The 50,476-nt window shown below is 51.1% G+C and carries 41 protein-coding genes and 1 riboswitch (2 of these 42 running past the window's edge); of the genes, 30 read left to right on the forward strand and 11 right to left on the reverse strand.

Annotation, left to right across the window (positions count from 1 at the left end; translation table 11 throughout):
- From MHH48_RS04480 to MHH48_RS04495, 4 genes are all read right to left on the reverse strand, one after another.
- Positions 1 to 174 carry the 5' end (the start) of a hypothetical protein gene (locus MHH48_RS04480; protein ID WP_076325902.1) on the reverse strand. The gene continues 1,101 nt to the left of window position 1, outside the view, so the window shows 174 of its 1,275 coding nt (coding positions 1–174); the start codon lies at positions 172 to 174; its stop codon lies beyond the left edge, outside the window.
- Positions 175 to 246: 72 nt separating this feature from the next.
- A complete protein-coding gene (locus tag MHH48_RS04485; RefSeq protein WP_076325901.1) occupies positions 247 to 525 on the reverse strand; it encodes a hypothetical protein in 279 nt (92 codons plus the stop codon).
- Positions 526 to 1,110: 585 nt separating this feature from the next.
- Entirely contained in the window at positions 1,111 to 2,289 is a 1,179-nt protein-coding gene (locus tag MHH48_RS04490; RefSeq protein ID WP_076325900.1) for a Fe-Mn family superoxide dismutase, read from the reverse strand.
- Positions 2,290 to 2,450: 161 nt separating this feature from the next.
- On the reverse strand, positions 2,451 to 3,443 hold the full coding sequence (locus MHH48_RS04495; RefSeq protein WP_076325899.1) for an alpha/beta fold hydrolase: 993 nt from the start codon (positions 3,441 to 3,443) through the stop codon (positions 2,451 to 2,453).
- A gap of 221 nt (positions 3,444 to 3,664) precedes the next feature.
- Here MHH48_RS04495 and MHH48_RS04500 point away from each other — a divergent pair, with 221 nt between their 5' ends.
- The gene (locus MHH48_RS04500) at positions 3,665 to 4,405 is read left to right on the forward strand and encodes an IclR family transcriptional regulator (RefSeq protein WP_076325898.1); all 741 of its coding nucleotides are present in this window, start codon (positions 3,665 to 3,667) and stop codon (positions 4,403 to 4,405) included.
- Positions 4,406 to 4,705: 300 nt separating this feature from the next.
- On the opposite strand, the gene MHH48_RS04505 is transcribed toward MHH48_RS04500, so the two are convergent.
- Entirely contained in the window at positions 4,706 to 4,861 is a 156-nt protein-coding gene (locus tag MHH48_RS04505; RefSeq protein WP_179090730.1) for a hypothetical protein, read from the reverse strand.
- Positions 4,862 to 5,043: 182 nt separating this feature from the next.
- Positions 5,044 to 7,761: an aconitate hydratase AcnA gene (gene acnA / locus MHH48_RS04510; protein WP_076325897.1), complete on the reverse strand. Its 2,718-nt coding sequence runs from the start codon at positions 7,759 to 7,761 to the stop codon at positions 5,044 to 5,046.
- 314 nt (positions 7,762 to 8,075) lie between these two features.
- Here acnA and MHH48_RS04515 point away from each other — a divergent pair, with 314 nt between their 5' ends.
- The 14 genes from MHH48_RS04515 (at position 8,076) to MHH48_RS04580 (ending at position 24,136) form a co-directional block, all read left to right on the forward strand.
- The gene (locus tag MHH48_RS04515) at positions 8,076 to 9,098 is read left to right on the forward strand and encodes an amidase domain-containing protein (RefSeq protein WP_076325896.1); all 1,023 of its coding nucleotides are present in this window, start codon (positions 8,076 to 8,078) and stop codon (positions 9,096 to 9,098) included.
- Between the two features lie 45 nt (positions 9,099 to 9,143).
- On the forward strand, positions 9,144 to 10,238 hold the full coding sequence (locus MHH48_RS04520) for a D-alanine--D-alanine ligase (protein ID WP_076325895.1): 1,095 nt from the start codon (positions 9,144 to 9,146) through the stop codon (positions 10,236 to 10,238).
- Between the two features lie 98 nt (positions 10,239 to 10,336).
- On the forward strand, positions 10,337 to 10,654 hold the full coding sequence (locus MHH48_RS04525) for a hypothetical protein (protein WP_076325894.1): 318 nt from the start codon (positions 10,337 to 10,339) through the stop codon (positions 10,652 to 10,654).
- A complete protein-coding gene (gene uvsE / locus MHH48_RS04530; protein ID WP_076325893.1) occupies positions 10,651 to 11,652 on the forward strand; it encodes a UV DNA damage repair endonuclease UvsE in 1,002 nt (333 codons plus the stop codon). The genes MHH48_RS04525 and uvsE overlap by 4 nt, the downstream gene beginning before the upstream one ends.
- Before the next feature lie 254 nt (positions 11,653 to 11,906).
- Positions 11,907 to 12,779, forward strand: a complete 873-nt coding sequence (locus MHH48_RS04535; RefSeq protein ID WP_076325892.1) for an inositol monophosphatase family protein — start codon at positions 11,907 to 11,909, stop codon at positions 12,777 to 12,779.
- Positions 12,780 to 12,842: 63 nt separating this feature from the next.
- Entirely contained in the window at positions 12,843 to 13,109 is a 267-nt protein-coding gene (locus MHH48_RS04540) for a hypothetical protein (RefSeq protein ID WP_076325891.1), read from the forward strand.
- A 180-nt stretch (positions 13,110 to 13,289) separates the two neighbouring features.
- The gene (locus MHH48_RS04545; protein WP_076325890.1) at positions 13,290 to 13,625 is read left to right on the forward strand and encodes a hypothetical protein; all 336 of its coding nucleotides are present in this window, start codon (positions 13,290 to 13,292) and stop codon (positions 13,623 to 13,625) included.
- A gap of 74 nt (positions 13,626 to 13,699) precedes the next feature.
- Entirely contained in the window at positions 13,700 to 14,962 is a 1,263-nt protein-coding gene (locus tag MHH48_RS04550) for a GDSL-type esterase/lipase family protein (RefSeq protein ID WP_076325889.1), read from the forward strand.
- Positions 14,963 to 15,334: 372 nt separating this feature from the next.
- Positions 15,335 to 17,200, forward strand: a complete 1,866-nt coding sequence (locus MHH48_RS04555) for an SLC13 family permease (protein WP_083659826.1) — start codon at positions 15,335 to 15,337, stop codon at positions 17,198 to 17,200.
- 302 nt (positions 17,201 to 17,502) lie between these two features.
- Positions 17,503 to 19,335 (forward strand): histidine kinase, encoded by a 1,833-nt coding sequence (locus MHH48_RS04560; RefSeq protein WP_076325888.1) that lies wholly within the window; start codon positions 17,503 to 17,505, stop codon positions 19,333 to 19,335.
- Positions 19,335 to 20,654 carry a response regulator gene (locus MHH48_RS04565; RefSeq protein WP_076325887.1) on the forward strand — a complete coding sequence of 440 codons (1,320 nt, stop codon included), beginning with the start codon at positions 19,335 to 19,337 and terminating at the stop codon, positions 20,652 to 20,654. The genes MHH48_RS04560 and MHH48_RS04565 overlap by 1 nt, the downstream gene beginning before the upstream one ends.
- 96 nt (positions 20,655 to 20,750) lie before the next feature.
- Positions 20,751 to 21,686 (forward strand): sugar ABC transporter permease, encoded by a 936-nt coding sequence (locus tag MHH48_RS04570; RefSeq protein WP_076325886.1) that lies wholly within the window; start codon positions 20,751 to 20,753, stop codon positions 21,684 to 21,686.
- A gap of 1 nt (position 21,687) precedes the next feature.
- On the forward strand, positions 21,688 to 22,554 hold the full coding sequence (locus MHH48_RS04575; protein ID WP_076325885.1) for a carbohydrate ABC transporter permease: 867 nt from the start codon (positions 21,688 to 21,690) through the stop codon (positions 22,552 to 22,554).
- A gap of 133 nt (positions 22,555 to 22,687) precedes the next feature.
- Positions 22,688 to 24,136 (forward strand): extracellular solute-binding protein, encoded by a 1,449-nt coding sequence (locus MHH48_RS04580; RefSeq protein ID WP_076325884.1) that lies wholly within the window; start codon positions 22,688 to 22,690, stop codon positions 24,134 to 24,136.
- Between the two features lie 295 nt (positions 24,137 to 24,431).
- Here the strand turns inward: MHH48_RS04580 and MHH48_RS04585 are convergent, their stop codons facing one another.
- The 5 genes from MHH48_RS04585 to MHH48_RS04605 all read right to left on the reverse strand — a co-directional run bounded on the left by MHH48_RS04585 (position 24,432) and on the right by MHH48_RS04605 (position 29,785).
- Positions 24,432 to 25,409 (reverse strand): DUF4367 domain-containing protein, encoded by a 978-nt coding sequence (locus tag MHH48_RS04585; protein ID WP_076325883.1) that lies wholly within the window; start codon positions 25,407 to 25,409, stop codon positions 24,432 to 24,434.
- The gene (locus tag MHH48_RS04590; RefSeq protein ID WP_076325882.1) at positions 25,360 to 25,959 is read right to left on the reverse strand and encodes an RNA polymerase sigma factor; all 600 of its coding nucleotides are present in this window, start codon (positions 25,957 to 25,959) and stop codon (positions 25,360 to 25,362) included. The genes MHH48_RS04585 and MHH48_RS04590 overlap by 50 nt, the downstream gene beginning before the upstream one ends.
- A gap of 301 nt (positions 25,960 to 26,260) precedes the next feature.
- Positions 26,261 to 27,133 (reverse strand): aminoglycoside 6-adenylyltransferase, encoded by an 873-nt coding sequence (locus MHH48_RS04595; RefSeq protein ID WP_076325881.1) that lies wholly within the window; start codon positions 27,131 to 27,133, stop codon positions 26,261 to 26,263.
- Positions 27,134 to 27,298: 165 nt separating this feature from the next.
- Positions 27,299 to 28,615, reverse strand: a complete 1,317-nt coding sequence (locus tag MHH48_RS04600; protein ID WP_076325880.1) for a glutamate-1-semialdehyde 2,1-aminomutase — start codon at positions 28,613 to 28,615, stop codon at positions 27,299 to 27,301.
- An 81-nt stretch (positions 28,616 to 28,696) separates the two neighbouring features.
- On the reverse strand, positions 28,697 to 29,785 hold the full coding sequence (locus MHH48_RS04605; protein ID WP_076325879.1) for an LCP family protein: 1,089 nt from the start codon (positions 29,783 to 29,785) through the stop codon (positions 28,697 to 28,699).
- A 129-nt stretch (positions 29,786 to 29,914) separates the two neighbouring features.
- On the opposite strand from MHH48_RS04605, the gene bcp reads away from it, so the two are divergent.
- From bcp to MHH48_RS04680, 15 genes are all read left to right on the forward strand, one after another.
- Positions 29,915 to 30,397 (forward strand): thioredoxin-dependent thiol peroxidase, encoded by a 483-nt coding sequence (bcp, locus tag MHH48_RS04610; RefSeq protein ID WP_076325878.1) that lies wholly within the window; start codon positions 29,915 to 29,917, stop codon positions 30,395 to 30,397.
- Between the two features lie 180 nt (positions 30,398 to 30,577).
- Entirely contained in the window at positions 30,578 to 31,885 is a 1,308-nt protein-coding gene (locus tag MHH48_RS04615; protein ID WP_076325877.1) for a polysaccharide deacetylase, read from the forward strand.
- A gap of 270 nt (positions 31,886 to 32,155) precedes the next feature.
- The gene (locus tag MHH48_RS04620) at positions 32,156 to 32,626 is read left to right on the forward strand and encodes a DUF1641 domain-containing protein (RefSeq protein WP_076325876.1); all 471 of its coding nucleotides are present in this window, start codon (positions 32,156 to 32,158) and stop codon (positions 32,624 to 32,626) included.
- Between the two features lie 32 nt (positions 32,627 to 32,658).
- Positions 32,659 to 33,834, forward strand: a complete 1,176-nt coding sequence (locus MHH48_RS04625; RefSeq protein WP_076325875.1) for an NAD(P)/FAD-dependent oxidoreductase — start codon at positions 32,659 to 32,661, stop codon at positions 33,832 to 33,834.
- A 320-nt stretch (positions 33,835 to 34,154) separates the two neighbouring features.
- Entirely contained in the window at positions 34,155 to 35,933 is a 1,779-nt protein-coding gene (locus tag MHH48_RS04630) for a sensor histidine kinase (RefSeq protein WP_076326033.1), read from the forward strand.
- Positions 35,908 to 37,461 (forward strand): response regulator, encoded by a 1,554-nt coding sequence (locus MHH48_RS04635; protein WP_076325874.1) that lies wholly within the window; start codon positions 35,908 to 35,910, stop codon positions 37,459 to 37,461. Before MHH48_RS04630 ends, MHH48_RS04635 begins: the two co-directional genes overlap by 26 nt.
- Positions 37,462 to 37,601: 140 nt before the next feature.
- On the forward strand, positions 37,602 to 38,924 hold the full coding sequence (locus tag MHH48_RS04640) for a sugar ABC transporter substrate-binding protein (RefSeq protein WP_076325873.1): 1,323 nt from the start codon (positions 37,602 to 37,604) through the stop codon (positions 38,922 to 38,924).
- Positions 38,925 to 38,954: 30 nt separating this feature from the next.
- Positions 38,955 to 39,905, forward strand: a complete 951-nt coding sequence (locus tag MHH48_RS04645; protein ID WP_083659825.1) for a sugar ABC transporter permease — start codon at positions 38,955 to 38,957, stop codon at positions 39,903 to 39,905.
- Positions 39,906 to 39,936: 31 nt separating this feature from the next.
- Positions 39,937 to 40,770 carry a carbohydrate ABC transporter permease gene (locus MHH48_RS04650; RefSeq protein ID WP_076325872.1) on the forward strand — a complete coding sequence of 278 codons (834 nt, stop codon included), beginning with the start codon at positions 39,937 to 39,939 and terminating at the stop codon, positions 40,768 to 40,770.
- Between the two features lie 395 nt (positions 40,771 to 41,165).
- Entirely contained in the window at positions 41,166 to 42,173 is a 1,008-nt protein-coding gene (locus MHH48_RS04655; RefSeq protein WP_076325871.1) for a MoxR family ATPase, read from the forward strand.
- Positions 42,170 to 43,477, forward strand: coding sequence for a DUF58 domain-containing protein (locus tag MHH48_RS04660; RefSeq protein ID WP_076325870.1), 1,308 nt, complete (start codon positions 42,170 to 42,172; stop codon positions 43,475 to 43,477). Before MHH48_RS04655 ends, MHH48_RS04660 begins: the two co-directional genes overlap by 4 nt.
- A complete protein-coding gene (locus MHH48_RS04665) occupies positions 43,449 to 45,773 on the forward strand; it encodes a transglutaminase domain-containing protein (protein ID WP_076325869.1) in 2,325 nt (774 codons plus the stop codon). The genes MHH48_RS04660 and MHH48_RS04665 overlap by 29 nt, the downstream gene beginning before the upstream one ends.
- 78 nt (positions 45,774 to 45,851) lie before the next feature.
- Positions 45,852 to 47,390 (forward strand): glutamine-hydrolyzing GMP synthase, encoded by a 1,539-nt coding sequence (gene guaA, locus MHH48_RS04670; RefSeq protein WP_076325868.1) that lies wholly within the window; start codon positions 45,852 to 45,854, stop codon positions 47,388 to 47,390.
- A 252-nt stretch (positions 47,391 to 47,642) separates the two neighbouring features.
- Entirely contained in the window at positions 47,643 to 48,581 is a 939-nt protein-coding gene (locus tag MHH48_RS04675) for an NADP-dependent oxidoreductase (protein ID WP_076325867.1), read from the forward strand.
- Between the two features lie 278 nt (positions 48,582 to 48,859).
- Positions 48,860 to 48,958: riboswitch (purine riboswitch) on the forward strand.
- 212 nt (positions 48,959 to 49,170) lie between these two features.
- Positions 49,171 to 50,476: the 5' portion of an NCS2 family permease gene (locus tag MHH48_RS04680; protein ID WP_076325866.1), read on the forward strand. Its footprint extends 65 nt past the window's final position; the window shows 1,306 of its 1,371 coding nt (coding positions 1–1,306); it begins with the start codon at positions 49,171 to 49,173; its stop codon lies beyond the right edge, outside the window.

Here is a 50,476-nt window from a genome sequence, read left to right on the forward strand (position 1 = left end):
CGTTTCCTTGTTGTAGAAAGTTACCGCATCAAAACCTGATATGCTGTTGCTCTTATAGTCCTCAAGGACCTCCCATCCAGGCAAGTCCTCAACGGTATCTTCTTTTTTCAGATCGAGATAAGCCGCTTCTGACATCAATCGGTATGTCTCGTCATCCACTTGCGGTGAACTCAAATATACTCCCTCCTTAACATGACTCAGCAGGATCAGAACCTGTAGTTACAGCCAAAAGGCAGCCACAACCCATCACTCGCCCTTAATCGCTTTTCTGAGCTCCGGGTTCATCACGAAGTTGGATGTCTCGCCTGTGTTGAAATCAACGGATATTTTAAAGGTTTGTTCAGGATGATCTACGACAAACCCTTCGAGGTTGACCTTGTCCGCTACGATCGAAGGCATCATCTCTTCTTTGGTAATCTCTACATCCAAGTTGTATTTCTCTTTAAAATGCTGAACGGCTGTGGTTTTAGCCTTCGTTATGACTTCGTCCGAGCTGTCGTCTGTTGTGGCTTGGTTATTGTTCACGGGCTGGCATCCTCCAACAATTAAAATGATAAGCACAAAAGCAAAAATGAAAACACGTGATTTGAACCTACTGTTCACACTGACCCATCCCTTCAGTGGTGATGTTCTGCTCTTACCGGCACGCTGAATCTTGCAGTCTTAGCATGGATCGCATAATTTCTCTTCGTATCGCCTTAGGCGATACAGTGACTGCATATCAAGCTCACTGTCATATCATAATCCAGCATATGGTAGCGTTCAACCGAATAAATAACCAGATATGTGGTAAAAAAGACCTAACAATAGGATCGGGCTATTCCTTAGCTTGAATTTCTTTTTCTAATTCTGGACTCATGACCAAGTGCCCGGTTTCAAGAGTCTTGTGGTTCACGGATATATTGAAAGTCTGATCGGGATGCCCTATGACAAAACCTTCAACATCAATCTCATCAGCTCCCGATCCCTTTATCCAATGTGCTCCAGTGTACAGAGAGTCACCCCCTTGAATAATGATAAGCCCTCCTTAAACTCCATAATGAAGTAAGGAGGGCTATAGACATCATACCCAATATTAACCAATGTGAAGCAGCCCAGCTAGGTCTTGAATTAAAAAGGCTTCCATTTCAGCATGCTGGCATGCTTGAAGCGCTCCGCAACCTCCGGCCAGTAGACCACGTTCCACCAATCGTTGATGTAATCCTTGCGTTTATTTTGATGTTTAAGGTAGTAGGAATGCTCCCATACATCCAGAACGAGGAGAGGGACGACATCCCACTGGGAGAGATTCTGATGTTTCTCGGCCTGCAAAATTTCAAGTCGATGGCTGCGCGGACTCCATACGAGGATTGCCCAGCCGCCGCCTTCCACTTTGTCTGCAGCTTCGCTAAAGTGCTTTTTAAAGCGGTCGAAACTTCCAAAATCCTTCTTGATCTGTTGGGCTAGCTCCCCGCCAGGCTCGCCACCGCCCCGCGGGTTCATAATGTTCCAGAAGATCGTGTGCAGATAGTGGCCGGCACCATGAAAAGCCAGCTCGCGTTCCCAATGCTTCACCAGCTCGAAATCACCGCTTTTTCGGGCCTCCTCCAATTTCTTCTCCGCCTTGTTCAGACCGTCGACATAACTTTGGTGATGGATGTCGTGATGAATCCGCATGGTTTTCTCGTCAATATGAGGCTCCAGCGCATTATAAGCGTAAGGCAGTGGAGGAAGGCGGTGCCCGCCAATCGGAACAGCCTTGCCGCCGCTGTCTCCCATGCCTTGAATGGATAGCTCGGCCTCGGGAGGAGACGGCGGAGGAGACGTGGCCTCGTGTAGCGTCATCGACTGCATCGGCATATCCACATCCATGAATCTTTCCAGCGCTCCGGCGGAGTTGAGCGTCTCGAGCGTGTTCAGGAAGTATTCGGACTCCCGAATCACATGGTGCAGGACCGTGCCGGCAAGCGGCACTTTCCGAACAGCCTCGCTGTTCTCCTTCAATCCGTGGAGCTGGCGGATGAACTCTCGGGATTGCTCGCAGGAAGCACGCAACAGCTGCTCGACCTGGGCCAGCACTTGGGGTGAAGGAGGTCCGTCATAACGAAGAATGTGACGCAGAAGTTCGTCTGCCGCTTTTTCCGTGTCAGCGAACACCACGGCCCATTGATCCAGCATCTTGACATAGACCGGCTCCAGATCCGGAACAATAGCTTTGATGAGCCCGGTATGCTTCCTTTCCTGATGCTTCCAATAGCGAATCTCTTCGAGTAATCGTATCGGGAGCTTCGCTCCGTAAATAAATAACATGTCCGTTCCCTCCAGTATCAGGTTCACTAAACACACTATATTCAGTTAGCGGCCTGTATTATGAGGAGGAAATTAAAAATCCCCCCGCTGCATCAAAGCAGCGGGGGGAGATGGATCGTATGATGAATGGCTTTTTACTAGTATGAGCAATGGTTAGAGCATCAGGACGCATCGGGAGTTTCGAGTTTTCCTAGAAAGGTGGATACTCTGCGCAGATATTCCTTAGGGTGCTCACGGAAGATAAGCTCATGATGCGCATCCTCTACAATCCAGGAATCCGAATCCGTATGGGTCTGATTGGAAGCAATCTTCTCGGCGATCGGGTAAGGTGCCTTATCGTCTTTCGTTCCGTGGATGAACAAGGTCGGGAACGGATAATCGTGCTTCTTCACCTCATTGTAAGGGATCTGATCCAGGCTTGTGCCGTTAAGCACCGGGAAGAGCAGCTCCAGAATCTCCAGGGACGGATGACGAGGGAGATTGATCTGGTTGTGAATATTATGGTAAAGCGTGTCCGGCTCCAATAAAAAGGCGCTGTCCAGAATCATGGCATCCACATCCTTGGTCTCAAGCCCTGCCTGCAGTGCGGTTCCGGCCCCCATGGAGAAGCCCCAGACGACAATTTGCTTCGCGCCGCGCTGCTTCACATGTTCAATGGCTCCAAGAAGCTGGCGTTTCTCTTCCTTGCCTCCGGTCGCCACTTCCTTGCTGGTCTGGGAGGCAAAACCGTAATCAAACATAAGCACATTAAAATTCATATTATGCGCATAATGGGCGAGATCGTACATCGGTACCCAGGTTTCCTCCCGATTGGCGCCATAACCATGGCTGAGCACGATGGTTTTAGAAGAATTCTCGGCCGGTATATACCAGCCATTTATATTTCGTTTACCGTCAATGGAGTGGAATGTGACATTCTCGTAATTCATATCTTTAGCAAGCTTGGGGTTAGAATAGAGTGGAGCAACCGTTGGATTCGACAAAACCCAAGCAATATAAGCATGAAGCGCAATAAAACAGAAAACAAGGAAAAAAACGACAGATAATAACAACGCTAATATAATATGCTTTAAACGAACTAAGCCCGTCGACAGCTCGGCTGGCGTGTCATTTAATTGGGAGAGTGGGGCATTACTACCAGTCGTTGTGCTCATAAGTGGCCCCTCCTTACCATATAGTCTGGATATGTTTCGTTAACATGAAAGAGTTGAAATTATAATAATCGTATGCCCGGATGCCTATAAAGTCAATGCAAATCCATAGATTGTAAGACAACTGTAAAGTCCCTGTCTCGATGGTTTACTTTTGAGAAGAATTCTCATATAATTCTTGTAACCAGGTTTCATAGAATGAAACAGGAGAGGAGCTGGTCGGGATGGAAGATCGTAAATTAACGGTGCGTGCTGTAGAGCGGGCACTTGATATATTGATGTGTTTTACGAAAGAAAGTGAACTTGCCCTCACGGAGATTTCTTCCCTTATCGGATTACATAAAAGTACTGTACATCGGCTGTTAACAACGCTGGAAGACAAAGGATTCGTTGTTCGTAATAAAGAAACGGAGAAATATCGGCTCGGCTTGAAAATATGGGAGCTGTCTATGCATCTGTCCCAAAGCGACGACCCGGCGATTCGCCTTTTGCCCGCGATGGAAGCCTTGCGGGATCGGCTTGGGGAAACGGTGAGTTTGTATTTAAGAGACGGTTCGGATCGTCTTCGGATTCAAGCGGTTCAGAGCAACCAGGGCATTCGGCGGGTCGCCCAGGTCGGAGTACGACTACCGTTGTCGGTTGGCGCCTCTAGCAAGGTTCTGGTGGCCTTTGCGCCACCGGCCGATCAGGAGGAGCTGCTGAATGCGCCGGATTGGCCGGAGTCAGTTGATAGGATCGTTTACCGGCAGCAGCTGGCCGAAATACTGGAGAAGGGATACGCGATCAGCATCGAAGAGCGCGAGCCTGGGGCCGCTGCGGTATCTGTACCGATCTTTGACCGGAATGGTCAAGTGGCGGCAGCACTGTCGATGTCAGGGCCAGTCACCCGTCTGTCAGCGGAAACGCTCCGCGAACATGCGCCAATCCTGATGGAGGCGGCACGGGAAATGGGAATGATGATTTAATTCATTCTATTGCCGGAGTGCGGACAGCATCACTATAAGTTATTGAATGACCGGGAGGCTCCATGTGATACAGCCGCCCGGTTATTATTATGTGAGGGTCAACCATTTGAAAACGGGAATTGAAACGAAACGATACGAGACGAAATATACGAAACGATACGTTACATGGCAAGGCCAAAGGATATAAGGGAAGGGGTTTCAATCCTCATTCCAACAAAAAGACCGCTCCCTACAATCTTGGAGATTGGGGAAACGGTCCTTTTGTCGTAACGGCTCAACGATATAATAGGTAAGCGTCTCTTAGGTCAGCTTCATATTCTTTTCCTTCATTTTCTGATTGAGGATCTCTTGGAAGGTGAGGGGTTTATCTTTCGCTTCCTCTCTTTTGGGTGCAGCCACCGGCTGTGGCCGTTGGTATTGATATTGGAGCGATGTCATCGTATGTATTTTTATCATGGGTACCTTCCTCCTAGGTCTGGATGTCCGCGAATGTTTTTTACCCATTAACCTCCATGGCATCATTCGAAACGGAGTTTCCAATATTCAGGAAAGAAGTACCGGAAAATAACAAAATCCCCATCATCCATGCGCGGATGATGGGGATTTTTGACTAAGGCCAAATCACCTATAAGAATGCCTTATTGGTTCGATGCGATCATTTGACGCAGTACCGTTTGGAGGATACCTCCATTATGGTAGTAATCCACGTCCACCATGCTGTCGAGACGGGCGATAGCTTGGAACTCGAATTGGGTTCCGTCTTCGCGCGTAGCGATAACCGTCAATTCCTGGCCTGGCTTCACGTCGTTGCTGAGGCCCAGGATATCGAATGTCTCGCGGCCGTTCAGACCAAGGCTCTTCCAGCCATGACCTTCTTGGAACTGGAGCGGAAGAACGCCCATGCCCACCAGGTTGGAGCGGTGAATACGCTCGAAGCTTTCAGCCAGGACAGCTTTGACACCGAGAAGATAGGTACCTTTTGCCGCCCAGTCACGGGAGCTTCCTGTACCGTATTCTTTACCTGCGATAACGACGAGGTTCTGTCCGCCTGCTTGATAATTCATCGAAGCATCATAGATGGACATCACTTCATCCGTTGGCAGGTAAGTCGTTACGCCGCCTTCCGTACCTGGAGCTACCTGGTTACGGATCCGGATGTTAGCGAAGGTACCGCGCATCATGACTTCGTGGTTACCACGGCGGGAGCCGTAGGAGTTGAAGTCTTTGCGTTCAACGTTGCGGTCGCTCAGATATTTGCCGGCAGGGCTGTTGGTTGCAATGTTACCCGCTGGGGAGATATGGTCCGTTGTAACGGAATCGCCCAAGAGAGCAAGCACGCGCGCTTCTTTGATGTCCTGGATGTCGTTCAAGCCGTTGCCGAGGCTTTCGAAGAATGGCGGGTTCTGAATGTAAGTGGATTGATCGTCCCACTCGTACAGCTCGCCTTCAGGAACAGGAATCTTGTTCCAACGCTCATTGGCGGTGAACACATTCTCGTACTTTTCACGGAAAGCGTCAGGGCTAACGGCTTGACCGATCGCTTCGCGGATTTCCGCGCTCGTTGGCCAGATGTCTTTCAGATATACAGGCTCATTGTTCGGATCGTAACCGATCGGCTCGTTCTGCAGGTCGATGTTCACTGTGCCTGCCAGGGCGTAAGCCACAACCAGCGGCGGCGAAGCCAGGTAGTTGGCTTTGACTTGAGCATGCACGCGGCCTTCGAAGTTACGGTTACCCGACAATACGGCGGCTACCGTCATGTCGTTGTCGGTAATCGCTTCGCTCACTTCATCCGGCAAAGGACCGGAGTTACCGATACAAGTTGCGCAGCCATAGCCTGCAACATAAAAGCCGAGAGCTTCAAGGTAGTGCAAGAGACCGGACTTCTCGAGGTAGTCGGTTACGACAAGGGAACCTGGAGTCAAGCTGCTCTTCACATAGCCGGGCTTTGTCAGGCCGCGTTCAACAGCTTTCTTCGCCAGGAGACCTGCGCCGAGCATAACGCTTGGGTTTGACGTATTCGTACAGCTGGTGATGGCTGCGATAACAACCGCACCCGTTCCCATTTCACTGGTAGAGCCGTCTTTATGATTGACTTTAACGGTTTCCGCGATTTTCTCATCGCTGAGGCCGTATCCGCCTTTGTCGATTGGCGTACGAATGATATCGTTAAAGTTTTGTTTCATGTTGGTCAGCTCGATACGGTCCTGCGGACGCTTTGGTCCAGCCAAGCTTGGTACAACCGAAGCGAGATCCAATTCGATTACATCGGAGAACTCAGGGTCCGGCGTATCTGCCGTACGGAACATGTTTTGCGCTTTATAGTAGCTCTCCACGAGTTCAACCTGCTCGTCGGTGCGGCCCGTATTGCGGAGATAAGCCAGGGTTTCACTATCAACCGGGAAGAATCCGATGGTAGCGCCGTATTCTGGAGCCATGTTGGCTACCGTTGCACGGTCAGCCAGGCTGATGTTAGCAAGACCCGGTCCGTAGAATTCTACGAATTTGCCTACAACGCCTTTCTTACGGAGAAGCTCGGTTACCGTGAGGGCAAGGTCGGTCGCTGTTGCGCCTTCCGCCAGGCTGCCTGTCAGCTTGAAGCCGATAACTTCAGGTGTTACAAAATACAGCGGTTGGCCGAGCATACCGGCTTCCGCCTCGATACCGCCTACGCCCCAGCCCACAACGCCAAGGCCGTTGATCATGGTTGTATGGGAGTCCGTACCTACGAGGGAGTCAGGGAAGACAAGCGTCTCGCCGTCAACCGTCTTCGTAGCTGCTACGGAAGCAAGGTATTCCAGGTTAACCTGGTGAACGATACCCGTTCCCGGAGGAACTGCGCGGAAGTTGTTGAATGCCGTTTGAGCCCAGCGAAGGAAGCGGTAACGCTCTTCGTTACGCTCAAATTCAAGCTTCATATTCGTTTCAAGAGCTTGGTCGGTACCAAAAGCGTCAACCATGACGGAGTGGTCGATAACGAGGTCAACCGGAACGAGAGGGTTGATCTGTTTAGGGTCGCCGCCGGATTTCTTAACGGTGTCACGCATAGCTGCAAGGTCAACGACAACCGGAACGCCGGTGAAGTCCTGCAACACGATACGGGCAGGAATGAACGGGATTTCCTTGTTGTTGTCGCGTCCTTCATTCCACTTGGACAAGAGTTTTACGTGATCTTCGGTAATTGCGCGTCCGTCGAACTGACGTACGGCTGCTTCCAGCAATACCCGAATGGAGAAAGGAAGCTTGGATACATTGCCGTATCCTTGCTCTTCGAGCGCCTGCAGGCTGAAATAACGGTAACTTTTACCACCCACCTCGAGGTTGCGTGAGATGGAGAATTGATCCTTTGCTGGCATTGATGAACCTCCTTAAGTCATTTCATAAATCGAATAAAAGTGTGAGTTAAATCCTCTGTGGTTTCACTAGGTGAAACCTAATTTCATAAATTAACTACTTTAAGTATACCGTTTTCAACTCGCTGCGTAAAGCATTTTTTATAGAAGAAAAGTATTTCAAAAAGGTGAAAACAAGCCCGTTTTTAACCCGGATACAGTCGCGTGTGATCCCGGTCTTTCTGTATTCTCTTGACCGAAGTTCATAGCCCGGAGATTTTCTTCATATAGTTGTGATAGGGAACAGCGTGAAAGGCAAGGTTAGAGGAGGAGAGTAGATGAACAGTCTGAAGCAAGCAGAGAAGCCTTGGAAGCAAGCTCTATATATTTACGTCAATCAATATAACCAAAATCGCGTGGACTATTCTTCAGGCCTGAAAGAGCAGATTGTAACGGATCTGAATTTCCTGGTAGAGAGAGGAGAAAGGCAGTTTCGGCTGCAGTCGTGGTATGCGCAGCGGGAGGCAACGCCGCTTAAGAGCGAGACCCGTGCCCGCCTCCTGCGCATCATGAGGGAGACGGATGATGATGTGGTCGCGGACGTGCGGCTTCACAGCGTATTTTATTATGAAAAAAGAGGTATGACGCACCGGGAAGATACGGTTTTTAGGGAGCGGCTGACGCTGATTCGAGACGGGGATGCCTGGTTGATCGTTGGCATTGAACGTCTGCAGGATGAACGCCATCCCCTGCAAAGAACCGATGTTCCGGCAGCAGGCGCGGATGGGGCTGGAAGAGAGCCGTCCATCCCCTATATGAATGGCCGCGTATACGCCGCCGGCAGCAGCACGCGGTCCGGCCGGTATGAGCGTGAAGCCGCAGCTGCTTATGCCGATCGTTGGTGGGATTCCGGGAATCCGGAGTTTGAGGAATTTGACGTGGATTGCACGAATTATATCTCCCAGTGCCTCTTTGCAGGCAAAGCCCCAATCCTCTATACTGGTAAAAGAGAAACGGGATGGTGGTACAAGGGGTACGTAAACAAGCGGGAATGGTGGAGTTACAGCTGGGCGGTATCGAACAGCTTTGCGCATTATTTGAACGCCAGTACCTCGGGGCTGCGGGCCGAGCGGGTGGAGCGTCCCGAACAGCTGATGCTGGGGGATGTCATCGTGTACGACTGGGACGGTGACGGTGCGTTTCAGCACAGCACCATCGTGACGGCATTTGACGCAGGCGGCATGCCGCTGGTTAATGCACATACGGTGTCCAGCCGCCATCGCTATTGGGACTACCGGGATTCCTACGCTTGGAACGATAACACGGAATACCGGTTTTACCATATTCCCGATTATTTTTAAGATGACAGCATGTCATGCTGCAATACGGACAAGAGAGAGGTTAACATGGGACAGGATAAATTGACGGTTGGTTTAATATACGGGGGGAAATCCGGCGAGCATGAGGTGTCGCTATCCACGGCATTCGCGGTCATGAACGCTTTTGATTATGATAAATATGAGATTGTTCCGTTTTATATTTCCAAGCAGGGTACCTGGAGAATCGGCAGCAAGCTGTCGGCTCCTTTTGCCCAGTTGGAGGAATTGAAGCTAGCTGAAGGGGAGGGCACGCAAACAGCGCTGAACGCCGTGTTCAGCAGATTGTATGGCCAAGAGACTCAGGCGGTGGATATTATGTTCCCGCTTCTTCACGGGACGTTCGGGGAGGACGGAACGATTCAGGGACTGTTCGAAATGGCGGACATCCCTTATGTGGGAACCGGTGTGCTTGCGTCGGCTGCGGGGATGGATAAAGTCGTGATGAAGAAACTCTTCGCCCAAGCAGGATTACCGCAATGCGAGTATTGTTATTTCAATCGAACCCAGTGGGAGCGGAGCCAGCATGAAGTGCTGAAGGATATCGAGGACAAACTCGGATTCCCAAGCTTCGTCAAGCCGGCTAACCTAGGCTCAAGCGTCGGGATATCCAAGGCAAAGAACCGGGAGCAGCTTAAGGCGGCGATTGAATCCGCGCTCCGGTTCGATGACAAGATCATTGTTGAAGAGTTCGTCGATGCCCGCGAAGTGGAGGTCAGCGTGCTTGGCAATGATGAGCCGATGGCATCCGTTCCGGGTGAAATAGTCTCTTCCAGTGAATACTATGACTATGCGGCCAAATATACGGATGGACAGTCACAGATGCAAATCCCGGCCGAGATCGAGCCGGATACGGCTGATCGTCTGCGTGATCTTGCCATTACCGCGTTCAAAGCGATTGAAGGCGGCGGCATTACTCGGGCCGACTTCTTTGTCCGCCGTTCGGACGGCACGATTCTGATCAATGAAGTGAACACGATGCCGGGCTTTACACCGTACAGCATGTACCCGCTTCTGTGGCGGGAAACGGGCGTGTCCTACCGCGAGCTGCTTGACCGGATGATCGAGCTGGGTCTTGAGCGGTACAACCGCAAGCAATCCCTAATTTATGAGAACCAGGCGTAAGCCGTCACAATAGGATATGAAACACCAGGGGGAGTCCGCGCTATTCATTACGGCTCCCCTTGACTCTAATATTTTGGGATGAAAGGAAGATACGTAATATGGGATTTCAAACCGAGTTCAATTCCGTTTGTAAGTTTAAGAGTGAGCAGGAGCTCTATGAGCTGCTGGAATACGGCCGCGGTAAAATGCTGAAGGATGGGCTTCGGGTATTTCCGACAGGACAGAAGGTCATTGCTTATACGCCGGATAACCAGGCGGTGGCAATCGTTCTGATCACCGCATGCGTATCGGAGATTAACTTCCAGGGCCGCGAGGTCACTTCGGTCGAGTTGCAGCTGATCCGCAAATTGACCGAAGAGGAGGCACGCGTACAGACAGCCCTCGCTCACGAAATGTTCTTTGGAGATCATGCATGATTGTTCGTTTCGGTTATGTAGCCATGTCCACGGTTGTGCAGAATGCTTCTCCTTCCAAGACGATGACCATGAAAAGCTTTATGAAGCTGAATGACCGTGAGGCCGGCATACACAAACTGGAGCGGATCGCGAATGAGAATCTACATAATACCCTACGGCTTCTAAAGCATAATGCGGCTCACGATATCAAGGTGTACCGCTTCTCGTCCAAGCTGATTCCGCTGGCTACACATCAAGATATGCAGGATTGGGATCCGTTCCCGGCTTTGCAAGAAGGCTTTCAGGCCATTGGGGATTTTGTGAAAAAGCACGGGATGCGGGTATCTTTTCATCCGGATCATTTCACGGTGCTGAGCACGCCGCGTCCTGAGGTGCTGGTCAACTCGATCCGTGATCTGAAGTCGCACGTCCATATGCTGCAGGCGATGGAGCTGCCTGCTTCCATGAAAAATAACATTCACATCGGCGGCGCTTATGGAGACAAGCCTTCGGCCTCGGCCCGATTCGTGGATCATTTTCATAGGCTTGACCCGCATATCAAGGAACGGCTGACCCTTGAAAATGACGACAAAACCTTTACTGCGCAGGAAACGCTGGCCGTATGCCGGCAAACGGGGCTGCCGATGGTGCTGGATATCCATCATCAGTGGGTCAATAACGATGGCGAGGCACCTTGGGAACTGTGGCCGGATATTCTTCGCACCTGGGAGACGCCGCTAGCGCAGGCGGATTCGGACCGGGCGCACCCGCTGCCGCCCAAGATTCACGTATCCAGTCCCAAGAGCCCTACCGATATCCGAAGCCATGCGGAGGGGGTGGATGTTGTGCCATTGCTGGCGTTTTTACGGAATATTGCGGGGGCTACGCCGAAGGTGGACGTTATGATTGAAGCGAAGATGAAGGACGGCGCCTTGTTTGATCTGATGAAGGATTTGGGAGATTATACGGCAGAGGGCGTAACCATTCTCGACGGTGCCTCCATACAAGTGAACCCTTAACCCGATAAGATGAGCTTGTTAACACTTGCAAGTTGATGGATTTTGGGTTACGTTGGAAGTATCCAAACAGAGATTCCCCTTAATACATGACATTGGATAAAAAGTTCGTTCCAGCCAAGCATTCAGGTGCACAGCATAGGACGGACTTTTATTGAAATAGGCGGAATTTTCGCGTGGCTGCCCTCTCGATTACAGCAATGACTGAATAGGATGTAGGGATTGTCAAAAATCACTAGATTGATATAGAAAGTAGAGTGAATGCTTTGAACGAGAATGAAAAGATTCCTTATGTTGTCAGCAGTAAGAGCTACACCGCCGTTGCGATTAATTGCGCCGCCAAAGCGGGAGAGTGGATTAAGAGCAAACTCGGTACAGTCAAGCAGTTGAGCACCAAGTCTTCGGCACAGGATATCGTAACCGAGGTGGACAAAGGCGCGGAGCAGATGATCCGCAAGCTGATCTTGACGCACTTTCCGGATCATGCGATTCTCGGAGAAGAAGGGGTTGCCCCGGGCACCGATGCCTATGTGAAGGCGCTCGAGGACGCCAAGGACGAAGAGTATCTCTGGATTATCGACCCTGTGGACGGAACGACGAACTATGTTCACGGATTTCCGTTTTACTCCGTGTCGATTGCACTGGCTCATCATGGTGAAGTCATTGTCGGCGTTATTTACGATCCTTCCCGGGACGAGTTGTTTGTTGCGGAAAAAGGAAAAGGAGCCTACGTTCACGGCAACCCTACCTACGTTTCCAAGGAAGATCAATTGTCGGACAGCTTGCTGGCCACGGGCTTCCCGCTGGACAGCACGGTCAACCTGCCGCTGAATATGGCTGAGCTGCAGGCGCTGCTGCCGATGGTTCGCAATGTAAGAGCCGGCGGCTCCGCTGCGCTTCATCTTGCTTATGTGGCTGCCGGCCGGCTTAGCGGATACTGGGAGCACGGTTTGAGCGCTTGGGACGTTGCCGCAGGCGCACTATTGGTTCAGGAGTCCGGCGGTAAAGTAACCGATACGGAAGGAAAGTCATACGATCTGTCGGTGCGTCATTTGGCGGCAACCAATGGGCTGATTCATCAGCGTTTTCTGGATACACTAAAAGACGCGGGCGAAGCTTTGGTTCGCTAACGACCCGGGACAACAGAGGAATGCAGGTCATTTACAACCGCTTGATAAAGGAGTGTGCTTACGATGAATGAGAAGTCGGATCAGGATTTGGAGCGCCAGCTCAGCGAGATGTTAACGGATGGTGAGATGGAGAAGAAGGATCGGGAGAAGGAGGAGCGCAGGCTTCTCTCTCCGAAATACGAGATCCGGATTCAGACGCAGCTCGATCCCATCGTGGAAGAGACGCAGAAATACCGCAGCATGGCGAAGGAAGTGGATGATCGCTATGACAAGTATATGGATAAGACAGTTAAGAAGGATAAGCCTGAGGATTCAGGTGAAGAAGCTTGATAGCGCTTTAAGGGATGTTTACGAAGCAGAAGCATCTCCAATTATTAAAGGCCCGAATCAGGAATGGACAGCATAGAGCGAGCTGTCCATTTTTTTATGATCACTAGCCAAGGTAAACTTTCTCAAGATGGCTCAAGTTGGAGTCACGAGGTTTGACCTTGTCCATAGGGGGAGTGCGCGGTGCGAGCTCGGCTTCAAATTTATCATGTTCTAGGAGGCGCATCAGGGATAGCTTCCATGATGCTGTGGTGCATCCTGATCTTCTTCAACCCATATTCCGTTGAGATCAGCTGGAAACCAGCCTTGACCACGTTCGTTATGCTTTTTCTTCCAGCCGGCTTGGCGATGCTCGCGGTGATGTATTCATACCGATTGCTGATGCTGGTTGCCTTTGGATGGTCGATACTGCCAAGCTTGTATTTCGCCGCCACCCCTGGGATATTTGCTTGGTTTGGAGTTACATCCCTCGGCTATTTGTTCACTTACCTTCTCATGAAACCTTATCGTCTTGGTTGATTCGGTACCATTCGCAGGTTGCCGGTGGTAAAATAAGGCTGTATCAAGATAATTGACGTTAAGGGAGTGAAGGCATGTTCAAACAATGGAAGAAGGGGCTGGCGGCAGTAACCGGCACCTTGACGCTCGCGGTGGCACTGGTTGGACCGGGCGTTGCGCCGGCTTATGCCGATGAGGTTACATCCAAGGATACATATCATATTGTAGCGCTGGGGGACTCGCTGACCGTTGGGTATGAGCCGGGAATGGATCTGAACAGCAAGCCTTACGGTTTTGTTGACCGGCTGTATGAGCAGGGATTGTTCCATGGCCGGACAGAGGTAACGAATCTGGGGATCGGCGGCTTGAAAACCGATGGGCTGAACCATTACGTCAAGGCCGTCTTGGATGAACGCGCGATTACGGCAGAGGAGCTGCAGCCAGGGCTCAGCGGCATTGATCCGCGCACCAAGCAGATGGGCGCTGACGCAGCGAAAGCCAAGCCGATCATCGCCAATGCGGATCTGATTACCATTACCATCGGCGGCAATGACATGATGAGTCTAGTCAGTACCGTGGAAACATTAAGCGACGAAGAGCTGAAAGCAAAGATGCAGGAACTGTTCAAGACCTATACGGATAATGTCTCATCCGTCATTACCAACTTGCATGCCATCAATCCTGATGCCTCTATCGTGGTGGCGGATCAGTACAATCCGGTGCCCAAAGTCGCTGACGAGGTCGCATACGTCAAATTGCTTGCAGCATCTGGAGAGTTCACGAAGCTGGTGGAAGGCGTAGCTGACAGTTTTGCAACTCAGGGCGTAAACATCAAGGTAGCCCATGTTGCGAAGAAATTCGTGGGCTCCGAGCTGACGATGACCCATATCCTGAAAGACGATATTCATCCGAACCAATATGGATACGAGACCATGGCCGGCGTGTTCGCAGAGACGATCTGGGGCAGCTACAAGAATCCCCCTGTTCAGGAACAGGGGCAGCCGATGCGCATCATCGTGAAGGGGCAGGAGCTGAACACGCCATATAAGCCGATCCTACGCGATAACCTGAATTACGTCGCGATACAGGATATCGTAAATGCAGTGGGAGCGACGACCACATGGGAAAATAAAACGTCCAGTGCAACGATTACGTTCGGAGATCAGACGGTGGTGGTGAAGATCGGTGCCAAAACCGTTCAAGTTAACGGAACAGCTGTACCGATCGATACGCCGGCTTTCCTGCAAAAGGTTGGGAAAGAAGATAAAACTTACGTTCCGCTCGCGGTGATTGCATCCGGTCTTGGTTTTGATGTTCAATACAGCACCAAATTGCGTACCGCATTCATTAACTTGTAATCCCATAAACAAGCTGCACCGGCTGGAAGGAGTCGATGCAGCTTTTTTTGTTGTGATTACCGATTGTGGTGATGGCCAATGAGAGAAATCCATTTGATCTCCCCCGTTTGTTAACGGCGCGATAGAGAACATGCTTGGGATATAGATTAGAGATGTTTTTGCACAGCGGTGTGATATTTCTAACATGAGTAACTCCAAGCAGATGGTACAATACGACATCATTTCCTTTCATGCGTGGTTTGACATCAGATCAGAAATTGAACCCAGTTCTGACATGATGGAAAGCGGGATGCGTGAAAGCGGCAGGGAAAGGCTTATCGAATGTCGAATCTTGGAAGAAACATAGATATGGCATTATAGGGGGATCAAGGAATGAATGGACCGATGATCGTTACGTTGTCTGTTTTGGCCGTGGCATCCGTATTGTTCATGTCGGGAAAAGTGCGGTCGGATTTGGTCGCGATCGGCGTGTTGATGGTACTTATGTTAACGGACATTTTAAGTCCGTCTGAAGCCCTTTCAGGCTTTTCCAATTCGGTTGTCATTATGATGATCGGTTTGTTTGTTGTGGGCGGCGGAATTTTTCAGACCGGATTAGCCAAGATGGCCAGCGGTAAGCTGCTGAAGCTTGGCGGCGGAAGCGAGACCCGGCTCTTGATTATGATCATGTTGGTGACGTCGCTCATTGGCGGATTCGTCAGCAATACCGGCACGGTAGCGGTGATGCTGCCCATCGTTGTCAGTCTGGCGTTCAGCGCCGAGATTAATCCGGGGCGGCTGCTGATGCCCCTTGCTTTTGCAAGCAGCCTGGGCGGCATGCTTACGTTAATTGGTACACCGCCGAATCTCGTGATTCAGGAGACATTGATCAACGCAGGATACGAACGGCTGTCGTTCTTTGCTTTTTTGCCAATCGGACTTGTGTGTTTGGCAACGGGGATCATCGCGATACTGTTTCTTCGCCGTTTTCTTCCCAGCAATGAAGAAGGGGGAGCTGGTAAACAGAGCGGGCGCTCGCTTCGAGAACTGGCCAAACAGTATCGGCTGACCCAGAACCTATATCGCATTCAGGTTGGAGCGGATTCCTCCATTCGATCGAAAACATTGCGAGAGCTGGACATTCCGGCGAAGTTCGAAGTGAACGTCATTGAAATCCGCCGTAAAATGTCGGCCAAGAATCAATTCTTCAAGACGATCAACCAGGAGATCGCAGGTCCTGAGACTGTGATTGAGGAAGACGATATTCTGTATGTAAACGGCCCGTTCGAGCGGGCCGCAGAGTTTGCGGAGACGTATGGGCTTATCATGCTGGACCAGCGTGCACCAGAGCTTCGGAAACGTGCCGAAGAGTCGCAGTACGCCACGAGTGACGTCGGCATTGCCGAGGTGATGCTGACTCCATCTTCGCGCCTGATTGGCCATCTCGTTAAACATTCGGGCTTCCGGGAGAAGTATCGGGTGAACATTTTGGGCATCCAGCGAAAAGAACAGTATCTTCTGCACCATCTGAAAGAAGAGAAAATGCGCTTTGGCGATGCCCTGCTCGTTCAGGGCACTTGGAAGGATATAGCCCTCCTGGCTGCCGAGCAAACAGATGTCGTGGTGGTAGGGCAGCCAGTGGAAGAGTCGCGCAAATTGACGATGGACCATAAAGCGCCGATTGCGGCCGGGATCATGCTCTTGATGGTGATCCTGCTGGTGACGGAATGGATTCCGGCGGTCGCCTCCGTGATGGTTGCTGCGGTATTGATGGTTGTGTTTGGATGCGTACGTAACATGGAGGAGGCCTATAAGACGGTCAATTGGGAGAGCATTGTGCTTATTGGCGGCATGATTCCGATGTCCATTGCCATTGAGAAAACGGGAGCTGCCACGCTGATTTCGGATATGCTGGTCCATTCACTGGGCAGCTATGGCCCGCTTGCTCTGCTGGCAGGGGTATACTTCACTACCTCGCTGTTGACAATGTTCATCAGCAATACGGCCTGCGCCGTATTATTTGCGCCGATTGCACTATCGGCTGCCATTCAGATGGGGGCGAGCCCGTATCCGTTTCTGTTCGCCGTCTCCATTGGAGCAAGCATGTGCTTTGCTTCTCCGTTCTCTACGCCGCCGAATGCACTCGTCATGTCCGCAGGCCGTTATAAATTCAGTCACTATGTGAAGGTTGGATTGCCGCTTCAACTGGTAATCGGCCTGGTCATGATGGCGGTACTGCCGATGTTCTTTCCGTTCTAGAGGGATTTTGCATATGAACACCTCTATGTTGGGTCCGTTAGGATCTAGCATGGGGGTGTTATTCTATTTGGCTATAATGCATATTGGAGTGTACTTACCTATCAGGCAAATTTGCTCATGGTAAGTCCGTTAACAATTGGCAGGCCAGCCTTAGTAAGAAGGAAATCGCCTGTCCCGAGGCTAATAGTTGAATTTGTAACTTCCTGCCTCATCGTAAAATTACGCATCATTTCCGTAGAAATGACTACGCTGGTGCTGCTGGATTGTTGCTATGCTTGAGAAAGCCGGAGGTGCAAGTACCGATGAAGAACCGCTTCAAAAATCCGCTGGGCCGCATGAATATCAAACAGCAGATGATTCTGCTGTTTCTGGTGCTGGTCATCCCGTTGTTTGCGCTAAATGCCTACGGGAATTCCATGGCCGGTCAAATCCTGAAGCGTCATGTGACTAATGCATATATCGAACTGAACAAGCAGAACTTCAAGCTGATCAACCGTGATATTGAAACCGTTAACAAAGTGACCTCCACGGTCATCCAAAACTCGCAGATCCAGCAGCTGGATCCCTTTGCCGAGGTTACTGTACTGGAACTCGTCAAAAACTATGAGCGGCTCGAAAAGATGCTGATTTCCTTCTCCCAAGAGACGGATGAGCGTGAACCGGTCTATTATTCGCTTTATGTGTACGACCCGGATAACAGCTACTTCTTTGCCCCGTATTACCCTGACCGCAGAAAAGCAGGGGTATATTTTTTCTCCGACGAGAAGGAGAAGCCCGCCTGGTTCGATGAAGCCGTGGCGATGAAGGGGAACGGGTATCTGAAGCGCATGGCCAATTTGTCGCCGCCGGTGCAAGGACGCCAGGATCAAGAGACTTTAAGCTATGTGCGGGCCGTTAACAATATCTATCGGGGCGGGACCATCGGCGTTCTGGTGGTCACGAATTTGGACGCGCGGATCGGCGAGTCGTTATCGACGGTATCGATACCGGATGGGGAACTGTATTTTACGGATTGGAACGATAATATCCTGACCTCGTCAGTACAGGGCATGGCGGGCAAGCTGGAATTGCCCCCTGAAGCGGATCCGGGCCATTCCGCCATCGGCGTCATGGACGTGATCACGTCGGATTTTATCTATGTCATCGATTATAACTACGTGCTCCAGCAGAAGCTGGTTTACAAGGTGCCTGTCAAAACGCTGCTCGCCCAGCAAAGCGAGATGAAGCGCGTCATTCAGGTCATCTCCATCGCTTACTTTGCCGTGGGCCTCATTATCGTTTTCTACTTCTGGCAGTCACTGATGACGCCGCTTCAAAAGCTGGCGCATTTCGTGAGAAGGTACGAACCGGGGAACGTTGTGCCGGAAACCCCCTATAGGCGCAGAAAAGATGAAGTCAGTGTCCTCATCTCCACGATTTATGATATGGCCCGCCGATTGAATGATCTGATCCACTACAAATACCGTATGGATCTGAAGCAGAAGGAAGCACAGCTGCAGCTGCTTTATCAGCAGATTAACCCCCATTTGCTGTACAACACCTTGGAAAGCATTTATTGGAAGAGCACGATGGAGGGCAATACCGAGTCCGCGGAGATGATCAAGGATTTGTCCAAATTAATGAAGATCAGTCTCAGCAGGGGGCGGGATCTCATCACGCTTGGGGAAGAGCTCGAGCATGCGGGAGCTTATATTAATCTCCAGCTGAACCGTTACGACTATCAGTTTACTGTCCGCTGGGAAGTTCCCGAGTCCTTGCTGGTGAACCATGTGCCGAAGATTACGCTGCAGCCGCTGCTGGAAAACGCGATTATTCATGGCATTAAAAATATGGGCGAGGACGGAATCATTCGGATTTCAGGACATCTGGAGGATAAATGCTTCCGGATTGTCATCGAAGATAACGGCTTCCGTCCCGTAAACTACGAGTCTATTCATAGACTGCTCCATAATGAAGTGCAGGACCCTTCATCGGGCTACGGCATTCGCAATATCCAGGAGCGGATCCGGCTGCATTTTGGAAACTGCTATGGGCTGGAATATGAACCAAGAGAAGAAGGGGGAACCCGTGTGACGATTACGATTCCCCGAACAGAAGTTGCAACCATTACCACAACCGGACAGGAGGTCTCCTGATGTATAACATTTTGGTGGTAGATGACGAACCTTTGATCTGCAAGGGCTTAGCCGGGCTGTTAACGTCCTCGGGCCTTGCCATCGATGGGATTACCACGGCTTACAGCGGGCAAGAAGCGCTGGATTACATACGAATGGGGGATATCGATCTGCTGGTCACCGATATCCAGATGGGCGAGATGAACGGCATCGAGCTGATGCAGCAGGCGAAGATCGTGAAGCCGTGGGTTCAGACAATCATTATTTCAGCCCATGAAACATTTCAATATGCGCAGCGGGCGCTTCAGCTCGGAGCCAAGGATTATTTGATCAAACCACTGAACAGTGAGCAGTTTTTGGATTCGGTCCGCAGCGTGCTGCTCAAGATGGACCGACCAGCGCCTCAGGTGGAGTCGTTTCTCATGGTCGATAACGAGCATTTTCGGATGGAGGAGCCTCCGTCCGAACGAATAGAGCGGCTGAACCAGCGGCTCTCCACAGAGTCGGATCAGCTGCAACTGGCCGGTCTAGACGAATCGGAACTGGGCTTAATTGGTCCTTATTTTGCGGTCATCAAGATGAAGCTTGGCCTAACGGAAGACAGCAGCGCTTCTTTTTCCAGGCAAGATATGAATCTGATTCAATATGCTGCGCTGAATATCGCCAAGGAGCTGCTGGAGCAGGAGCCGCACACCTTCGTGTTCTACTCGCCGGAGCGAGACATCAACATCATCCTTCAATGGAGCGAGCAGGAGATGGAGGAGAATGCGGGCAGCAAGATCCACCATCTGGAGATGATTGGCCGGAGCCTGCACCACCATGTGGAGCTGTACCTGAAACGTAGCTGTACCGTGGGGATCAGTCAAATACTGAGAGGGCCTGAATTTTTGAGTGTACTCAGCCGTCAGGCGGACAAAGCGATGCTGTGGAGCGAGCAGCTGCATGATTTCTACGTGTTTTATTACGGGGATTTCAATTGGCACAACTATGCCCAGGAGACGTCGCAAGAGGTGCTCTCGAGCCAGAGCAACCGGATCGTCGAGAATACGAGGCAGTATATCGAGGAGCATTATCGCCAAAAGGGATTGACGATTCATGAGGTAGCCAAGAACAATCATGTGAGTCCGAACTATTTGAGTTATCTGTTCAAAAAATATACCGGCAGCAGCCTGTGGGAGTATGTCGTGAAGCTGCGGATGGAGGAGAGCAGGTCTCTGATCCTGAGCACGGATCTTCGCCGTTACGAAATCGCCGAGCGAGTCGGCTATGAATCCCCGGAGCATTTTAGCAAAATCTTCAAAAAATATTATGGTGTCAGCCCCAGCGAGTTAAAGAAGTAAGAACGGTTATACTTCACATAGTTTTAGACATGTTGTAAGACTCCCTTCCTTTTTACAATTAAAGCTGGACATTTAATAAAGGAATGAGGGAGTCAGATGGAAGAAACGGCCATGCCGCAAGGCCAGGCTCGGATAGAGCCCGGTCATCGCACCCGACAGGAGCACAAGCGCAAGCCGCTGTGGAAGAAGTACATATGGGGGTATTTGTTCCTCGTTCCGGCGATTGCGATCTTTATCGTCTTTTTGTGGGTGCCGATCTTTAAAGGGATTTTTTACAGCTTTTTTCATATCGATTTCGTAAAAGGAAACACCTTCGTCGGGTTCGATAACTATGCCAAGGTGCTGAGCAATCCGGATCTGCTGCTATCCGTTCGAAATACTTTATATTTCATGCTGTTAACGCTGGTCATCGGCTTCTGGGTACCCATCGCGGCCTCCATTGCCATCTCGGAGCTGAAGCTGTTCCAGGGCTTCGCCCGGATTGCAGCGTATCTCCCGTTTGTCGTACCCGGCGTCGTGCTCTACGGCATGTGGAGGTGGATGTATGATCCGGTAGGCCCGATCAACGCCCTGTTCGGCTTCTTCGGGGCAGAACCGGTATCGTTTATATCGGATAGCCGGTTCTCCATGGTGTCGCTTGTCGTTATGGAGACGTGGCAGCAATTCGGCTCGGCGATGCTGATCTATCTGGCCGGCGTGCTCAGCATACCGAAGGATTGGTATGAAGCTGCCGAAATCGACGGTGCGGGCGTATGGGCCCGGATTAAATACATTACGCTCCCCTCGATGCGCAATTTGATTATGCTCATGCTGATTCTGCAGCTGATCGGCACTTCGCAGGCGTATCAGTCGCAGCTTGCGATGCTGGATGGCGGACCGAACAAGGCCACGCTCACCTATGCGCTTCTAACCGTAAAGTACGCGTTTAACCAGCTGGATTACGGGGCAGGAACCGCCATGGGCATTTTGATGTTTCTGGTGCTGAGTTTGCTGGGCATCCTGCAATTCAAGATGAACAGGGAGGAGTACTAGGATGAAAGAGAGAGGCATACTGTCCGCATCGGATTTGAGAAAACCGTGGAACAAGGCGGTATACGGGTTTATGGTGCTGTGCATCGCGGTGATGGTCTTTACGATGCTGTACCCGATCGGCATGACGATGTTCAACGGGCTGAAGAGCAATCAGGAGATCAACACGTTTCCGCCACGCTTTTTCCCTTCGGAATGGCATTGGGATAACGTCCCAAAGGGGTGGGAATACATCGATCTGCCGATGTTTCTGAAGAATACGCTGCTTATTTTTGGCGGCAATCTGCTGGTGACGATTCTGGTACTGGGCTTGGCGGCCTTCAGCATTTCCCGTATCCGAGTTCCCTATCACCGCGTCATCTATTTCTTCATTCTCATGACCTTGTTTATTCCGGCGTCGAGTTACATGATTCCGAACTTCGTTAATTTGAAGGAGCTTGGGCTGTTGAATTCCTACTGGGCCTTCTGGCTGCCGGCCGGAGCCAATGCTTACTTCTTCCTGCTGATCAAAAACTTCTTCGATGGCATACATCCGGAGATCTTCGAGGCGGCGCGCATCGACGGCGCTTCGGAATTGAGCAGCTTTCTGCGGATTGCCGTTCCGCTGTCCGTCCCGATCTTCGCAACGCTAGCGATCTTTATCTTCTCCACGGCATGGAATGACTGGTTCTGGCCGTCGCTTGTCATGCAGACGCAGGACAAGTACACGCTGGCTACGGCCATCTACAAGTATGTCATTAACGCTAGGAGCCTGGACAGCAGCATAAAATTCGCGATTCTGTTCATGGTCATGGTGCCGCCGATCTTTGTATTTCTGGTGTTCCAGAAATTCATTATGCGCAGCGTCAGTCTCTCGGCCGTCAAAGGGTAGGGCAGCGTATACCACACCATCGTAGCCCTGCACATGATCGTCATATGAATGCACATCGTCCTTTCCAGGTTTCAATTTTATGATGGAGATAGAAACGGACATTATCATTTCAATAAGGAAAAGGGGAGTATCCATGCGCAAGTTCTCAGCACTACTGATCTGCCTTATGCTGTTCAGCTCCTTGCTCGCAGCATGCGGCGGCGGCAAAGCAGCACCGGAGGCCGGCAATAAAGACGGAGGGACCGCCAAATCGGGCGGAACGACTACAACGCAGACAGAGGAACCGAAAGAGGATATCGCGGATCAAAAGATAACGATCAAGATCCACTATCCGCTGCCGGATGACACAACGCTGCGTCAGCAGGAGGATGATAAAATCGCCCGTTTCCAGGCGAAATATCCGAACGTGACCATCGTGAAGGACGACTGGCAGTACAGCGTCAACGAAATTGGGGTCAAGATGGCTTCGAACGAAGCACCGACGTTTTATAACACTTGGGCTACTGAAGCACAGCTGCTCGTGGAGCGGGGCTGGGTGGCCGACATTACGGAGTTTTGGAACGACTGGGAGTACAAGGATGACATGAATCCCGTGCTGCAGGATCAATTCATTGTGGACGGCAAGGTGTACGGCGTTACACAGAACGGTTATATCACGTCAACGATCGTGAACAAGAAGCTGCTGGACGCGAAGGGCGTGCCCGTCCCGCCGATGGATTGGACATGGGACGACATGTACAACACGGCTAAAGGCGCTGCGGACCCGAAGGCCGGTATATCCGGAATCGCGCCGATGGGTAAAGGCAATGAAGCGGGCTGGAACTGGACCAACTTCCTGTTCGAAGCCGGCGGGGATATCGAAGTGAACGAGGACGGCAAAGTGAAAGCGGTGTTTAACTCGGAAGCCGGCGTGAAGGCACTGGACTTCTATAAGAAGCTGAGATGGGAAGCGAATGCTATTCCGCAGGATTGGGCCCTCGGTTGGGGCGATGCCGTCAGCTCGTTCCAGCAGGGACGTACGGCAATGGTTATTGCTGGCGCATTTGACGTGATCCAGCCGGCATTGAACGAGGGCGGCATGAAGCCTGAGGATGTGCTTGCATATCCGATGCCTGCGATGGAGAAAGGCGGAGCGCATCATGGCATTTTGGGCGGAAATTATTTGGTCATCAACCCGAATGCCACGAAGGAAGAACAGGAAATGGCATTCCGCTATATCACGTTTGATTATTTTACGGATGATGCGCTGAAATCGGTGGAAGATACGATTAATGCCCGCAAAGCCGAAGGCAAATACTTTGTACCGACGCCGCTTGAATATTTCAGCGATGATTCCGAGTATGCCGCGAAGGTGAAGGCCATCTACGATAAGTACGACAATGTCTACAAATATGATCCGCAGCTCTTCAGCCTGTTGGAAGGCAAACCGGAAGCGCAATTCGGAACGCAGGATTATTATGCGGCGATGTCCAATGTCGTGCAGGAATCGTTCTCGAAGGAAGGCACGGATTCCAAGAAACAGCTGGACGAAACAGCCAAGCTGGTTCAGGAGAATTTTTTCGATAAGATCGAACAGAAGTAAGGGTGCGGCTGTCCCGGATGGGATTGGGGAGAACTCTGCAGCACAAAAAAGAGAGACGCCGGAAACAGCGTCTCTCTTTGCTTTTTCATATCCTTGGCAATAGCTGCTAAAAGCCGGGCGAAAGGTCAGCCCTTCCCAAGCATGGCCGCCAGATTTGTGTCCGGGTCCCGAGACCGCCACAGGCGACTTTTTCTGTATTATCTATCATTTTTACTGCGTTTTTACGAGAAAAGAGCCATAATTGGTATAATGATTGGCGATTATGATGTTTTTAAGCCAAGAGACATAACGCTGCTTACTTGGAATCAGGCTTCGGAATGATCGTATTGGCGATGCGGATCAGCTCTTCGGCAGCGATCTCTCCCTGGGCAGAGCTAAGCCTAAGCATGTAGTGGTGCCCGGTCGTTGGTTCTTCATAGGCCCAGTCCAACTGCGCCGAGCTTCCGCCGTTCCACGTTTTTTGCAGAACGTCCTGCCCATTGATCTTGATCTTCCGGTTGATCATGTCACTATTGTCGTCCCAGTAGGAGGTCACGCTTCCGTGGTCCCCGTTATTCAGGATGGTAAGGGAGACTTCCTTGTTGTCGCTGGTATAATATACCGTTGAAAGCCAGAAATTATCGGTGAACTTCACCGGCATCAGGGCGTAGTCCTTCCCGGATGCTTTGGCTTTCTCAAGCAGCTTTTTGGCGATGTTGGCTTTTTCCTGCTCGGTCAGCGGGTTCACGTCAGTCTCGCGCTCCATGTGCACGCTGGCGTTATTGAACGTGTATGTGCCCGAACCCGACAGCTCCTTGGCCAGCGGCAAACCGGGCACGTTCACCATGCTTTGCAGCGTGGCGAAATCCTTGACGGCATGTGGAGTGGATTTGATATCGATGGCATGCTTCGGATTATCCGGTACGACATAAATGATGGCGGCTTCGCCCGGCTTGATCTGTTCGTCCCAGATGGTGTTCATCAGATGTATGCGGTTCAGTTCCTCTTTTGAATAGTCTTTAGGCGAAGGCGACTCTGCCTTCGATTTCTCCTCATAGACAACCTCTCCCTGGCCGTTGGTTAAAGAGTGGTACTTTACTGCTGCAAAACCGGTCGATGCGGTAAGCAGCATGCCGGTAATTAAGAGAATGCTTACTTTGTTTTTCACGAAAAATCGCTCCCTTTTAAGATGTTTTTCCCGAATTTGGTTCATGACGCGTTCCGGGAGGGCCGTCCCGAGCGGCTCAACCCTTTGAAAGAGTGGTTTCAGGTCCTGGTCGTTGTCCATGCTCATTCGTTTCTTCCCCCTCGGCCATGGCATAATGTTTGCGGAACTTGGCTGCGGCCCGCTGAAATTTTTTCCTAAGATAGGTCGTGTTTTTTTGCAAAATAAGGCTGATCTCATGATAGCTCTTGTCCTCAACGCAGCGCAGGATGAGCAGGCTCCGTTCCTCGGCGGTCAGTTTGGCTAGCGCCCGGAGCACGGACGGATTGTAGTATTTGTGCTCGATGACCTGATCGACATGCCTGTTATCCTGATCCTTCTGATACAGAAAGGGGAGGTATCGGGATAGCTTTCGCTTGCGGAGGTAGTCGATGCACTGGTTGGAGGCGATGCGGTACAGCCAGGCTTCGAAGGGCTTGTCCGATTCGAATTTAGATAGATTGCGATAAGCTTTCAAAAAAGCTTCCTGGGTGCAATCTTCGGCTTCGGCATAGTCGCCAAGCATGTGATAGCAATAGTTGAAGATGGCTTTGTGGCAACGGTTCATGATCAGCTCATATTTGTCGATCTCTCCCTTCAAAACATCAGCAACGATCTGATGGAATGCTGGTTCATCCAAGTGGTTTCACCCCTTTACAATTTGTATTACGCTTGGGCAGAGCACAAATGTGACAAATGGATTCAATTAATCTTGGTTGCAGGAGAGCGAATTTCGAAAATCGGGTTGGAGTAAGGGAGCGCTCCCGGATGGGACTGGAGAGAATTCTGCATCGCAAAAAAGAGAGACGCCGGAGCGGGGTCTCTCTTTGCTGATTCATTTCCTTGCAATTGGGAGTTGATTTGGACCCGTGGTCACTCCTCCTCGAGCACGGCTGCCTGATTCCATATTTGGAATCAAGGGAACTGCAGCTTCCGCAATCTTAATAAATCGCCTTCGCATCCGCTGGCAGCTGCCGGACATGCTGCAGAAAGCCCGTTACACGCCGATCCTGCCCCATATCGTATTCAAAGCCCAACTGCTCAGCGACATCCAGTGCGGTTCTGCGGAACAGCGCTCCCATCGTAAACAGCGCCTCCCACACCTCTTCGTAGGTTCCGCGAGGGTAGGTGGACATCAGCTCATTCCAGCTGTCCGCAGACAGGTAGTTTTTCAAGTACTTGCCGTTCTTGCCCACGCTGAGCGAGAAATCGGTCTGGGTGCCTACCTGCCACTCCAGCATTTTCATCAGCATCGGCCGCATGATGTTGTGGAAGTGGTCTTGGGCATACAGTATTTCTTCCCGCCACAAGCCCTTGGCTACATACGTGGATACCCACCAGAACTCATTGCAGCAATCCTCGAAGAAGGCTGCGGACGGACGCTGTACCCAGAAATCCTCGTCGGACGGAGCAGGAATCTTGGGAAAGGTCTGATCTTTATCCATTAAGATCTGGATCAATTTGTCTCCCTTGCAGTATTTCTCCTTCTCCTCGATGGGAATCAGAGTCATGTCAATCCGGTTGCCGTCGGTAAATAACATCAGGTACGAGAACCAGCCTCCAAGATCCGGAGGGAACATGGCCATATCTTCCGGCGTCTGCAGAATCAACCGTTCCCCGAAGACATCAATCCAGTCCGGATCCTGAATAAAGCTGTCCATGTCCGTAACATGAAAGCTGATATCGTAATCCTGAAAAATATCCTTCGGCACGTTGGGATTCGTTCGCGAGCCCTCCAGGGTCACCGCCCGAACCCGTTCGTCGCGGGCTGCGTAGCCCAATACCAAATCCATCATTTCTTGTTCGCTTCTCATGTTATCCAGCCTCCGCATTCATATTTAGATGACTCATGATTCGAATCGGACAGGTCAGGAGGTCCACGAATCCGGACCGTAGAAGCATGGCATGGAGCATGTTATAACTTGTTCAAGCGCTTTTTCATAAGGAAATCTCCTTTTCCGATGTTGAATGTATTTAAATTAATTCTTCATGGCCTTAAAAGATTCCTCCGCAGCCTCAAGCGTAGCCTCGATGTCAGCATCCGTATGGGCGGTAGTCATGAACCAGGCCTCATATTTGGAAGGAGCCAAGTTCACGCCGCGGTCCAGCATATGGCGGAAGAATGCAGCGAAGGCTTCACCGTCGGTGTCCTGCGCTTCGTCATAGTTCGTGACCGGATGAGCGCAGAAATGAGTGGAGAAGGAGCCGCGGATGCGGTTGATTGTGAGCGGAATGCCGTGGCGGTCGGCGGACGCCTGCAAGCCTTCCGTCAGCTTGATGGTCAAGCGCTCCATTTCTTCATATACGCCTTCGCCCTGCAGAACCTCCAAGCAAGCGATTCCGGCTGCGATGGAGGCGGGATTACCCGCCATAGTTCCGGCCTGATAAGCAGGGCCGAGCGGTGCGACCTGTTCCATCACGTGTTTACGGCCGCCATAGGCCCCGATAGGCAGGCCGCCGCCGATGATTTTGCCAAGAGCCGTAAGATCCGGCTGAATCGCCTCGTGATTGGCCAGACCTGCATAGGTTTGGGTAGATCCGTAGTGGAAGCGGAAAGCGCTGATAACTTCGTCATAGATGACCAGCGAGCCGTTGTCGCGCGTCATCTGACATAGGCCTTCGAGGAAACCCGGCTTCGGCATCACCATCCCAAAGTTGCCGACGATCGGCTCTACCATAACGGCAGCCACATCATCGCCCCATGCGTCGAGGGCAGCGCGCAGGCCTTCCAGATCGTTGAACGGAACGGTAATGACTTCCGTCGCAATGCTGGCCGGGATCCCGGCACTGTCCGGAATACCAAGTGTGGAAGGGCCGGAGCCTGCTGCCACGAGGACAAGATCGGAATGGCCGTGGTAACAGCCGGCGAACTTGATGATCTTGTTGCGCTTGGTGTAGGCGCGGGCGACCCGGATCGTGGTCATGACAGCCTCGGTACCGGAATTGACGAAACGCACCTTATCCATGGACGGAATGGCGGCCTTCAGCATTTTGGCTAAGGTGATCTCAAGCTCTGTTGGCGTCCCGTAAAGAGTACCGTTTTGAGCTGCTGTTGTGATTGCAGCCGTAATATGCGGATGGGCATGTCCGGTTATGATCGGACCATAAGCCGCCAAGTAATCGATATAACGGTTGCCATCCTCGTCCCAGAAGTGGGCTCCGCTTGCGCGTTTCATAAAGACGGGGGCACCACCGCCTACGGCTTTAAAGGAACGGGAGGGACTGTTTACGCCGCCTACGATATGCTGCAGCGCTTCTTGATACAGAGTTTCGGAACGGTTTCTTGATGTTGCCATGATAGTAAAACTTCCTTTCTTCATGAAGCAGGACAGGAAGCTAAAATGACGCAGCGTCCTGTCCTGCTTGCTGTAAGTGTATTAGTTACGATCCGTTGTTGCAGATGGGGCAGTGGAGCTTTCGGAATTACCATTCTCAGAATCGTTGTTCTCAGAACCACGGGTCTCAGAATTGTTTTCCGTACCTTCGCTGCCTCCGGTTTCAGGGTCAGGCGTTGGCGGATTTAAGATGTCCTGGATATACTGTTTCAGCGTATCCGGATTGCCTACCGTTAGAACGGCAGCACCGCCGATATGTTCTTCCTTCAGGAGTTTCATCGGAGGAACCTGTTCGCTGCCACTCATTTTACTCTTATAGGCAACGTTCGCAAGCTTCCACATATCCTCGACATCGAGATTGGTATCAATATATGGGCTGACGGACTTCAGAATGTCCGGAAGCTTCATGATGGACGTGGTGGTCTGCATTTTCTTGGCTACGGCCTTCAAAAGCTCGCGCTGCCGCTCGGTGCGGGTAAAGTCGCCCATCGCATCATAGCGGAACCGGACATATTGCAGCGCCGTGTTGCCATCTAGATGCTGCATGCCTTGCTTCAATTCAATGTCGTATTCGTTTTTGTCTGCTTTACTGGAATAATTCATGTCCTTCTCAACATAGAAATCAACCCCGCCGACGGAATCAACCAGTTTCATGAAACCCTGGAAATCCGTATAGACGTAGTATTGAACCGGAATGCCCAGCAGATCGCCTACAGCCTTCATGGCCGTATTCGGGCCGTGCGTGATGGCCGTATTGATTCGGTTTCGGTCATATCCGGGTATTTCTACGTAAGTATCGCGCAAAATAGAGAATAAGTGCATTTTTTTCTTCACCGGATCAATCGAGGCAACAAGCATACTGTCGGAACGAGGAATTTCGCCTTCCTCAAAACCGCGTGCATCAACGCCCATCAGCAGAATGTTAACCGTCTCCGTTCCTTCCCACTCGGGTGGCGCAGGAACCTTGGCATCTACCTTTTCAATTTCGCGAAAAGGGGAGGAATCACCTGATTTCTGAAGACTTTGCAAGCCGTCGTAGAACGACGCCGCATAATAAATGCCGTAACCAATAACAGCGGCGAGGATGAGGCTGACACTCCATATAATCGTCTTCTTTGTTTTTTTGGTCATTGTGTTCTTCCTTTCGGATTACGCTGATGAATAAATTCGATAGAACATTTGAACATTCGACATTCATTCTATTATAATTTTTTTCGAAAAGACAATCAATTTTCGGGACTAAAGTCCGTATAGTAGGAGTTGAGCCTTATCGTAGATCAAACGCAGTTGACAGTCGGAAGCCAGGTGCCGGATTTTTCACTTCCGGCTTCGAACGGGGAGAAGGTAGCATTAAGCGATTTTCGCGGACGTAAAGTCGTGCTGTTCTTCTATCCGAAAAATATGACCCCAACCTGTACCGAGGAGGCTTGCAGCTTCCGGGACAACTATGGTGCGTTGGAGCAAGCTGGCGCAGTGGTGATCGGGATTAGCCCGGATCCACTGAAATCCCATGCCAAATTCATTGATAAGCATAGCCTTCCCTATTTGCTCATGTCTGATGAAGAGCACAAGGTAAGCGAAATATTTGGCGTATGGCAGATGAAGAAGATGTTCGGCCGCGAGTATATGGGTATTGTACGCTCTACCTTCTTGATTGATGAGCAGGGAAAGCTTGCAGGCCAGTGGCGGAAAGTAAAAGTGAAAGGTCATGTCGAAGCGGTTCTCACAGCCGTGCTGTCATAGCTATATGAAGAACGGTCCCTCAGCATGCCTGGACAGGCATGATAAGGGACCTTTTTTTAACAAATAAGACCAGAGGAATAATGAATTCAGTTTACTCAAATTCTAGTCTTTTTTTGAAACACCCTCCATATAATCTATCAGGAAGCCGAACTCATAGAAACGATGGAGGTAGAGTTGATAATGAATAATATGGTGCGGGTAACATCAATTGCGGTATTTTTCGGCGTATTGGCAGTGCTCATCATGATCGGTATGGGGCTTGAGGTCCAGCAGCCGACTGACATATATATGGAACACGCTCCTCTGGCAGCAGCGCCAATGACAGTGACTGGGCAGGATATACAGGTGAAGCCGGAAGCGTCAAGCAAGCCTATCGTTACGACTGCATACAAGAATACATCGGCTGTGAACGCCGCACCTGTTCAATATAAGAAACAAAGTGACAAAACGGTATACCTGACATTTGATGACGGGCCATCGGATTTGACGCTTGATGTGCTGAATATTTTGAAGCGAGAGGGAATTAAAGGCACGTTTTTTGTACTGGGTAAGGAAGCGGAGACCCGTCCTGAGATTATTAACCGCATCTATGAGGAGGGCCATGTGATCGGGAATCATACATATGATCATCGTTATGACAAGCTCTACGGGCATTTTCAGGATTTCTGGGGACAGATTAAGAAAACGGAGGAAATCATTCGTTTAATTACGGGGGAACGGCCGCAGCTGGTCAGAGCTCCCGGGGGAACGGCCGGCCATTTTGACGAAGCCTATTTTCAATTCATGAAGCAGGGGGGCTATCATGTATTCGATTGGAACGTCGACAGCGGCGACTCCAGGTATCGAGGCGTCCCGGTTAAAGACATCGTAAAAGGGGCAACCACGAAAGTGAACGGCAATGAGGCAATTGTGCTTCTTCATGACGGTAGAGGTCATGCCGAAAGCGTAAAGGCTCTGCCGGACATCATTTCTTATTATAAAAAGCAAGGCTATGCCTTTGATGTACTATCTCCGGAAATCCAGCCCGTTCAATTTCGTGCCCAGCAGAGTGCACGTAAGGTTTCGCAGCCTTCAAAGCAATGGATCGAGGAGCATGTCGCAGCCAATGCCGCGCTGTTTGAGACTGGGCGAACGCTGGCCGTGGAATTCGGAGGAATGGAGACTGCGTTCGCGGCTGGGGAATACAAAATGGTGGACGGCCGGTTGATGGTACCGCTGCGCGCCCTGGTGGAGCGGCTCGGCGGAAGCGTGTCCTGGAAGTCTCACAACAAGACCGTGCAGGTGACGCTGGCAGGGAATCGCTGGGAAGCAGACCCGGTTGGCGGCTTGCTATTCCCCATGCAAACAGGGGGCAAACCGGTGTCTTCGGATGTTCATTTAATCGGCGGTACTGCTTGGATTCCGCTTCGGGAAGCGCTTGACTTTTCCGGCCGCCCTGTTACAAGAGTGACATATGAAGAAAGCGAGTATCGCGTTCTAACTTTGTAGTCGAAAATTGCATTTTATGTTTGTAATTATGCTTCACAAGTTATAGACTAGTACTTAGAGATATTTATCACAATCCCTAAGATTGTTTCAGAATAAAGGAGGGGGAAGTTTCCCCCTGCTTTATTTTTGGCGATAGTGAGTCACCCTTAAGTTCGCACTTTTGTAAGTGATGCATAATAGATACCGGTTATCCCAAAATTAAAGCTAACCGGTTCGATCGTCGCCAAGTCCATCTTGGGAATTCACTTAAAGAAAAGGAGGCAATTCTTTATGACAGAAACATCTTCTCCACAGCCGTCCGAAACTCCGGAAAATGTTGTAGGAAACCAAGAAGCTGCGGCGTCCAGCCGTCCTGATGTGCTGCTCGAACAACTGCTCAAGCCCGAGGTTCAGGAATCCCTCACAACTCTCGTGGACAATCTTCCAAAACTTGCAGAAATGCTGACCGTCATGACTAAAGCTTATGACTTCGGTAAATCCGTAGCTACGGATCCCGTGCTTGCGGAAGACACTATGGCTTCCCTTAGCGGATTCGCGAAGCCGGTCACGACAGCAGCGAAAAGCGTTGCATCTGCAGCTATCGAAGCCGGAGACCGTGTACACGCTCAAGGCGACCAAGCTCAGATTGGCGTATTTGGTCTGATGAAAATGCTGAAAGATCCTCAGGTTCAAAAGGGTCTTCGCTATGCTCAGGCTTTTTTGGACGTTCTTAACGAGCGCGACCAACAAAACAAGCGTTAATCCATAAATCATACGAAGAACGGAGGATGGTCATGTCTAAACATATTTTAATTTTGGGCGGAGGCTATGGCGGCTTGCTTAGTGCGCTTTCTGCACGCGAGCATTTTGGTGCTGGTGCAAAAATCACGCTGATCAACCGTTTCCCAACCCATCAGATCATTACGGAATTGCACCGTCTGGCAGCAGGCAACATCGCAGAGAAAGCAGTAGCTTTGCCGCTCGATAAGCTTCTGCGCGGCGCGAACGTTGACCTGCGCATCGGCAACGTTAAGGAAATCAAGCCGGATGAGCGTTCGGTTTCCCTCGATGACGGCGGAAACTTCACATATGATGCCCTGGTTATCGCACTGGGCAGCGAAACGGCCTTCTTCGGCATTCCAGGACTGCAAGAGAACAGCTTTATCCTGAAGTCCGTGAACGATGCTAACCGTCTGCGTGCTCATGTGGAGTCCCGCATTGCGGAATATAGCAAAACGAAAAACAAAGCGGACGCTACCATCGTTGTTGGCGGCGGCGGCTTGACAGGCGTTGAGCTTGTTGGTGAATATGCCGATATGAAAAGCGAGCTGGCTCGCAAATACGGTATCGATCCACAAGAAATCACGCTTTATTGTGTTGAAGCAGCTCCTTCCATTCTGCCAGGCTTCCCTGCAGAACTGGTTGACCGCGCAACAACAAGCCTGCAAAAACGCGGCGTGAACTTCCTGACCGGATTGCCGATTACCAAAATGGATGGCACTACCGTTGAACTGAAAGACGGCAGTACGATCGAAACCAGCACATTGATATGGACTGGCGGCGTACAGGGTAATTCCGTTGTGGCTAACTGCGGCATCGAAGTCAACCGTGGTCGTGCGGTTGTTAACGAATTCCTGCAATCCGCATCCCACCCTGACGTATACGTTGCTGGTGACAGCGCGGTTGTTATGGGACCGGAAGGTCGCCCATACCCGCCAACAGCACAGCTTGCATGGCAAATGGGCGAGCTGATCGGCTACAACATCTTCGCTCAATTGAATGGCGGCGTACCAGCTTCATTCACACCGGTATTCTCCGGTACGCTCGGCAGCTTGGGACGTAAAGATGCCATCGGTACCATTGGTGCTAACAAGACCCAATTGAAGGGTCTGCCTGCAACCTTGATGAAAGAAGCAAGTAACATGCGTTACCTATCCCACATCAACGGTTTGTTTACACTGGCTTACTAAGCCTAGAAGGCGGCATTATATTCACATATAAAGAGATGGACCCTGAGTTTTCGGGTCCATCTTTTTTTATTTCGCAGCCCAAACATAAGCAGATGGACTTAGGGACATCGACATGAAAACATAATACGATGGTTACACCCGGGAGCGAGGAATACCAAGGGATTTCACACGCGTGCTTCAGAGCGGGATGTTAGAGAAGGAGGTAAGGGAGAGACTGAAAGGTGAAAGTCCAAAAAGAAGAAGAAAGAAGTTTAAAAAGTTATGTAAGCGCTATCGCAAAAGGTTCGCAGTTTTCATTTTATGAAACGGAGGGAGCATGTATGCGGGGATATCATCGTCTTCATTCCATTGTCATTCAACTTTTTTTGTTTTTTTTCATCGGCACCACACTCCCGGTTCTCATCATGGGTTTCCTGTCGTATCACAAGTCAGCCTCAATCGTGGAGGAGCAGGTCAGTAAAGTGGCTTCCCTCACGATCACCCAAGTCAGTGACAAGCTGAATATGTTCTTCAAGAAACTGGATGACTCCTCGATGATGGTGCTGAACAGCAAAGTGGTTCACGGCATCCTCGAGGATCAGGATATCAGTAAATACGACCTGACGTTGAAGGTGAAGGAGGGAAAGGATCTGTTGACCTCCATCATGATTAATTCGCCGGAGATATTGGACGTGTACGTGTTTGACGTGCAGCGGAACAATTCGGTCCTGAGCGCCGATTCCTTGATGTCCATCCCGGACCAGTGGGATTCTCCTTGGTATCGAGCGATACTGGAGGCGAACGGGCAGGCGGTATGGTTCGGCTTGTCGGATACCTCCTACCTGAAGCAAACGGGAATGGGATTTCCCGTGTTTGGGCTGGGCCGGGCAATTCGGAGCTGGGATACGGGGGAGATCGTCGGGGTGATGTTCATCGAGATTATGGGGGATGTCCTGATCGATGAATTAAACCATGTCCAATTCGGCAACACGGGGTATATGTACGTGGCCAATGACGAGAATCGTTACTTTTACCATCCCGATCCTTCCATGTACGGGAAGCCGTCCAAGATCAAGCTGCCCTCGGGATTGACGGAATACAACCTGAACAACAACAAAACGCTGATGATCCCTTCGCGCCTGAACAACGGCTGGCATGTGGTCGGCATGGTGCCACTTAAGGAATTAACGGCCGATTCCGCCAGCATCCGGAGTTTCACGGTCTGGATTGTATTCGGATCGATTCTGGCAGCGATCGGGATCGGTTATTTCATGACGCGGAGGATCGGCAATCCGCTCGTTCATTTAAGCCGCTTGATGCGCAGAAGCGAAGCAGGCGATTTATCGGTCCGCAGCAAGAATGTGGGTCCCAGTGAAATCGGTCAGCTGGGCAGAAGCTTCAACAAAATGATTGAGCAGATCGATCTGCTGATCCGGCGAATCGCCGCGGAGGAATCCGAGAAAAAAAAGGCGGAAATCCGCGCGCTGCGGTATCAGATCAACCCTCATTTTCTCTACAATACACTGAACTCGATTCGCTGGATGGCCAAGCTGAACCGGACGAATGACGTGGATCGATCGGTTACGGCCCTTGTTCAGCTGCTGGAGGGGAGCCTGGAGCGCAATGGGGTGTTCATACGCCTTGGAGATGAATTGGAGCTACTTCGGAAATATATGATCATCCAGAATTACCGATACGACCATCAAATTGAGCTGAGGATCGAATGTCCCGAGCCAATGGAGGATCTCTATGTTCCCCGGATGCTGCTGCAGCCGATTGTGGAGAATGCGATCTTTCACGGGATCGCCCCGCTTGATGATCCTGGCGTTATCACGATTCGAATAACACCGCACCAGCAGGATGTCATGGTTCGGATCGAGGACAATGGAATCGGCATCAAGCCCGAACGAATAGCGGGACTGCTGTCGTATGAGCAGGATCACTCCAAGCAAGGCATGACCCACATCGGGCTGCGTCATGTTCACCAAACGGTCCAGTTGTATTACGGCAGTCACTACGGGGTATGGGTAGAAAGCCCGGAAGGCGGAGGAACGCGGGTCACGATAACATTTGCGAGGCAAAGGGGGGACGATTATGTACAGAGTGCTGCTCGTGGATGACGAAGCGATCGCACGTACAGGACTTCGATCGACCTTCGATTGGGAGAAATATGGTTACCGGCTTGTGGGCGAGGCCTCCAACGGACAGCGGGCCATGAAATGGATTCTGAACGGGGATCTGGACATTCTGATCACGGATATCGCGATGCCGGTCATGGATGGTTTGGAGCTGACCCGCCGGACAAGGGAGCTTTGTCCTTGGGTGAAAGTGCTGCTGCTCAGCTGTCATAGCGATTTTGAGTTCGTGCGCGAAGGCATCAGGCTTGGCGCATCGGATTATATTCTCAAGCCGACGCTGGATGCGGACTCTTTGGGTGCTGTGCTTGATCACATGCGTTTGAAGCTGGAAGAGGAGAAGCAGATGCAGCGGATTTTGACCGAGCATGAGCAGCAGCAGCGTTTGAATCAGAAGAAGGCCGCGGAAAAAGTCCTCTTTCAGGCGCTGTCCGGGGAGCCCGGTGCGCTCGCAAAGCTGGAAGCATGGAACCATAACGGTCCTTATCTGCTGGCCGTGCTCCAGCTTAATTCTGATCCAGGGGCTGGCGCGGCCGGGGTTCAGCACAAGGATTGGCATGACGAGATCGAGCGATTAATGGGACAGTTATATGACCAGGTGCCGGAGGCGCTGGCAGCTCGGCTGGAGACGGATCGGATCGCTGTCTACGTGCCCCTACGGCATGCAGGAAGGCTGCCAGCTTCAGAGCACGAAGAGGCCATCCGTCTGCCGATCCGATGCGCGATGGGGCTCAGCAGGAGATATAACGGCATGGATAAGCTGCAAGAAGCGTTTCGAGAAGCTAGCGAGTGCCTGGAAGGCCTCTTCTTTCATAAAGATCAACAGATTCTTCGGGCAGAGGAGCTCCCTCTGACCGAGGCCGATTCGGCTCAGGAGAGGGCGGCCGCTGAGCTGCATGCCCTAAGAGCCGCGCTGACCGTCGGGAACATGGATATCAGCGAAGGGCGCCTGCAGTCCATTATGCTGCGCTGGCAGCCCGGAAGGATGAAGAAACGGGCGGTCCTCCGAGAAGCAGAGGAGCTTCTGAGCTTGCTCGCTATGTTTCATCTTCCCGGCTGCCCGCCGTTTCCGCAAATCGGAGAAGTGGGCAAGCTTCGCTCGGTGGAGGAAGTGAAAGAGCTGGTGCTCCAAGGCTTCCATACTTTGGGGGAGGAAGCCATGCGTCACCCCGTACCGGAATCCACGCTGCATGAGCGAATCGTGCTGCAGGCCGTCCAATATATTAAGGCGCACTTCACCGAGCCGATCTCCCTGCAGGAGGTGGCGGACGAGGTGGCCGTAAGCCGCAACTATTTTAGCGAATTGTTTAAGCGCGTCACGGGGCACAACTTCATTGACTATGTGATTGATCTGCGGCTGAAACGGGCCAAGGAGCTGCTTTCCACCACATCGCTACGAGTGTATGAAGTGGCGGATCGTTCCGGATTTAATGACGTGAAATACTTTAGCAAGCTGTTCAAGAAGTTGGTAGGCATGACGCCTGCTGAGTACCAGGGACAGCATCGAAAATAATGGGAATTTCTTAGGATCCGAAAAGAATCCACTTTTTCGGAACATAATCCGTTCAAAAACTTTTTGCCAAAATTTTATAATTAAAGCGTTTACAAGAACTTGCCAGCGAGTCCAAATCTGGTTTGAATGGAGGAAATGAAATGACAAGGAAACAGGTGAGAGGGTCATTGCTTGCAATCATTCTTCTACTATCATCCATACTCCAAGCGTGTGGAGGCGGCGGAACATCAGAAGGCGGGGAGCCCGGAAGCGGCGAGAAGGTCAAGATTAAATGGGCGACCTGGGGAAATCCCGGGGAGCTTAGCCGCTTTCAGGAGCTCACGAAGGACTTTAATAAGAATCACTCGGACATTGAGGTCGAATTTATTCCGATTCCGGGCGAGTATGATCAGAAAATATTAACCCAATTAACAGGTGGGACGGCCCCGGATATCTTCTATGCAGGGGACGCCCTGGTCGTGAAACTGATCGAGAATCAGAGCATTGAGAATTTGACGCCGTATATGGAAGCACCGGAAAGCGTGATCAAGAAAGAGGATTATTTCGAAGGCTTGTGGGGCGCAGCCGTGCGGGACGATCAGACCTTCGGGGTACCGGTGGACTGTAACCCGATGGTGCTGTGGTACAACAAGAAGGTGCTGAAAGAAGCAGGGATCACCGAGATGCCGGCCGATCTTCAGGCGAGCGGACAGTGGACCTGGGACAAATTCAAGGAGATGTCGGACAAGATCCGGGACAGCAAAAAGTACGGCTACGTGCTGGATAACTCCTGGAACAGCTACCACAGCTGGGTTACTTCCAACGGCGGCCGGGTGTATGACGACGAAGGGAACTTCGTAGCGGCTTCGGATCCGAAGGCGATGGAGGCGTTCCGCTTCCTGTACGACAACGTGAAATCCAAAAACATCACCTTCTCCGGCACGCTTCCTAAAGGGCAGGGCGGGGATGCCATGTTTATGTCCAACCAAGTTGGATTCGTTGCTGCAGGCCGCTGGTACTTGCCGCTGTTCAAGAAGAATCAAGGACTTGAATATGACGTGGTCACATGGCCAACCAATACCGGCAATAAGATCGAGCCGGCCGGTATCCCGACCGCATACATGGTGATGAACAAGGCATCGAAGAATAAGGAAGCGGCATACACCTTCTTCTCCGAGTACGTAAGTAAAGAGGGTCAACGCTTTCGCCTGCAGGGCGGCGGCAATGCTGTCCCGTCGGTACAGGGAACGGATGAGGTGGTGCTGGAAGGGAATCTGCCGGAGCATGCCCAGTTATTCCTGGACGCGCGTGAGATCGGGTATTCCCTGACTCCGTTCGAGGCCGGCATTCCCGGGCTTAGCCAGGATATTACGTCCAAGTTCGAGGCACTATGGCTGAAAGATCAGGATCTTGAAAGCTCGATGAAGGACATTCAGGATATGGCTAACAAGAAAATTCAAGATTACAAGAGCGGCAAGAATTGATCCAGCTCTGGGGAGGAACGGTGAGATGAAATGAACACGCAGCCTGCAGGAAGCTCCGGCGCCGCTCCTTCTCCGGAGCGGTTTCCGGAGAGGAGAACGACCTTAAAGAGCAAGACGTCCGATGGTTTATGGGGCTACTTTTTTATCTTTCCCCAGATGATCGGCTTGATCGCTTTTTCATTGATCCCGCTCATCTCGGCTTTTGTCATCAGCATGATGAACTGGGACGGCATGGGAGCCAAGAAGTTTATCGGTCTCCAAAATTTCGTGTCCCAGCTTCAGGATGAGGAGTTCCACATCGCACTGGTGAACACGGTGTATTACACGATTCTTTCGGTACCGACAGGCATCGTTCTGGCCATGCTGGTGGCGGTAGGCTTAAACCGGGTTCGCGGGAAGATTCTGTACCGGCTGATCTACTTCATGCCGAACATTACGATGTCCGTTGCCGTCGCCGTCGTGTTTATGTGGCTGTTCAACGCCGACTTTGGCCTTATTAACATGTACTTGCAGCAGTGGTTCGGGATAACGGGCCCCTCCTGGCTGACGGATTCCAGGTACGTGATGCCTTCGATTGCCCTGCTGAGCGTCTGGATGGGGCTGGGAGGCAATATGGTGCTGTTCCTTGCCGGGCTTCAGGGCATATCGAGAAGTTATTACGAGGCGGCCGAGATTGACGGTGCCGGCAAATGGCAGCAACTGATCCATATTACGATTCCGCTGCTGTCCCCGACGACCTTTTTCGTAACGATCATGTCCATTATCGGTTCCTTCCAGGTGTTTGACCAGTCGTTTGTCATGACTTCCGGCGGACCGGCGAAGGCCAGCTATACGCTTGTCTATCACATCTATGAGACGGCCTTTGCGGACTTCACCTTTGGCAAGAGCACGGCGTCGGCGGTCATCCTGTTCGTGATGATCCTGTCGCTCACCTTGTTCCAGATGAGGATGTCCAAGCGGTGGGTGCATTACGAAGACTGACGGTCGAACCTTTAGGAAGGAGGGAAAATGAATGATACATCGGGGATTGAGGATGTCCACCGTAGTGCTGCATATCGTGCTGATCATAGGCGCGTGTATGATGGCCTTGCCGTTTGTCTGGATGGTGCTCAGCTCGCTCAAGGATTTGTCGCAAGTATTCGTCGTGCCGCCCAAATGGATTCCTGACCCGTTCATCTGGTCCAATTACAAGGATTCGCTGACGGCGCTGCCGTTCGGGCGCGCGTATTTTAACAGCTTCTACATCAATATGATCGTTGTGGTTTCACAGCTGATTACCTGTTCCATGGCGGCCTATGCGTTTGCCAAAATCACGTTCCCGTTCCGGGAGCCGCTGTTCATTCTGTTTCTAGCTACCATGATGGTGCCGGGACAAGTGACCATCATTCCGCTCTATCTGATCATGAAAAATATCGGATGGCTGGATACACATCTGGCGATTATCGTCCCTTCGGCACTTCTCAACGCCTTCGGGGTGTTTCTGCTCCGGCAATTCTTCAGAGGCATTCCGAAGGAAATGGAGGAGGCGGCCATCGTGGACGGCGCGAACCGCTGGACGATATACACCCGGATTATGCTGCCTTTAATCAAACCGGCTTTATCGGCACTCGGGATTTTTACCTTCCTCGGGATGTGGAACAACTTCTTTAACCCGCTGATTTTTCTCAGCAGCACGGATAAGTTTACCGTGCCGATGATGCTGAATTTGTACCGGGGCATGTATTCAACGGATTGGACGCTCATGATGGCCGGAGCATCCATTGCGCTCATCCCGGTCCTCATCGTATATATCATCGGTCAGAAATATATTATTGAAGGCGTTACTTTATCCGGGATTAAGGGATAGGTGAGCTTAATCAGCCCGTAAGCGGAGCTCCTTGAATGAGGAACCCGCTAACGGGTTATTTGTGTTCTGTAGACAGGGGTCACTGGATTATCCTTAACCTAGTTTGGAATTGGAATGATTAAGGCTGTGAATCGTTAATATGATGATCGGACGTGAACGATGAAAGTCAGCATGTAAGTAGAATGAATTGGAGGCCAGCCGTGAGCAACGGGCTGGCCTTTTTCGTGTAGATTCCGATCAGGCTAGGTGGACCGTACGCTATAAATCATGGAGGAAAGGCCAATCCTTTTCTAGCAAATGACGTCTATCTTCTTGCTTTCTTGGAAAACCTATTCATAGATTCAAGATTCCAAGTTACCGCTATCTAATAATCTATGAATATAGGTTGGAGGTTGATGTTCTTGTTTAGTTCATCCGTTCATGCTGAAGAAGCAAATCATCCGGAGTGGGCACCTGAGCTTCTGGGGAGAGTTACCAAACGGATCGGGAGTGTCATTGTCGGACATGAGGAGCAAATCTCCTTAACGATGATTGCCTTACTGGCCGGAGGTCATGTGCTGCTGGAGGACGTGCCGGGAGTCGGGAAGACCATGCTGGTGAAGTCGGTGGCTGCGTTAATCGGCTGTGATTTCAGCCGCATTCAGTTTACGTATGATTTGATGCCAGGTGATATTACAGGGGCGTCGGTCTATTATCCGCATACGGGAGAATTTGTATTTAGGCCCGGACCCGTGATGTCTAATATTGTGCTGGCCGATGAAATTAACCGGGCATCGCCACGGGCACAATCCGCGCTGCTGGAGGCGATGGAAGAGGGGCGCGTCACCGTGGACGGCCATACGTATCCGCTGCCGGCCCCCTTCTTCCTGCTGGCAACGCAAAATCCCTATGAATATGAAGGGACAAGCCGTCTGCCGGAGGCGCAGCTGGACCGCTTTTTGATGAGATTATCGCTGGGATATCCCAATATGGAAGGTGAATTGGAGCTGCTGGAGCGGGGGATGGGCAGTTCCAGACTGGACGATCTAAAGCCCCTTATGATGGGATCTGAGCTCATCCGGATGCAGCAGATGGTTTCCCGTGTATTTGTGGATGACACCATAAAACGTTACATGGTCAGTGTGGCCGATGCTTCCCGAAAACAGCAGGGCGTGACCCTGGGGATTAGCCCGAGAGGGACATTGGCGTGGCTTCGCGCTTCACAGGCGGCTGCGTTTCTGACAGGACGAATGTATGTCATCCCGGATGACTGCCTGCGTGTTGCCGTACCGGTGCTGACCCACCGGATTCATCTGTCTCATGAGGCACGCGCTGCCGGCGTAACTTCTTATGAAATGGTGGAGTCCATCATTACGAGGTTTGATCTGCCGCGCCAGCGAAGCCGCAAGGGAAATCCGTCATGAGACGCCGTCTGCTGGAATGGTCGAGAGGAGTGGCCATCTGGTCCGTTTCGTTGGGCCTTTATGTTTGGTTAGGCGGGGAATCGCTGCGGCTTGTATGGTGGGCATCCACGATTCTATTGCTTGGCGGGGCTTTGACGAGCTTGCTGGGCCCAAACCGAATCACCATATCACATACAAGCTTTCCTTCGTGCATACAGGCTGGTGATTCTGCTCAGATGACGGTTCAAGTAACTTATCGTTCCCTTCTGCCCGTGCCGTGGCTTATCATAACCGACCGGATCGGCAGCAGGGAGTATCGCAAGCTGCTGTTCCCGGGCTTGAAGCGAAGGCTCGAGTATACCTACAGACTGAACCAGGTTCCCCGCGGAGTCTGGTCTTCGATCTATAGCGAGGTGGAATGGGGCGATATGTTCGGCTGGTTCAGGACAAGCCGGAGTGTGGAAAGCGATACAGCCGGCATGATCGTGCTGCCAAGGCCCTCCGCGTGGCCGGAGGCCCAGGTGCCCATGCATGGAAGCGATATGGACATGGAAGATGAACGGGTACGCTTCAAGGTTTGGAATGAAATGAGAGGATCGGGCGTGCGCGACTATGTTCCCGGTGATCCTATGAACCGGATTCATTGGAAGAATTCCGCGAAGCTCGGACGCCTGCAATCCTTCATGCCGCATGAGGGTTATGGATCAAGACAGGGGGTTGTCCTGGATACATCGCTCCAAGGGTATGCAGGTCTTGGAGCCTTGAAACCGGAGGATGCATTTGAAGACGCGGTATCTGCGGCAGCAGGATTTGTATCTCGGCTCATCCGCTACAAAGTTCCCTATCAACTATGTATGGATGGGGATGGGATGGAGGATCGGCGGATCGAATACAAGGGTGTGTTCAAGGCGCAGCAGGATACGTTAGTACCGTTTGCCTCCGTTCAGCTAACCGGGAAAGATCCTTTACGGAACCGAAGTTTCGAGAAGTCTCTATCTCCCTCGCAAAAGAATACAGATTGGGCGATTATCACAGGTGTTTTTCATCAGGGAGCGGCTGTTGCAGCGATCAACCTGCTGAATGCTGGAAGCAGAAAGGTTACCATCTTCTGTACGCAAAGTGTAAAGCACTTGAAACCGGCTGGAAATTCAAGCTCATGGGTTAGTCCAAATAGTCCAATGGAGAATCAGGCGCAGCCAGAATGGGCACGAGAGTTCTTCAGCAAAGGCGGGAGACTGGTTTATTTGCATGAACAGCCGACAGAAGGGAAGCCAATGCAGATAGGAGGTGCCGGCCATGATCGAACCGGAAAGCTCGCCCGTTAGGGAAGGAGGCCATCGGAAGACCAGTATATCCGGAGCCCATAGTGTACCCCATATTTTCGTCTCCCGATTGTCGCACGGAACGCTTCTTCATCGCATATTGATTACTCTGCCGGTTATGGGACTGCTGTCAGAGTGGCTCTTGCCACTTCGGGATGCAGGGGACATGGGCGGCCATCTTATGCTGCAAACCTTATTCATCTGGGCTTTATTCTTGCTGCTTCAAGGATTGTTTACGCTGCGGGGCTGGGTATGGCTGCCGCTGAACGCTGTTCTGGTGGTCTGGCTGTGTGCCCGATTGTTTGAATATAGCGATCCGCTGGCATGGTTATCCGATTATGCTTCGGCTATACTTCCGGGTGACGTTTCGATATTCGGAAATGTGTGGGAGTTTACTGCCTTAAGCCAGGAGACGAGAACGATCATCCTGCTTGTCGGCTGGGCTATCATGGTATCCGCGGTCCATATGCTGGCTTTGTATCGCCGAACCGTGTGGTTGTTTGGCGGTTCGACGCTGGTTTATTTAGCAGTGCTCGAATCTGCCATGGATGAGAGCATATACCGTGATATGCTGCGGGCTGTATTGTATATTTTGCTGGCCCAGGGCATGATGCTGATTCTTAAGCTGAAGCAGGAAACCGTTGAGGCAACCCATAGGGGAGTGGACATCCCTGAGCCTGTTCGATCCGGCCGCTTGTCTGGGCTGCCTGTGCTTCGCTGGAGTCTGGTGGTGGTGCTTGCTTCCTGTCTAATCGCCGGAATGACCCGAGTGGGAGGAGCTTTTAGCGAGCCTTCGGCGGGTATGGGATTAACGGTATCCGAAATGGCGGAACGTATGACGGGATGGGGGGATCGGCTCTGGAGAAACGCGGAACCGTCGATTCCTGCCTCTCAGGTTGCCGGATACACTTCCCAGGGAAAAGATTTGGGGGGTCCGCTGACGCTGAGTGATGCGTTGTATTTTACCGCCCAATCGCCTGAACCGACTTATTGGCGGGGGGATACGTATAACCGGTATGACGGACGGAAGTGGGATGCAGATCCTTCCATCCGCAAGCCCGTCAAACTATCCGAAGACTTGAGCGGCATCCTGCCGTATTGGGAGCGTCCTTCTGGAGAGACGATCGTTCAGTCGCTGACTTTTGAACAAGATACCCCCGTGCAATCTTTGTTGTCCGGAGGTATTATTACCCGCGTAAAGGAGATGCATTTCTCCAAAGAGAGAGGTACACCGAGGCTTGCCGTTGACAGGCTGTCCGAAACGGTATCCTTGCAAGGCGAGAGGGCGGTATCCGGTTATACGATAGAAACAGTATATAGTCAGCCGGAGGAGCAGTCGCTCCGCAGTGCAACTAACAACGATCCCGAATATATGAAGGAGATGTACCTGCAGCTTCCTGAGGAGCTGCCCCTCAGGGTGAGGGATTTAGCGCAGAAGATCACATTGGACGCTGAGAACAGGTATGAAAAGGCGAAAGCTATCGAATCCTATTTGGAGAAGAACTATACGTATACGCTGCAAACATCCGTGCCACCGGAGGGCCGGGATTTTACGCATCACTTTTTGTTTGATACGAAGGAAGGGTACTGCGTTCATTTTGCTACGACAATGACCGTCCTGCTCCGATCTGAAGGCATCCCCGCACGCTACGTGACCGGATTTGCACCGGGTGAGCGGGTAGCAGGTACGGTTGATCGTTACGAGGTGGCCCAAAAGAATGCGCATGCATGGGTTGAGGTTTTTTTTCCGGGACAAGGCTGGGTGATGTTTGATCCGACCCCAGGCTTTGGCATCGAGCAGATATCCACTCCTCCGATTGCCGGTGATTTTGGTTCTGCCGGGCTTAAGTACTGGAACAGCATGTGGAATTCCATGCTTTACGGCGTCGTTAAAGTACTCTTTCTGATAGCCGCCATCGGTCCTGTGATGTTTGGGGGCGTTCTACTATTGATTCTTCCCATCCTTGTGGCAGTTGTTTATCAAATGCCGACCGTGCGCCAAAGCTTGGCCTTCATGAGGATGGCCAGAACGATAGCGATAAGCAGGCGGGAGGGGCTCGTATCGGCCTCGGTGTGGGTTTGGGACAAGCTCCAGCGAAGATTTGGAGATGTGGAAAGAGGGCAGACCATGCGTCAATACGTCAATGCTTTGTCGATTGCCGATGTCGAATTCAGGGCGGAGCTGGAGCAGTTTGCGCAGCGCTGGGAGCGGGCGGCATACCATGATAAACCGTGGTCCCGTACCGAAAAAGTACTCTTTTTACGCCAATGTATTCGAATTGTCAAAAAACTGGCATGAAAACAAAAGGCCCTCTTTCTTGACGGTATGAATTCGGGTTGCGTATAATTAATTTCATTAATCAAGGGAGGCCCGGTAATGAATAAGCCTAATGAAATCATCGTCGTTTTGGACTTCGGTGGACAGTACAACCAACTTATAGCACGACGCATTCGCGATCTTGGCGTTTATAGTGAGCTTCTGCCATACAACACGCCCGCTGAGAAAATCAAAGAACTTTCCCCGCGCGGCATTGTTTTCTCAGGAGGTCCTTCCAGCGTGTATTCCGAGAATGCACCGCATGTGGACCCAGCCATCTATGATCTGGGACTGCCGATTTTCGGCATTTGTTACGGCATGCAGCTGATGGCTCAACAACTGGACGGAAAAGTAGAACGTGCTTCGAAACGCGAATACGGTAAAGCCGAATTGGAATTTGCTCCGAACTCGACGCTTGTCAAAGGGATTGAGCAAAAACAAACCGTGTGGATGAGTCATGGTGATCACGTGGTATCGCTGCCTACCGGCTTTAAGCTGGATGCAGGAACGGAATCCGCTCCGATCGCTGCGATGAGTAACGAGGATAAGAAGCTGTACGGCGTGCAGTTCCATCCGGAAGTTCGTCACTCCGTCCATGGTAATGAAATGATCAAGAATTTCTTGTACGAAGTGTGTGGTTGTGAAGGCAACTGGAGCATGGAGACTTTTATCGAGGACCAGGTTCGCGAAATCCGCGAAGTTGTCGGCGAGCAAAAAGTGCTGTGCGCGCTGAGCGGCGGCGTTGATTCCTCCGTTGTGGCCATGTTGATTCACAAGGCAATCGGTGATCAGCTGACATGCATGTTCATCGATCATGGACTGCTGCGCAAAGGCGAGGCTGAGAGTGTTATGGAAACCTTCGTTGGCAAGTTTGATATGAAGGTCGTTAAAATTGACGCTCAGGAACGCTTCTTGTCCAAGCTGAGAGGCGTAGACGATCCGGAGAAAAAACGGAAAATCATCGGCAACGAGTTCATCTACGTATTCGATGAGGAGTCCAGCAAGTTTGACGATTTTGCATTCTTGGCACAAGGCACGCTGTATACCGATATCGTGGAGAGTGGTACGGACACGGCGCATACGATCAAATCCCACCACAATGTCGGTGGGCTGCCTGAAGACATGAAATTCACACTGATCGAGCCGTTGAAAGCTCTCTTTAAGGATGAGGTTCGTAAAGTCGGCGAGGAGCTTGGTTTGCCGGATGAGATTGTTCACCGTCAGCCTTTCCCTGGACCGGGTCTTGCGATCCGCGTACTGGGCGAAGTAACGGAGGACAAGCTGCAAATCGTTCGTGATTCCGACTACATCCTGCGCGAAGAAATCGCGAAAGCGGGACTGGATCGCGAGATCTGGCAGTATTTCACGGCGCTTCCGAACATGAAGAGTGTCGGCGTAATGGGTGATGCACGTACGTATTCCTACACCGTAGGTATCCGTGCCGTTACCTCCATTGACGGCATGACAGCGGACTGGGCGCGTATCCCATGGGATGTGCTGGAGAAAATCTCCGTCCGCATCGTGAACGAAGTCGAGAACGTCAACCGTATCGTGTATGACGTGACGTCCAAACCGCCAGCAACAATCGAGTGGGAGTAGTTTATTTTCTGCTGTACTAAAACAAAAGCCTTCAATCCACATCTGTGGGATTGAAGGCTTTTTTATGTGTGGTTGTACCACGCGAACTTTTTCCTGTAATCAATAGACGAATAGATGCCCATGGTTTTATTGTATGCATCTTTTGTGTAATAAGATCAATAATACGTTAAGGTGCAAAAGTTAGGTCCGAGCGTTTAGGAGGTTGAGCCAAGTCCTAAAAGGAAGTTGAACCAAGACCGAGGAGGAATAAGAATGAAAGCTATCGTCATTGATCGATATGGGGGCAAGGAAGAACTACAGGAAAGAGAAGTACCTACCCCTACACCACAAGCTCATCAGGTCTTAGTTAAGGTGGCCGCCACCTCGATAAATCCAATTGACTGGAAGCTCCGTGAAGGCTATTTAAAACAAATGATGGATTGGGAGTTCCCGATTATTTTAGGTTGGGATGTTGCCGGGACAATTTCAGAAATTGGGCACGAGGTAACGGATTGGAAATTGGGAGACGAAGTGTTTGCCCGTCCGGAAACGACTCGTTTTGGCACTTATGCCGAATATACTTTGGTGGATGAACACCTGCTGGCGCGTAAGCCTGCTGCTATTTCATGGGAGGAAGCCGCATCCGTTCCGCTCGCAGGGCTGACTGCTTGGCAGGCGCTTTTTACACATGGTGAACTGACCAAAGGAGAGAAGGTATTGATCCACGCAGGCGCAGGCGGTGTTGGGATGTTCGCTATCCAGTTTGCCAAACAAGCGGGAGCCTGCGTTATTACGACCGCTAGTGAGCGTAATCATGAACTGCTGGCTTCACTTGGAGCTGATCAGATTATTGACTATCGCACGACCCCATTTCAAGATGTATTATCGGATGTGGATGTTGTGTTCGATACGATGGGCGGTGACGTTCAGAAGAACAGCTTTAAAGTGTTGAAAAAACACACCGGGCGAATCATATCGATTGTCAGCGATTTTGATGAGGAGCTGGTAAGAGAATACGACGTAACCGCCAAAAATATATGGCTGGATCCCAATGGTCAGCAGCTTCAGGAAATAGCAGATCTGTTGGAGCAAAAAAAAGTAAGATCAGTAGTGGGAGCTACGTTTCCTTTTTCGCAAAAAGGGCTCTACGATGCCCAGGCATTAAGTGAGACCCACCATGCTGTCGGTAAAATAGCAATAAGTTTCTCCTGAGGAGCACACGATCCCAATTTCTCCCTGCGTGGGAAACAATCCGGTTTCGACTGCTTCTGCTACCATCGAGTGAAACACCTCCCGAACGGATTTCAGTGATCATGTGCGCAATATTCCATGGTGTATTTTGTCGTATGTAGTTCAGTTGTCCTAGAATCAATAGGTGGCGAAGCATCAATTTCCGAACATTTCTTTAAATTGACAAGTATAATATTCGTTTTTGTTATTGACAAGATTGGGCTTCTCGTCCTAGAATATGTGTAGAAACTGACATGACAACTACAAATAACGAGCTTTTTCGTATAATCCTGGGAATGGGCCCGGGAGTCTCTACAGGTCACCGTAATGATCTCGCTACGAAAAGAAGAGCGGCAATATAATGATGCGGACTCGTCCAGCATTCGAGATATCGGCCTGTTTATGGAGCGCCGCTCCATAAAGCAGCAGCCGGTTATTCGATAAGGATGCTGCCTGGCAGCATGCGAATGATTGTTTTGCGGCTCTTTTTTCAAGCGATGGCCCTGGGGATTTATCCTTAGGGTCTTTTTGTATGTTGTCGGTCATTAATTTTAAGGGGGATATCTCTACAATGGAGCGTTTCTTTAAACTAAAGGAACACGGAACAAATGTAAGAACCGAGATTATCGCAGGCTTGACGACATTTATGACCATGGCTTACATCCTGCTGGTCAACAATCTGTTCCTGGGTCCTGATGGCGCAGGTATTCCGCAGGAAGGCGTCTTTTTCGCTACTGCAGTAGGTGCCGGCCTTGTGACGATGGCGATGGGCTTCTTCGTTAACATTCCGGTTGCGTTGGCACCAGGTATGGGTTTGAACGCATATTTCATGACAGTTGTATTAAGCTCGAACGGAGCGATTACTTGGCAGGCCGCACTCGGTGCAGTATTCATCTCCGGTATTGTCTTCATTATTCTTACGGTTACCAAAGTCCGCCAAATGCTGCTGACTGCGGTTCCAAACAATTTAAAGATTGCCATTACGGTCGGTATCGGCTTGTTCATTACCATCGTTGGTCTTAAGCTGGGCAACATCGTAACGGCTTCCATTAACCCAGGAACGGATATAACTCATCCGGTACCAGGCGGTGCCTTCAATCTTGGTCTTGGGAATTTCATTCAGAACAAAGATACGCTGCTTGCGATAATCGGGCTGTTCCTGATCGCCATCCTGATGGTTCTCAAATTGAAGGGCGCTTTGCTTATCGGTATCGTGCTGACAACGCTGATTGGTATTCCAATGGGAGTAACCGATCTGTCAGGTCTGAGTACTGCAAGCTGGATTCCTTCATTTGATAAACTGGCTGTCGGTCAGATGGACTTGAAGGGCGCGCTTGGCATGGGTCTTCTAGAAGTTATTTTCATCTTTACATTCGTTGAACTGTTCGATACGTTCGGTACATTGGTTGGTACCGCAGGCCGTGCGGGACTCCTGAAGAACAAAGAGGAAGGCGAGAAGAAGCTTGGTAAAGCGATGCTCGTGGATGCCGGCGGCGTAAGCGCGGGCGCATTCCTTGGAACAAGTACAATCACTGCTTTCGTAGAAAGTACCTCCGGTGTTGCAGAGGGTGGACGTACAGGTTTGACTGCGGTTACTACTGGCGTACTCTTTATTCTGGCATTGTTCTTAGCTCCGATTGCTCTGGTTGTTCCTTCGGCTGCTACAGCTCCAGCGCTTGTCATTGTCGGTGTACTGATGATGAGTCAGGTACGCGATATCGAGTGGGATGACTTCATGCAGGCGTTCCCGGCATTCTTGACCATCATCCTGATGCCTTTCACTGGCGGTATCGCAAACGGTATCTCTGCCGGCATCATTGCTTATGTGATTCTTGCAGTATTCGGCAAGCTGACTGGACGTACAGACACCAAGGTGC

The organism is Paenibacillus sp. FSL F4-0100, from assembly GCF_037993005.1.
Lineage (GTDB): Bacteria > Bacillota > Bacilli > Paenibacillales > Paenibacillaceae > Paenibacillus_AQ.

Coding starts and splice junctions, on each gene's coding strand:
- MHH48_RS04490 (WP_076325900.1), bottom strand. CDS start 2,289: ATGTTATTTATTTACGGAGCGAAGCTCCCGATACGATTACTCGAAGAG.
- MHH48_RS04495 (WP_076325899.1), bottom strand. CDS start 3,443: ATGAGCACAACGACTGGTAGTAATGCCCCACTCTCCCAATTAAATGAC.
- MHH48_RS04500 (WP_076325898.1), top strand. CDS start 3,665: ATGGAAGATCGTAAATTAACGGTGCGTGCTGTAGAGCGGGCACTTGAT.
- MHH48_RS04505 (WP_179090730.1), bottom strand. CDS start 4,861: ATGATAAAAATACATACGATGACATCGCTCCAATATCAATACCAACGG.
- acnA (WP_076325897.1), bottom strand. CDS start 7,761: ATGCCAGCAAAGGATCAATTCTCCATCTCACGCAACCTCGAGGTGGGT.
- MHH48_RS04515 (WP_076325896.1), top strand. CDS start 8,076: ATGAACAGTCTGAAGCAAGCAGAGAAGCCTTGGAAGCAAGCTCTATAT.
- MHH48_RS04520 (WP_076325895.1), top strand. CDS start 9,144: ATGGGACAGGATAAATTGACGGTTGGTTTAATATACGGGGGGAAATCC.
- MHH48_RS04525 (WP_076325894.1), top strand. CDS start 10,337: ATGGGATTTCAAACCGAGTTCAATTCCGTTTGTAAGTTTAAGAGTGAG.
- uvsE (WP_076325893.1), top strand. CDS start 10,651: ATGATTGTTCGTTTCGGTTATGTAGCCATGTCCACGGTTGTGCAGAAT.
- MHH48_RS04540 (WP_076325891.1), top strand. CDS start 12,843: ATGAATGAGAAGTCGGATCAGGATTTGGAGCGCCAGCTCAGCGAGATG.
- MHH48_RS04550 (WP_076325889.1), top strand. CDS start 13,700: ATGTTCAAACAATGGAAGAAGGGGCTGGCGGCAGTAACCGGCACCTTG.
- MHH48_RS04555 (WP_083659826.1), top strand. CDS start 15,335: ATGAATGGACCGATGATCGTTACGTTGTCTGTTTTGGCCGTGGCATCC.
- MHH48_RS04560 (WP_076325888.1), top strand. CDS start 17,503: ATGAAGAACCGCTTCAAAAATCCGCTGGGCCGCATGAATATCAAACAG.
- MHH48_RS04565 (WP_076325887.1), top strand. CDS start 19,335: ATGTATAACATTTTGGTGGTAGATGACGAACCTTTGATCTGCAAGGGC.
- MHH48_RS04570 (WP_076325886.1), top strand. CDS start 20,751: ATGGAAGAAACGGCCATGCCGCAAGGCCAGGCTCGGATAGAGCCCGGT.
- MHH48_RS04575 (WP_076325885.1), top strand. CDS start 21,688: ATGAAAGAGAGAGGCATACTGTCCGCATCGGATTTGAGAAAACCGTGG.
- MHH48_RS04580 (WP_076325884.1), top strand. CDS start 22,688: ATGCGCAAGTTCTCAGCACTACTGATCTGCCTTATGCTGTTCAGCTCC.
- MHH48_RS04585 (WP_076325883.1), bottom strand. CDS start 25,409: ATGAGCATGGACAACGACCAGGACCTGAAACCACTCTTTCAAAGGGTT.
- MHH48_RS04595 (WP_076325881.1), bottom strand. CDS start 27,133: ATGAGAAGCGAACAAGAAATGATGGATTTGGTATTGGGCTACGCAGCC.
- MHH48_RS04600 (WP_076325880.1), bottom strand. CDS start 28,615: ATGGCAACATCAAGAAACCGTTCCGAAACTCTGTATCAAGAAGCGCTG.
- MHH48_RS04605 (WP_076325879.1), bottom strand. CDS start 29,785: ATGACCAAAAAAACAAAGAAGACGATTATATGGAGTGTCAGCCTCATC.
- MHH48_RS04615 (WP_076325877.1), top strand. CDS start 30,578: ATGAATAATATGGTGCGGGTAACATCAATTGCGGTATTTTTCGGCGTA.
- MHH48_RS04620 (WP_076325876.1), top strand. CDS start 32,156: ATGACAGAAACATCTTCTCCACAGCCGTCCGAAACTCCGGAAAATGTT.
- MHH48_RS04625 (WP_076325875.1), top strand. CDS start 32,659: ATGTCTAAACATATTTTAATTTTGGGCGGAGGCTATGGCGGCTTGCTT.
- MHH48_RS04630 (WP_076326033.1), top strand. CDS start 34,155: ATGCGGGGATATCATCGTCTTCATTCCATTGTCATTCAACTTTTTTTG.
- MHH48_RS04635 (WP_076325874.1), top strand. CDS start 35,908: ATGTACAGAGTGCTGCTCGTGGATGACGAAGCGATCGCACGTACAGGA.
- MHH48_RS04640 (WP_076325873.1), top strand. CDS start 37,602: ATGACAAGGAAACAGGTGAGAGGGTCATTGCTTGCAATCATTCTTCTA.
- MHH48_RS04645 (WP_083659825.1), top strand. CDS start 38,955: ATGAACACGCAGCCTGCAGGAAGCTCCGGCGCCGCTCCTTCTCCGGAG.
- MHH48_RS04650 (WP_076325872.1), top strand. CDS start 39,937: ATGATACATCGGGGATTGAGGATGTCCACCGTAGTGCTGCATATCGTG.
- MHH48_RS04655 (WP_076325871.1), top strand. CDS start 41,166: ATGTTCTTGTTTAGTTCATCCGTTCATGCTGAAGAAGCAAATCATCCG.
- MHH48_RS04660 (WP_076325870.1), top strand. CDS start 42,170: ATGAGACGCCGTCTGCTGGAATGGTCGAGAGGAGTGGCCATCTGGTCC.
- MHH48_RS04665 (WP_076325869.1), top strand. CDS start 43,449: ATGATCGAACCGGAAAGCTCGCCCGTTAGGGAAGGAGGCCATCGGAAG.
- guaA (WP_076325868.1), top strand. CDS start 45,852: ATGAATAAGCCTAATGAAATCATCGTCGTTTTGGACTTCGGTGGACAG.
- MHH48_RS04675 (WP_076325867.1), top strand. CDS start 47,643: ATGAAAGCTATCGTCATTGATCGATATGGGGGCAAGGAAGAACTACAG.